Here is a 57671-nt window from a genome sequence, read left to right as displayed (position 1 = left end):
GTTATGTTGGCGTGCCAATGCCGAAATTTCTTTGGTCCAACATAAAGCTGCACGTACATCTTGGTGTTTGTTTACAGTCATAGCAATTCCGTTGCCACTACCACAAATTACAATACCAAAATCGGCTTTACGGCTTTCTACATCATAAGCTACTGGATGACCAAAATCTGGGTAATCTACACTTTCAAAACTATCGGTTCCGTGATTAAAAACTTCATGTCCTTGTTCTATTAAATATGAAACAATTGCTTTTTTGTATTCGGGGCCTGCATGGTCGTTGCCTATAGAAATTTTCATGTTGCTATTTTTACTGATTTATATAGTACAAAAATACGTAATTATGTTTTTGTGTTTTCTTAAGCTTACTTAAATAAAACTCTATGTGTTTTTATTTATTTAATTGTTTTTTAATAAACTTATTTTCAGTTATTTATACTTATTAATGGCTTTGTTAATTATAAAATATAAGTCGCTGTATTTCAAAGCAATTAACATTAACATAACTTGTTCATAACTTTAAATATATTTTTAGAACTATTTTTTTGTGGTGTTACTTTTTTTTGTAATCAAAAATTGAATTTAAAAAACCAAACATAGTTTTGAGTTTTTTTAGAAAAGTTATTCATACTTTTTTTGAGTTTTTCAACAGATAATTCCACTGAAAAATATTTACAATTAAACCATTTTTAAATTATCAACGGTTGTTAATAACGTTTAAAAATAAACTAAATATTAAGGTTTTAAGATTCTTTTTTAGTGTTAATAATTCGTGATAAAAAACAATAACATTATATCAAAATAAAGAATCAAAAAGTTTTTTACGATATTAACATTCTATAATAACCATCATAAATAAATTAAAATTTTAAAATCTTTTTTTTTGTTTTTAATAGTTGTTGAAAACTTTGGATTTTTACAGAATAAAAAAATAATGATTAAACTATTTTTAAATTGTTGTTTAAATTATTCAGAATTTCTTTTACTTGCTCTACATCGTTTGTGTGGACTTTAAGTTTTATGCCACCGTATGCTATGCTAGCAAAAGGATCTATCGAAACGAGAGTTTCATTTTCAAAAAAGTAATTTATTCCTTTGTGCTCCAATACAGATTTTAAAACCAATATTTCTTGCGGATTATAGAATACAGCCACTGTTATTAAACTGTTCATATAAAAGTAGTAAAAGTTATATTTTATATAAATCTTATGCAAGTTACTAAGATTATGGTTTATAGTTTGTAATTTTAAAAAATATTAGAAAAGAATATGAGTAAGAAACCCAATAAATTAGGAAAAAAGCCTAAAGATTTTTCAGATAAAATACTGAAAATACTATCAAAAAATGCCAATAAATCTTTTAACTACAAACAAATTTGTGCGGTATTAGAACTTTCAGATACCAAAAGTCGTAATGAAATAATTAAAGATTTAAAAATTTTAGCTTCAAAGAAACAAATTATAGAAACAGAACCCGGAAAATATTTAGTTAAAGCAAGTAGTCAAGAATATTACGAAGGTGTTATAGATATGACTTCTCGTAAAACTGCCTATTTTGTTTGCGATGAATTGGAAGACGATGTTTTTATACCTTTTGGTAATTTAAACCATGCTTTAGATAATGATACGGTAAAAGTATATGTTTACAACAAAAGAAAATCTAGAAAGCCAGAAGCCGAAGTTGTAGAAATTTTAAATAGAGCCAAAGAAGAGTTTGTAGGCGTAATCGATATACAAAAAAACTTTGCTTTTGTTACGACTGCCAATGCTAAAATGTATACCGATATTTTTATTCCAAAAGATAAAATTAACGATGCTCAAAATGGCGATGTAGTTTTGGTAAAAATTGAAGATTGGCCAAAAAAAGCCGATTCACCTTTTGGAACTGTAATTAAAGTACTTGGTAAACCAGGTGAACACAATACAGAAATTCATGCCATACTTGCCGAGTATGGTTTACCTTACGATTTTCCAATAGAGGTAGAAGCATACGCCAATAAAATAGATACATCAATAACTCCAAACGAAGTTGCCAAACGTAGAGATATGCGCGATATACTTACGTTTACGATAGACCCAAAAGATGCCAAAGATTTTGATGATGCTTTGTCTTTTCAAGTTTTAGAAAATGGAAATTACGAAATAGGTATTCATATTGCCGATGTTTCTCATTATGTACAAGAAGGAACTATTCTAGACGATGAAGCCTACAATAGAGCAACATCGGTGTATTTGGTAGATCGAGTTGTACCTATGTTGCCCGAAGTTTTATCAAACTTTGCTTGTTCGTTACGTCCGCACGAAGAAAAATATACATTCTCGGCAGTATTTCAACTTAACAACAAAGCCGAGCTTATCGACTCATGGTTTGGCAGAACAGTAATTTACAGCGATCAGCGTTTTGCCTACGAAGAAGCACAAAGTATTATTGAGTTAAAATCTGATTTAATTCCAGCAGAAATTTCTTTAACAGGAAAAGATTACAAAGTACCAACCTCGATAAAAGAAGCGGTTTTAAAACTAGATGAATTGGCTAAAATTTTACGTCAAAAACGTATGGCAGCTGGAGCTATATCGTTTGACAAAGTAGAAGTAAAATTTAATCTAAACGAAGATAATGAACCTGTAGGTGTATTTTTTAAAGTTTCTAAAGATGCGAACCATCTTATAGAAGAATTTATGCTTCTAGCAAACCGAAAAGTAGCCGAGTTTATAGGAAAACAAAAGAAAACCTTTGTTTATAGAATTCATGATGAACCCAACGAAGATAAACTTTTTGCTATGCAAGGCGTTATTTCTAAGTTTGGTTATTCATTAAATTTAAAAGATAAAAAACACATATCTAGTTCTTTAAACAAATTAATGGAAGAAGTAAATGGTAAAAAAGAACAAAATTTAATTGATACACTTGCTATTCGTAGTATGAGTAAAGCCAAATATTCTACCGAAAATATTGGTCATTATGGTTTGGCTTTTGATTATTACAGCCATTTTACATCGCCTATTCGTCGCTATCCCGATGTTATGGCACATCGTTTATTGCAATATTATCTCGATGGAGGTAAAAGTGTAGATGCAGAAAATTATGAAGAAAAATGCGAGCATAGTAGTAATATGGAAGCTCTAGCAGCTCAAGCCGAGCGAGATTCTGTAAAATATATGCAAGTAAAATATATGCAAGATCATAAAGATCAAGAGTTTTTGGGTGTTATTTCTGGAGTAACCGAATGGGGTATTTATGTAGAAATAATAGAAAATAAATGTGAAGGCATGATACGCATACGTGATATAAAAGAAGACTATTATACATTTGACGAAAAACAATATGCACTTGTAGGAGCTGTTTCTAAAGATTTATTACAATTAGGAGACGAAGTTTACGTTAAAGTAAAAAATGCCGATTTAATTAAAAAACAATTAGATTATACATTTATAAGAAGAAAATAATAAATATAGTGCTATATCTGCACTATATAAGTACTATAAATTAAAATTGATAAACCTATGAAAAAAATATTTTTTACTATTTTAACCTACTCAGTTTTTTCAACTTCGGTGGCTCAAACAGAAAAAAACGTTGGCGACTTTACCAAAGTAACTGTATTCGACCAAATAGATGTAACCTTAATAAAATCTACAGAAAACAAAGTAGTATTATCTGGTAATTATGCTAATGAAGTTCAATTGGTAAATAAAAACGGAGAGTTAAAAATTCGTATGCCTTTAACCAAACTATTAAAAGGTGATAATGTATCTGCTACTGTATATTTTAAAAATATAGAAGCTGTAGAAGCAAATGAAGGTTCTATAGTAGGAAGCGAATATCGTTTTCAAAACACAAGTTTTGATGTAATTGCCAAAGAAGGATCGACAATAAATATAAATGTTGCTGTAGAAAAACTCAATGTAAGAGTAGCAAATGGTTCTACTGTAGAAATTAGTGGTAGTGCTACAAACCAAGATGTATTGGTAAATTCTGGAGGTATATACACCGCTCAAGAACTAAAAACCAATCAAACTACTAGTACTGTAAATGCAGGTGGAGAAGCCGATATTTATGCTACAGATTTTGTAGATGCAAAAGTACGTGCAGGAGGTGTTATTACCATTTATGGTAAGCCAAAACAAATCAATCAAAAAATAATTGCTGGAGGGATTATAGAAGAAGCAAAATAAATATTTATATTTAGAGATTCAAAAATTAATATATGATAAACGACATCCTTGCAGCCATTCCGTGGGGAATATTATTAGCTTTTACTATAGGTCCGGTATTTTTTGTATTACTAGAAACCAGTATTACCAAAGGTTTTAAAGCTGCAATGTTGTTTGATTTAGGTGTAGTACTTGGCGATATTGTTTTTATACTTATAGCTTATTTTAGTACCAATCAAATTTTAGAACGATTAAAAGATAACCCGCTACTTTTTGTATTTGGAGGTTTGTTAATGCTCTCTTACGGAATTATATCATTTATAAAACTCAAAAAAGATTTTGTAAAACAACAACAAAACGACCAAGACGATATTGAAGATAACATACCAAAAAACAATTATATAGGATTAATATTTAAAGGCTTTTTTCTCAATTTTATTAATATAGGTGTATTAGCATTTTGGATGGGTATTATTATTGTATTTGGTCCAAAACTCAATATGGAAACCAATAGAATTATACTATTTATTTCGGTAATTATACTTACTTATTTTGCTGTAGATTTACTTAAAATTTTGGTAGCCAAACAATTAAAATCACGCTTAACACCTTTTAATATTTATAAAATTAAAAGAATAATCAGTATTATATTAATGATATTTGGAAGTTTTTTAATTATTCAGGGCTTTTTTCCAAACGAAAAAGAAATCATCAAACAACAAATTGAAGATTTAAAAAAATAAATTATAAAAAACTCTCAATATTGAGAGTTTTTTTTGTGATATCGTTTAGATTCTCAAAAATTGTAAACAAAAAAATCTTATCAGACGAGAGGATTTTTAAGAAGAGCATCGTCCAGATTCGAACACAACTTTAATTAATTTTTTCTAAAAATTTAAAATAAAAAAAGAGACACATTTCTGTATCTCTTTTTGAGGCATCGTCCGGATTCGAACCGGAGTAGACGGTTTTGCAGACCGGTGCCTAGCCGCTCGGCCACGACGCCTTGATTGGATTGCAAATATAGAAAACAATTAATAATTTACAATTAAAAATTTATAATTAATTCCTATATTCTTCCATTACAATAGTAACTGCTTCAACATCACCACCTATAGGCGGATTTAGTTTTGAAACTTCCAATACAATTCGGGCTACTGCTGGCAGTTCTGTAAATATTCTTTTTATAATTCGTTGTGCTACATGCTCTAATAATTTTGAACGAATAGCCATTTCTTCGACTACTATTTTATTAAGATGTACATAATCTACAGTATCTTCAAGCGCATCACTTATAGCAGATTTTCTTAAATCGGTTTTTATTTCCAAATCTACTCTGTAATCACTACCTATTTTTGCTTCTTCTTCTAAACAACCATGAAATGAAAAAGTGCGAATGTTTTTAAGTTTTATGGTTCCCATTATTTTATTTTTAAGTTTCAACTTACAGGTTCATTCAATAAACTTGAAACATCAAACCTTAAACTTGAAACCTTTTTATATCTTTGCTAAAATTACAAAAATATTATGTCTACAGAAGAAAAATCACTCAATTTTATAGAGCAAATCATAGAAGAAGATATAAAAAATGGTTTATCAAAAAATAAACTTCGTTTTCGTTTTCCACCAGAACCAAATGGTTATTTACATATAGGTCATGCTAGTGCGATATGTTTAAATTTTGGTTTAGGTATAGATTATAATGCTCCCGTAAATCTTCGTTTTGATGATACAAACCCAAGTAAAGAAGAGCAAGAATATGTAGATGCTATAAAAAGAGATGTACAATGGCTTGGTTTTCAATGGGAAAAAGAGTGTTATGCTTCCGATTATTTTCAGCAATTGTATGATTGGGCTGTAGAATTGATAAAAAAAGGCAAAGCCTATGTAGACAATCAGTCGTCTGAAGAGATGGCAAAACAAAAAGGAACACCTACACAACCAGGAATTGATAGTCCAAACAGAAACCGCAGTATAGAAGAAAATTTAGAGCTATTTACCCGAATGAAAAACGGTGAATTTCCAAATGGTTCTTATGTATTGCGTGCCAAAATAGATATGGCTTCGCCTAATATGCTTATGCGCGATCCAATAATGTACAGAATTATGCATGAACATCATCATAGAACTGGAAATAATTGGTGTATATACCCTATGTATGATTGGGCACATGGCGAAAGTGATTATTTAGAACAAATATCTCACTCGTTGTGTACCTTAGAGTTTTTACCACATAGAGAGTTATACGATTGGTTTTTAAATCAAATTTACAAAACAGATTTAGTAAGACCAAAACAACGAGAATTTGCCCGAAGAAATCTATCTCATACAGTAGTTTCTAAACGAAAATTATTACAATTGGTTGAAGAAAAACATGTTACAGGTTGGGATGACCCTCGTATGAGTACTATTTCTGGGTTAAGAAGACGCGGTTATACACCAGCTTCTATAAGAAATTTTGCCAAAACGATAGGTATTGCCAAGCGTACAAATTTAATAGATGTTTCTTTATTAGAATTTTGTATTCGAGAAGATTTAAACAAAACAGCACCTCGTGTTATGGCAGTTTTAGATCCTGTTAAATTGGTAATTACCAATTATCCAGAAGGGCAAGAAGAATGGCTTGATGCTGAAAATAACCCTGAAGAAGAAACATTAACTTATAGAAAAGTTCCGTTTTCTAAAGAATTATTTATAGAACGTGAAGATTTTAAAGAAGAAGCTGATAAGAAATTTTTTAGATTAACACTAGGTACAGAAGTACGTTTAAAAAATGCTTACATTATAAAAGGTGAATCTGTAGTAAAAGATAGCAATGGAAATATTACCGAAATTCATTGTACCTATGATGTTGATTCTAAAAGCGGTAGCGGTACAGAAGCGAGTAAACGCAAGGTAAAGGGAACCATACATTGGGTTTCTACGCAACATGCTCTAGAGGCTGAAGTGCGAATTTATGATCGTTTATTTACACATGAAATGCCCGATGGAAATAAAGAAATTGATTTTAAAGAATATATTAATCCTAATTCTTTGAAAGTAATTACTGGTTATGTAGAGCCAAGTTTGACTACTGCTAAAAATTTAGACCATTTTCAATTTCAGCGTTTGGGTTATTTTTGTGTTGATAAAGATTCATCGGTAGAAAAATTAGTTTTTAACAAAACAGTTGGACTTCGAGATACGTGGGCAAAAATTAGTGAACAGTAATTTTTCACTTTTTTAAAAATAAAAACCTTTAAGAGTAACTTAAAGGTTTTTATTTTTAAAAACTATTCTATTTTTATTTTTTATCAATAAATATTATTATTTATAAAATCTATTAAAAAATTATTTTTAATAATAAAATACTTTTAAAATTGACTTCCATATCTTTTATTTAAGCTATTTTTATTTTTATCCTATATGATTTTATATCTAAGTTATAGATAGTTTATTAAAACGTCTAGAATTAAAAAAGTGTTTAAAAATGCCTCAAAGTTTATTTTTTAACCCTGATGGAAGTGGTTATCCTTTTATTTTTTGAATAAAAATAAAAGATAAAAACGAACAACAGGAATAGGGATATTTTTTTGCCTTTTGTGATGTTTCAAAAAAAAGAGCTCACAAAAAAGTGAACTCTTATAATTTATGTAATGATTTTTTTATTCGGCTGGATTGGTTGTATCTCTTGGATTATAATCTAATGATGTTTTGTCTTCTAAATGTTTATTTCTTTTTGGTTGTTTTTTCATTTGTTCACCAATTTGATTACTAGCTGCAAAACTTGCTACCATATTGTTCAGCATATCGGTGGCTGCTTGTGGTGAGTTGGGCAACAAAATAAGGTTACTATTGGTATCTGCACCTACGGCTTGCAATGTATCGTAGTGTTGGGTTACTACAATAAGAGCACTGGCTTCTTGCGAATTGATGCCTACATTATTAAGAACTTCTACACTTTCTACCAATCCGCGAGCAATTTCTCTACGTTGATCGGCAATACCTTGTCCTTGAAGTTTTTTACTTTCTGCTTCTGCTTTTGCTTTGGCAACTATTCTAATACGTTGTGCTTCAGATTCGTACATAGCTGCTGTTTTTTCTCTTTCAGCTGCGTTAATACGATTCATAGCATTTTTAACTTGTGCATCTGGGTCGATATCTGTTACCAATGTGTTTATTATATCATATCCGTAGGCAATCATAGCTTCATTAAGTTCGCGTTTTACGGCTACAGCAATATCATCTTTTCTTACAAAAACGTCGTCAAGAATTAATTTTGGTACTTCGGCACGTACTACGTCAAATACATACGCTGTAATTTGGTCGTGCGGATATTCTAGTTTGTAAAATGCTTCGTAAACTTTTTCTTGTATCACTTTAAATTGTACAGATACTTTCATTTTTACAAACACATTGTCTTTGGTTTGTGTTTCTATAATAACATCGAGTTGTTGAATACGCAAATTTACACGGCCTGCTACTCTATCTATAATAGGAATTTTAAGCTGCAAACCCGAATTGCGAATGCTTTCAAATTTTCCAAATCGTTCTATAACTATAGCGGTTTGTTGCTTTACAGTAAAGAATGATGACATAAGGATTACAAATCCTATAAAAAGTAAAATAATTAAAAATGGCATACTAATGATTTTTAGGTTACATATATTATACGTTGCTATTACCGTATTGTTACAATATTTTAGTAAAATAAAAAAGCCTCTTATTACAGAGGCTTATTATTTATATACTTTCTATTGCTTTTTTTATTCTGTTTGTAGTTTCTTGCTTGCCAATAATTTCCATTAACTGAAATAAGTCTACACCTTTTAAAGCCCCAACTAGGCATAATCTTAAAACAGGCATTACTTTATTTTCTAAAAGCCAAGGTTTTATTTTTTCTTCCAATGCTGTTGCAGAAAAATTATTGATGCTTTCCAATTCTACAAGTAAGGCATTCATTACATCAGGCGTGTTTTCTTTCCAGTTTTTAAGTCCTTTTTCATCATAAGATGTTGGAGCAACAAAGAAGTAATCTGCCAAATCCCAAAATTCTGAAACAAAATTAGCTCGTTCTTTTATTAAAGATGTAATTTTTATTACATCGAGTGTAGTAGCAATATTTTTTTCTGCTAATATTTTTGTAAAACTTTCCGCTAGACTTTCATCGGTTTGTTTTTGTAAATACTGATGGTTAAACCATTTGTTTTTCTCAGGGTCAAACTTAGCTCCTGCTTTGTGTACACGTGTTAAATCAAATTTTTCACATAGTTGTTCTAATGTAAAAAGCTCTTGCTCTGTGCCATCGTTCCAACCTAAAAGTGCTAAAAAGTTTACTACAGCTTCTGGAAAATAGCCTTGTTCTCTATATCCCATAGATGTTCCTTCTTCTGTTGTCCATTGTAATGGAAATACAGGAAAGCCCATTTTATCACCATCGCGTTTTGATAGTTTTCCGTTTCCAATAGGTTTTAATATTAAAGGTAAATGAGCAAATTGTGGCGCTTCCCAATCAAAAGCTTTGTATAATAAATAATGTAATGGTAAACTAGGTAGCCATTCTTCGCCACGTATTACATGGGTAGTTTGCATTAAATGATCATCTACTATATTGGCTAAATGGTACGTTGGCATACCATCGCTTTTAAATAAAACTTTGTCGTCTAGTAAATTAGTTTCAAATTTTATATCGCCACGTATTATATCGTGTAAATGCAAGGTTTCGTTTACAGGTATTTTAAAGCGTACTACATAATCGGTACCATTGGCAATTCTTTCTTGAACTTCTTCTTGAGAAAGGGATAATGAATTTTCTAATTTTTCACGATTATGCCAATTGTAGATAAATGTTTTCCCTTCGGCTTCGTGTTGTTTTCTATGTTTATCTAACGATTCTGCACTGTCAAAGGCATAATATGCCCAACCTTTTTCTAGTAACGTATCGGCATATTGTTTGTATATTTCTTTGCGTTCGCTTTGGCGATAAGGTCCAAATTTTTCGTTTTTATTTACCGTTTCACTAGGTGGAATACCGAGCCATTCTAGAGCTTCAAAAATATAGTTTTCGGCTCCAGGTACAAACCTATTTTGGTCTGTATCTTCTATACGTAGGTAAAAAGTTCCGTTATTTTTTTTTGCAAATAAATAGTTGAATAAAGCAGTGCGAACCCCGCCTATGTGTAGTGGTCCGGTTGGACTTGGCGCAAACCGAACGCGTACTGGTTTTGACATGATGTTGTATTTTTTTACAAATATAGAACTTCTATAGCAATTGGAATATCAAAATATTAGTTGATTTCTTTTACTATTAGTATTATATCTCTACTATAATAGTGCTATATCTACTCTCTTTTTCTTTTAAAAATCTTTTAACTTTTACTTGTGTAATAATTGCTATATTTATCGGTTATAAACAAAACTATCAACCATTGTGGATAAAACAGCAGTTATTTACTCCAAACTAGAACAGTTTATTAAAAAATATTACTCCAATGAGTTAATAAAAGGCACTTTATTTTTTATAGGTTTAGGCTTGCTGTATTTTTTATTTACACTATTTATCGAGTATTTTTTATGGTTAAAACCTGTTGCTCGAACTTTATTATTTTGGTGTTTTATACTTGTCGAATTATTTCTTTTGGTGCGTTTTATTTGTTTTCCAGTATTCAAATTATTTAAGTTTCAAAAAGGATTAGATTATACCGAAGCATCAAAAATTATTGGAAATCATTTTTCAGAAATTGGAGATAAGCTCACCAATTTTTTGCAATTGGCTCAAGATAAACACAAATCAGAACTTTTATTGGCTTCTATTGAACAAAAAGCAAATGCCCTACACCCTATTCCCTTTACAAAAGCGGTAGATTATGCCAAGAATAAAAAATATATTCCGCTTGCCGCTATACCTATTTTGTTTTTCTTATTTTTTTACATATCAGGTAATCAAAATATTATAAGCCAAAGTTTTACCAGAGTAGTTAATTACGACAAGCAGTACTTACCTCCTGCCCCATTTCAATTTCAAATACTTAATAGTAATTTACAAACGGAACAAAATCAAGATTTTCTGCTTAAAGTAAAAACTGAAGGTAAAGTTATTCCAGAAAATGCCATGATATTTATTGGCGATGAAAGCTATTTTATGGAAAAGAATGAGCAAGGAGAATTTCAATTTACTATACCAAAACCAAAATCGAATTTAAGTTTTCATTTGCAAGCCAACGAAGTCGTTTCAAAAGACTATCAGCTTCAAGTAGTAACCGTTCCTTCTATAGTTCAGTTGGATATGTTATTGCAGTTTCCTTCTTATTTAGGTAAAAAGAATGAGTGGATTAAGGGTACAGGAAACGCCATTGTTCCCGAAGGAACACGTATTACTTGGAAAATGAATACATTAGCTACACAACAAGTTATTTGGAAAGACGCATCTTCTCTTGTAGCATTTTCTCCCTCTGGAAATACATTTATTCTTTCTAAAAATATTACTCAAAATACAGAATATCAAATAGTTAATTCAAATAATAAAGTAAAAGATTTTGAAAAATTAAACTACCAACTTTCTGTTGTAAAAGACCAATATCCTACTATTTCTGTTACCCAAGCACCAGATAGCTTAAAGGTTTCAAAAGATTATGTTATTGGTCAAGTTTCTGATGATTATGGTTTGTCTCGATTGTCCATCATTTATTATCCAAAAGACAAACCCAACAATGTGAAACGTGGAACAATTCCTGTTAAAAAAGATATTTTTGATCGATTTGTGTTTTCGTTTCCAAGTAATTTACCTGTAGAACAAGGAGTTAGCTACGATTATTATTTTGAAGTTTTTGATAATGATGCAGCTCACAATTACAAATCTACCAAGTCTAGTGTATTTTCTCATAGAGAAGCTACAGATACAGAAAAAGAAGATCAACTACTAGAACAACAAAACAGCAATATTAACTCTCTTGAAAAGTCTTTAAAAACCCAAGAAAAGCAATTCAATGAATTGGATAAATTGCAAAAGATGGGTAAAGAAAAAGAGTCGTTAGATTTTAAAGAACAACAAAAAGTAAATGACTTTTTAGAACGTCAGAAAAAGCAAGATGAATTGATGAAGGAGTTTGCTGAGAAAATGAAAGACAATCTCGATAAACAAAAATCAGACAAAAAAGACGAGGATAAAGAGTTGCTAAAAGATCGTTTAGAAAAAGTTGAAAAAGATTTAGAAAAAAATCAAAAACTTCTAGATGAACTTAAAGAACTCAATGATAAGATTCAAAAAGAAGAGCTTTTTGACAAAATGGAAAAGCTTAAACAGCAAAGCAAAAATCAAACAAAGAGTTTGCAACAATTGGTAGAACTTACCAAAAAATATTATGTAGAAAAAAAGGCTGAACAATTGGCTGAAAAACTCCAAAAACTTGCCGAAAAACAAGACAAGCTTGCCGAGTCTGATAAAGAAAACGAGGCTAAAAAGCAAGAAGAAATCAATAAAGAATTCAATGATATTCAAAAGGAATTAAACGAACTTGATAAAGAAAATAAAGAGCTTAAAGCTCCTGTAGATCTTCCTAATACAGATGATAAAGAAAAAAGTATAGAAGAAGATATGAAAAATGCTTCAGATCAACTTCAAAAGCAACAAAAAGAGAAAGCAAAATCTAAGCAAAAATCTGCCTCCAAAAAGATGCAACAAATGAGTGAGATGATGATGCAAGATATGGCAGGTGGCGAAATGGAACAAATGGAAGAAGATGCTTCTATGTTACGTCAAATAATAGATAATCTTCTTGCTTACTCTTTCTCTCAAGAAGATGTGATGAAAGGTTTTAAAGGACTTAAAAGAGGCTCTCCAGCATTTGCAAAAAACTTAAAAATCCAACAAGACTTGCGCGCTCAATTCAAGCATGTTGATGATAGTTTATTTGCACTTTCATTGCGTAATCCAAAAATTGCCGAACAAGTAACTACAGAAGTTGGTAATGTTCAATACAATGTAGACAAAGCCTTAGAAGTATTGGCAGAAGCTAATGTTTATAAAGGAGTTTCGCACCAACAATTTGCAATTACTTCGGCTAATAAATTAGCAGAAATGCTTTCATTTACCTTGAATAATATGCAAATGCAGATGCAAATGTCTGCTTCTGGAAAAGGAAAAGGCAAAAACGGTATGCCTATGCCAGGCTCTGGGGGTAAAGGCGATATGCAGCTCCCAGATATTATTAAAAAGCAAGAAGGTTTAGCTGATAAGATGAAAGATGGTATGCAAAAAGGCGATAAACCAAGTGACAAATCTGGCGAAGGTAAAGAGGGTAACAAAGGCGATAAACCCAATCAAAATGGTCAATCGGGTTCTGGAGGTTCTGGTTCTAAATCAGGTAAAGAAGGCACTAAAAAAGATAGCGAAGGAGAAGATGGCGAAGGCGATGCCAAAACCATTATGGATATTTATAAAGAGCAAAAACAGTTACGTGATGCTTTGGAAAAAGAACTTAATAAAAACGGTTTGTCCAACCAAGGGCAAAGTACGCTTGATAAAATGAAACAAATAGAAAAGCAGCTTTTAAATAAAGGTTTTAACAACGAAACCCTTCAAAAAATACTAAACCTTAAATATGAATTATTAAAATTAGACAAAGCTATTCAGCAACAGGGAGAAGATAAAAAACGCCAATCAGAAATCAATAAAAAAGAATACAATAACAACGCAAATGCACTTCCTGCCCGATTGCAAGAATATTTAAATAGTATTGAAATTTTAAACAGACAAACCTTACCTTTGCAGGAAAATTTCAATCAAAAAGTACAACAATATTTCAAAGGTAATGATCAGTTATAATTACGAATGTGATTTTAAAATTTCTAATGAAGACGCATATTCTCATTGGATTACTTCGGTGTTAAAATCTGAAGTTAAAGAGGAAGGCGAAATCTCATATATATTTTGCGACGATGAATACTTGCTTAATGTTAATAAGCAATATCTAGAACACGATTATTACACAGATGTTATAAGTTTTGATTATACTATTGGCAACGAAATTTCAGGAGATATTTTCATCTCTATAGAAAGGGTTTTAGATAACGCAAAAACCTATAATGTCTCTTTTGAAAACGAATTACAACGCGTTATCATTCACGGTGTTTTACACTTCTGCGGATATAAAGATAAAACAGAAACCGATGAAACACTAATGAGAAATAAAGAAGAAGAAAAAATCAAAATGTTCCACGTGGAACAGAGTTAATAAACCAATTTATATTTTATGTTCCACGTGGAACAAATAGATACCATATGTTTGTAGATATATATGATGTAGTTGTGGTTGGCGCTGGCCATGCAGGTTGTGAGGCAGCAGCAGCAGCAGCAAATTTAGGTTCAAAAACACTTTTGGTTACCATGAGTTTACAAAACATTGCACAAATGTCTTGTAACCCTGCCATGGGTGGTATTGCAAAAGGACAAATTGTTCGAGAGATTGATGCGCTAGGCGGTTATTCTGGAATAGTTTCCGACAAAACAGCCATTCAATTCAAAATGCTTAATCAATCAAAAGGCCCAGCAATGTGGTCTCCTCGTTGTCAAAGTGACCGTATGCGTTTTTCTGAAGAATGGAGGTTAATGTTAGAAAACACTCCAAACTTAGATTTTTACCAAGAAATGGTTTCAGATTTAATTTTCGAAAACAATAAAGTAATAGGAGTTAAAACAGCTTTAGGCGTTACAATTAAAGCAAAATCGGTTGTTTTAACAAATGGTACTTTTTTAAATGGTTTAATTCATATTGGAGAAAAGCAATTTGGAGGTGGGCGTGCAGGCGAAAGTGCTGCATACGGAATTACAGAATGTTTGGTTCAAGCAGGTTTTACAGCCGGACGCATGAAAACAGGAACGCCACCTCGTGTAGATGGTCGTTCGTTAGATTTTTCTAAAATGCGTGTAGAACCAGGTGATGTAAACCCTCAAAAATTTTCTTATTCAAATCAAACACAACCGCTTTCTCATCAACGAGATTGTTATATGACATATACTTCAAATGAAGTACACGATATTTTAAGAGAAGGTTTTGATAGATCTCCAATGTTTAATGGTAGAATAAAAAGTTTAGGCCCTCGCTATTGTCCTTCTATAGAAGACAAAATTAATAGATTTGCCGATAAAGAAAGACATCAGCTTTTTGTAGAACCCGAAGGATGGAACACAGTTGAGTTTTATATAAATGGTTTTTCTACTTCATTACCAGAAGATGTACAGTTCAAAGCCCTACGTAGTGTTGCTGGTTTTGAAAACGTAAAATTTTTTAGACCAGGTTATGCTATCGAATATGATTACTTCCCTCCTACCCAACTTAAGCATACATTAGAAACAAAAATTATAGAAAATCTATATTTTGCGGGTCAAATTAATGGAACTACAGGTTATGAAGAAGCGGCTTCACAAGGTTTAATGGCTGGAATTAATGCGCATTTAAAAGTTCATGACAAAGACCCTTTTGTTTTACGTAGAGACGAAGCTTATATTGGTGTACTTATTGATGATTTAATTACCAAAGGAACGGAAGAACCTTATAGAATGTTTACCTCTCGAGCAGAATTCCGCACGTTGCTTAGACAAGATAATGCCGACTTTAGACTTACTCCAAAGTCGCACGCTATTGGCCTCGCCTCTCAAGAGCGATTAAGTCGAATGGAATACAAATTTAATGAAAGTGATAAGTTTGTAGACTTTTTTAAAGAAACCAGTGTTTCACCTCAAGAAGCCAATTCTATATTGATAGAAAAAGATTCTTCTCCTATGGCGCAAGCCGACAAAATGTTTAAAGTTTTTTCGAGACCTCAAATTGTTTTACAAGATATGCTTCGTTTAGAAAAAGTTCAAGATTATTTACAACAAAATAATTTAGATCAAGAAATTTTAGAACAAGCAGAAATTCAAGTAAAGTATTCTGGTTATATAGAAAAAGAGAAAAATAATGCCGAGAAACTCATTAAGCTAGAAGATATTAAAATCCCCGATAATTTCGATTATTCAAAAATTAAATCAATGTCTATTGAGGCTCGTCAAAAATTGGCAGCAATTAAACCTGTTACTATATCGCAAGCATCTAGAATAAGCGGGGTTTCTCCTGCAGATATTTCCGTACTATTAATTTATATGGGAAGATAAATGTTCCACGTGAAACAATTTAACTTCTTGTAAAAAAATCCGAGAATGAATTCAAGTAAAAAAGAATATTTAAAATTAAAAGATTTTTCAGTATCAAACGAATCGTTTACTCTTTTGTTAAACGAAGATTTAAATATGTTGGTTACACACCCACAACCTTCATTGGAAAAACTACCCTCTTATTATGAAAGTGAAGATTATATTTCACACACCGATCATAAAAGAGGACTTTTTGAAAAAGCCTATCATGCAGTAAAAAAAGTAGCTTTAAAAAATAAATTAAAAATTATAAATACACGTGCATCAAAAGGAAGTCTTCTAGATATTGGCGCAGGCACAGGAGATTTTTTATTGGTTGCAAAAAATAACGGTTGGACTACTCTAGGTATAGAACCTAATGAAAAGGCCAAAAATAATGCAATTTTAAAAGGAATAGATTTTATAGATAATTTAACCGACATTCCATCACACTCTCAAGATGTAATTACGATGTGGCATGTACTAGAACATGTGCCCGACTTAAATCAATATTTAATAGAATTAAAGCGAATACTTAAACCCAACGGAATTGTTTTTATAGCTGTTCCAAATTTTAATTCGTATGATGCCAAACATTATAAAGAATTTTGGGCAGCTTTTGATGTTCCTAGACATTTGTGGCATTTCTCAAAATATTCAATTAAAAAATTGTTTGCTCGTGTAGATATGGAGCTTACTGAAATATTACCTATGAAATGGGACAGCTATTACGTAAGTTTACTTTCTGAAAAATATAAAACAGGAAGAATGAATTATATAAGCGCTATTTATAGAGGTTGGATTTCAAATAGATTTGGAAAACAAAATTTAGAGTATTCTTCTCATATTTATGTTTTAAAAAATAAAAAATAAACTTAAAATTTCTTATTTTTAATAAAATAATTGAAATTTATAGTAAAATATACCATAATCAAAACAAACTATAGTCTATAGATGTTTTGATTTTAGTTTTTTAAATAACCTAAAATTTATATTTTTGACAAAAATTAATTAAAATGAAAAAAACCTTATCGATTTTTGCAATAGTTCTTGCACTATTTTCTTGTAACAATGCACCAGAAACAAAAGAATTTAAAACAGCTTATGTAGATACTTCAAAATTAATGGAAGAAAGTACCGAAGCAAAAGATATTGAAGCGAAGTACAAATCTAAATCTGAAGAAAAGGGAAGCAGAATAAAAGAAGCTGCAGATCGCCTGGAAGCAGAAAAAAATAGTTTCCAATCAAATGCTCAAAAAAACGGGCAAGTTTGGGCTCAACAAAAATATGCCGAATTGCAACAACGCAATCAAGAAATACAATACGCTAGTCAAGCTTTGATGCAAGAATTGCAAGCCGAAAGCGGCCAAGAAATGGATAGCTTAGTAAAACGTTACAAAAAAATGTTTAAAGATTACGGTAAAGAAAAAGGTTTCGACTATATTTTTGGAACAGGTGATGTAGCTACTGTTTTGTACGCAAAAGATAGTTATGATATTACTAAAGATTTAATAAAGTTGGTAAACGATAAGTACAAATCTGAAGCGAAGTCTGAAACCAAAGACGAAACCAAAAAAGAAGACAAAACTGCTGCAAAAGACAAAAAATAATATTTTAAAAGCCTGTTTTATACAGGCTTTTGTTTTGTAAATCAATAAGTTAATATAATTTGCGCCACGTGGAACCATTATCAGTAGAAGCCGAATATGTATTAAAATTTATAAACCAAACCCAACAACATGTTTTTCTTACAGGTAAAGCAGGTACTGGTAAAACAACATTGTTACATCAAATTACTGCCTCTACACACAAAAACTTTGCTGTAGTTGCTCCTACTGGCATTGCGGCACTACATGCCAAAGGTGTTACGATACACTCGTTTTTTCAGTTGCCTTTTGGTACATTTTTACCCATACATGAGTGGCCGCCCTACTCTACAGATACCAAGCTCGAAACTAAAATTACTTTGGCTAAGCATTTTAAAATGAATGCGACCAAAAAAGCAGTGATTCAGCAACTTCAATTACTTATTATAGACGAAGTGAGTATGCTTCGTCCCGATTTGCTCGATGCAATAGAGTTTATGCTTCAAAGTGTACGCAAAAACAAAAAGAGTTTTGGAGGTGTACAAGTGCTTTTTATTGGCGATTTGTTGCAGTTACCACCTGTTATTAAAGATTCTGAATGGCAAGTACTACAAAAATACTACGCAGGAAAATACTTTTTTAATGCGCAATCTATTCATAATAAATTGATATACATTGAATTAGAAAAAATATTTCGCCAAAAAGATGCGTTTTTTATAGACTTATTAAATCGGTTTCGTAACAACACGATTGTACAGCAAGATATAGATTACCTCAATAAGTATGTAAATCATTCATTTTCAATAGATAAAAACGCTGGATACATTATTCTTACCACGCATAATTATAAAGCCGATAAAATAAATCAAGAATCATTAGAAATAATAAAAGAAAAACCACAAAGCTATAAAGCTGAAATTGTTGGAGATTTTCCAGATAAAATTTTCCCTGTTGATGAGAACATTGTGTTGAAAAAAGGAGCACAAGTCATGTTTATAAAAAACGATACCAATGCTGAAAAAAGGTATTACAATGGAAAAATAGGTGTTGTTGCCAAACTCAGTCAAAACGAAATATTTGTTTATTTTGAAGATGATCAAACCACAATAGAAGTGGAAAAATACGAATGGCAAAATATAAAATACACTCTCAACCCAACTACCAAAGAGATAGAAGAAGAAACACTCGGTACGTTTGTACAATATCCATTAAAATTGGCATGGGCGATTACGGTACACAAAAGTCAAGGATTAACATTTGATAAAGCTGCGCTCGATGTATCGCAAGTTTTTCAACCAGGACAACTCTATGTGGCTTTTTCTAGACTTCGTTCGTTAGAAGGGCTTATTTTGCTTTCTAACCTACAAGTACAAGGTTTTGCTACAGATAATGATGTCATTTCTTTTTCCAATCAAAAAATACCACCACAAAGTATTGAAAGTACATTAATACAACAAACAAACACATATATTTTAGATTTTTTATTAGAATGTTTCTCGTGGAAAGAATTAGAACAACACTACAGAAATATTCGTTTTGCGAGCGATGAGGCTTCTGTAAAATTGAAACAAAAAATAGATGAGTTTGTTACAAATCAAGAAAATGCAATAAAAGAAACCGTGTTGGCTTCAGAAAATTTTCAAAAACAACTCAAAAATTTATTTTTTAAAAACGAAAAACAAGAGTATATAAATTCTAGAATAGAAGCGGCTTACCTTTACTTCTACCCTATTTTTTTAAAAATGTATGAAGAAATTGTTTACCAATTGGTAGAACTTCAAAACACCAAAAAAGCAAAAACTTGGTTTACTATGTTTTTAGAATTAGAATACGAGCTAAGCAATAGATTGTCATATCTTATTAGAGCAAAAAAAATGATGCATTTATTGCATACAAATCAAGAGCTTAACAAAAAAAGTCTACATGCCAAAGAGCTCATAGCCATAAAAGAAAACGCAAACCAAAAAGCCAAAGAAAGGTACAAAGACACTCATAAAACTTTGGTAGATTTTGACGAATTTCCAGAAAGATATCATAAAACTAAAAAGCCAAAAGAACCCAAAAAATCTACATTAGAAGAAACCTTAGAACTCTGGAAACAAAAAAAATCTATTGTAGAAATAGCTCAACATAGAAAATATTCTGTGCAAACCATTTACTCACATATTGCCAAATTGATTGCCGAATCAAAAATAGCAATACAAGAGGTTTTACCTCAAGATAGAATAGATGAATTAGAAAATCTTTTTACAAATTACAACGGAGAGTCTTTAACAGAGCTTAAAGAAAAAGCATCCAATGATGTAACATGGGACGAATTAAAACTTTACAAAGCTACCCTAACCAATTAGCTGCCAATACAGCAACAATAAAATAGATAGCAATAGTTCGAGCGCCATCATAATCTTTGGCTAAACGTTGCCCTAACAACAACATTATTAAGGTAATACACGAAATTACAGCACCATAAAAACCAAAAGTGCGTCCGCCGTTTACCAACAATTCTACACAACCTGCCAAGCAAGCTACACTTGCCAACACTTCTAGTAAAAGTATAATACCCAAAGCCATAGGCACTTGGTTTTTTAAAATTGTTTTTTCAAAATGACTTTTTAGCCAAGAAACATTATCGTTCCAAGCAAAAATTTTGTCGTAACCACTTTGAATAAAAGTGACAGCCAAAAACACCAAAACAAGTAAAGAGGCAGTATTGTGCATAATGTTATTTTTTATGAATTAATCGGGTTAATTTTATGGATAAATCGGTAAGAATAATTTTGGCATTACCATTGCGTTCTATATGATAAGACGCATCGGATATTTCTTTAAAAATTTCAAGAATATTATTTCCGTGTACAAAAGGAGCAAAATTTTCTAAGGTAAACTTTTCTACTTTGGGCTCCATATATACTAGCGAAGGCGCATTGTAATTCAAAAGTAAGGCTTGTCTAAACATTTCGGTACAAAAGCTCAAAAACTTTTTTTGAGTTTCTCTACCCAAAGCAGCTATTTGCTCACTCCAAATTATTAAATCGTGTATTGCACTTGCATTTCCTTTGGCTTTAAAAGCACTTCGAACCCAAAATACAAACCACTCTTCAAAAGGGAGTTCATCATTATTTTCTTTTACTATTTGTAATGCTTTATTATAATTACCCTGACTTTGGCGCGCAATTTTTTGAGCCACTACCCTATCTATCTGTTCACGATTTACAAGTGCTTCAACAATAATATTTTCTGGTAAAGGATTAAATTGTAATACTTGACACCGAGACAGTATAGTTTGAATAATATTTTCTACATTTTCGGTAATTAAAATAAAAACAGTTTTATCTGTAGGTTCTTCCAATAATTTAAGTAGCTTATTTGATGCGGCGATATTCATTTTATCAGCCATCCAAATAATCATAATTTTGTAACTACCTTCTAATGATTTTAATGATAAAGACTTCACTATTTCTTGAGCATCTTCTACTCGTATTTCGCCTTGTTTGTTTTGTACGCCCAAAAACTTATACCAATCAAATATACCACCATAAGGATTTTGTTGTACAAAAAGACGCCAATCGGTAAGAAAATCAAGGCTTTTGGGTTTACTTTTAACATCTTCGGTAGTAATAGTAGGATATACAAAATGTAAATCGGGATGTTGTAAATGATGAAACTTTAAATTACAAGCACTATTCTCGGTATTATTTTCGCCCAATGTATTGTTACAAATTAAATATTGAGCATATGCAATAGCCATAGCAAGAGTGCCACTACCTTCTGGACCTACAAAAAGTTGTGCATGAGGTACTCTACCTTCATCGGCACTTTTTGTAAGATGATTTTTTAAATGATCTTGCCCTAAAATTTCAGAAAAAAGCATAAGCAAAGATACAATGTTTACTATAAAAATAAAGTAAAAATACAACGGCTACCATTTTGCTCGATACAAAAATGTAAAAAAAACAAGTTTGTACGATAAAATAATTATTTTTGTAGGTTATAAACTATAATTTTTCAATACAAATGAAAAATAACTATTCAAAAATCGCAACTTTCGTTGTTTTATTAACAGGATTATTTGGGTCTGCGCAAATCAATCAAAGTTTTAAACCAAGATTTCAAAAGTTGGTACAAGGCGATATGGTTGTTATAGCCAATACCATTGTAAATAGGCAAGATAAACGTCATTCTGCAAATACCGAACTTAATGATTTGTCAAAATCTGCAGATAATAATGATGAATATAATATGCGATATATAGATGTAGATAGTGATCCTTCTACATTTTCTTCGAGTAGTGCCACCGTTAAATTTAATGATAAAAACACAAAGAGAATTATTTATGCTGCTCTTTATTGGTCGGCTACCTATAAGTCAAACGAATCAGAATTGAAATTCAATAAATATATTTTAACCGACTCAAAAAGAGAAGACTATACAAAAGTTAAAATAAAACTACCCGATACCGATAAATATGTACCTGTTTCAGGACAAGTTCTATTTGATGGATACAAAGATCCAATGACAAAAGAATATGCACCGTACACTTGTTATGCCGATATTACTCCATTGTTTACAGACTTTGCAAATTATGAAGGAGTTTATACAGTAGCCAATATTTATGCAACACAAGGAAAAGTAGCAGGCGGAGTAGCAGGTGGTTGGACTTTATTTTTGGTTTACGAAGAAGAAGAATTAACAGAAAAATTTATATCAACTTACGATGGTTTTGTAGGAGTTACAGAGCGATATACCGATGTGAAATTTTCTGGATTTAAATCGGTAATAGAAGGAGAAATAAAAGCAAAACTTGTTGCCTCAGCACTTGAAGGAGACAATAACTTAGTCGGCGATCAACTTCTTATGGCAGGTAAAAACAAGCAATTTTTTAATTTAAAAAATGCAATAAGAGAGAGCGATAACTTTTTCAACGGAACCATTACTATAGAAGACGATTTCTTAAACGGAAGAACACCAAATAGTACAAATACTTTAGGATACGACATGTGTTTACTTAGTATTCCAAATATCAACAATAATTTGATTGATAATGCTACATCGCAATTAACTTTAAGATTACAATCTAACGGCGATAGATATTTTATGTTTTTTACCGCATTTAATGTAGAAGTTTCTCCGCCACGACCTATTATTTATACAGAAAGTGAGATTATTGCAAAAAAAGCAGCTCTAAATGCTTCAACAACATTGCCAAATGTAGCAGTAAATACAACGCCTATTACAAAAAACAAAACAACAGATAACGCAGATAATACTGAAGTAAAAACGCCACCAACTCCAGCTCCAGATAGAGATAGAACACTGGTGTCAAACGCAATACCAAAAGGGTTTTATCTTGTTGCCAATGTTTTTGCGGTGCCCGAAAACGCTATAAAATTTGCAGAATCATTAAAACAAAAAGGAATACCCGCAAAATATGTTGTAAATCCAGAAACAAAGTACCACTACGTTTACTTAAATTATTCTACCAACGAAGAACAAATACGAGCCCTTAAAAAGAGCGGGTTTAACAATAAGTATTCCGATTATTTGTGGTTGCTTATTGTAAAATAGTTTAAAACTGATTTTTCTCATTAAAACCAATTTTAGAAACGTAATATCTTTGTATTACTATATTATTAAAAATGAAAACAATAGACCAATTTAATTTTAAAGATAAAAAAGCATTAATTCGAGTAGATTTTAACGTTCCTTTGGACGAAAACTTTCATGTAACCGATGCCAACCGTATAGAAGCAGCAAAACCTACTATAGACAAAATTTTAGCCGATGGAGGCAGTGTTATTTTAATGTCGCATTTGGGTAGACCAAAAGGAAAAGAACAAAAATATTCTTTAAAATATATAGTAAACAAAACATCAGAAGTACTTGGAGTACCTGTGCTTTTTGCAGAAGATTGTATTGGAGAAGTAGCTCAAAACGCTGCCCACAATCTTAAACCTGGGCAAGTATTACTTTTGGAAAACCTTAGATTTTATGCAGAAGAAGAGGCTGGCGATGTTAATTTTTCTAAAGAATTAGCTTCATTGGGCAATATTTATGTAAATGATGCGTTTGGAACAGCACATAGAGCACATGCTTCTACAACAATCATTGCGCAGTTTTTCCCAGAAAACAAATGTTTTGGATACCTATTGGCAAAAGAAATAGAGAGCCTAAACAAAGTACTAAAAAATTCTGAAAAACCTGTAACTGCTATTTTAGGAGGATCGAAAGTATCATCAAAAATTACGGTAATTGAGAATATTCTAGACAAAGTAGACCACATGATTATTGGTGGAGGAATGACTTTTACATTTATAAAAGCATTAGGCGGAGAAATAGGTGAGTCTATTTGCGAATTAGACAAATTAGACTTGGCATTAGAAATTCTTCACAAAGCCAAAGAGAAAAATGTACACATTCATTTACCAGTAGATGTAGTAGCTGCCAATGAATTTTCAAACAATGCCCAAACACAAATAGTAGATGTACGCCATATACCAACTGGCTGGCAAGGACTTGATGCGGGTCCGAAGTCGCTAGAAAACTTCAAAGAAATCATTATGCAGTCTAGAACTATATTGTGGAACGGACCTGTAGGTGTATTTGAAATGGAAAATTTTGCTCACGGTACTATTACATTGGGCGAATATATAGCAGAGGCAACAAAAAATGGAGCTTTTTCGCTAGTTGGAGGAGGAGATTCTGTAGCCGCAGTAAAACAATTTGGACTAGAACCAAAAATGAGTTACGTGTCTACCGGAGGAGGAGCTATGCTAGAAATGCTAGAAGGGAAAACCCTACCTGGAATAGCAGCTATTTTGGCATAACTTTAGTTTTAACAAATATTAAACATAATTTTTCCCACATATAAATTATGTTTGTAACATACTTAACCTACTGATTGATAATATATTGATAAATTCACTATGACATTAAAAAATAAATTTACTGCAATCTGCATTGTGGCAACTGCATTTTTGAATGCCCAAGAAATTGTAAAAGACAAAGACTCTTTGGTAAAACCAGAAGTTAAAATATCGTTTCTAGATTCGATAAAAAAGACTTTTGTAAACGACGAAATGGCCTCGTGTGTAGACAGTTTATGGGCAAAAGAAATGGTATCTTTGGATAGTTATGACCAAATGATTACCGATATTAAAAATGTAAATGTAGATCAAAAGGTAGATTATGAACTTCCTACAGAATTACTTAAAGAACGTCTTAAAAAATTAGACGAGAAATCGCCTTTTAATATCGAGTATAATGAAGGTTTAGAAAACGTAATAAAATCATTTTTAAAAAACCGTAAAAAGACCTTTGAAAGGTTAATGGGAATTTCTCAATTTTATTTTCCAATTTTTGAAGAAGAATTAGCAAAAAACAACATACCACTAGAAATAAAATACCTTGCAGTGGTAGAATCTGCCTTAAACCCCAAAGCAGTTTCAAGAGTAGGAGCTACGGGTTTGTGGCAATTTATGTATCAAACAGGCAAACAATACGGCCTTAACATTAGCTCTTATGTAGACGAACGCAGTGATCCGCTTAAAGCCAGTTCGGCTGCTTCAGAATATATGAAAAATATGTTCAAAATATTTGGCGATTGGGATTTGGTTTTAGCTTCTTACAACTCAGGTCCTGGAAATGTTTCAAAAGCTATTCGTAGATCGGGTGGTTACCAAAATTATTGGAACATAAGAAAACATTTACCCAAAGAAACACAAGGATATCTTCCTGCTTTTTTAGCCACAATGTATATTTTTGAATACCATAAAGAGCATGGAATTGTGCCTAATAAAGCGATAGCCAATCATTTTGCTACAGATACTATTATGGTAAAACGCCACATGTCTTTTAAACAAATATCAGATTTATTAGACATATCAGTAGATGAGTTAAAATTTTACAATCCATCGTATAAAAGACAAGAAGTACCTTATATTTCTGGAGAACAAAACTTTATTCGTTTACCAAAATCAAAAGTTGCGGTTTTCACTTCTAATGAAGATAAAATATATGCGTATGTAGATTATGAAGAGAAAAACCGCGAAAAGCCATTTGCTATTGCAAAAACTACATCAAACAAATCGATAGACACGCTCGAAAAACCAGAAACAGATAAAGAATTTGTTACCCGATATAAGTTTCATAAAGTAAAAAGAGGAGAAAACATCTATGATGTCGCTTTAAAATATGGAGTTACAGCCAATAATATAAGAGATTGGAATAACCTAAAGGGCAGTAAGGTATCGAGAGGAAAAACATTAAAAATTGTTACTACAGAACGAATTGCCTATAAGCAAAACAAAAAAGAAAAATCAGAAACGACAGATATAGCCTCTGTAGAAAATCCAACTTCCAAAGTTGCTAAAACATATAAGCTAGAAAAAGTAACTACAAATAAACAAGTTACAAAATACCATAAAGTAAAACGAGGAGACAATCTTTCGGAAATTGCATCAAAATACGATGTAGATGTTTCAGAAATTAAAAAATGGAATAAAATAAAAGGCAATAATTTAATTGCTGGAAAAAGTTTAAAAATTGTAAAAACAGAGCAAGTAACCAAAACGATTAAAAAAGAGGTTTTGGTGCCTAGTATAGATAATAACGACGAGCAACCAATAGCAAATGTTGATAAAAAGTCTAAAAAAGCTACTAAAAACGATACCGTTTCTGAGAACTATTATATTGTTGCCAAAGGAGAAAATTTGTTTTCGATAGCCAAAAAGCATCATGTTACCGTTGAGGATTTAAAAGAATGGAATAATCTATTTAACACAGATGTAAAAGCTGGAACTCAACTTGTAATATCTGGAGAGTCTACCACCAAAAAAGAACAAGAAATTGCTGCTAAGTCAGATTTTAAAGAAATAGAATATACTGTTGCGCAAGGAGATAATTTGAGTAGTATTGCCAAAAAACACAATACCACTATAGATAAACTAAAAGAGTTAAACAATCTAGATGATAACGTAATCAAATTAGGCCAAACTCTCGTTGTTTCAAAAGAACCTGTAACCAAAACAAAAACTAAGAAAGATAAGTATTTAGCAGATAATAATAAACCAACTATTTATCAAGTACGAAAAGGAGATACTTTACTTAGTATTTCAAAAAAATTTCCAGGTGTAACGATTGCCGACATAAAAAAATGGAATAAAATCAAAAATGAAAAAATAAAACCAGGAATGAAACTGAAAATAAACAGTTAATTTCTAAAAATCTTACTTAAATTTGAGCTTTATTTATCACTATGAATAAAGCTCAATTTTTTTTTATTCTTACCCTTATCTTATTCTTTTCTTCTTGTAACAAAAAAGAAAAAAACAACAGAACTGTATACACAAAACACAACGAAATAGCCGTAATAATTGATGATGAACTTTGGAATGGAGAAATAGGAGATACGTTGCGCAATAAATTTGCTGGGCCTATACTTGGGTTACCACAAGAAGAACCCTTGTTTACCATAAACCAATACCCAGTAAAATTGCTCGAAGGATTTATGAGTAATAACCGAAACATTATCCTTATAAAAAAAGAAAGCAAAAGCCGTTTTGATTTAGTAGAAAACGAATTTGCCAAACCACAACTTGTATTTCATATTTCTGGAGAAACCGTAAAAGAACTTTTAGACTCTATACAAGCCAACGACTCATTAATTATTGATAGAATAAAAAGCTTAGAAATATCAAAATACCAACAAGAATTAAAAAATGATACACTTTTAAAAAACCAAAAATTAAAAAACAAATACCGAATACTACTAGATATACCTGCTAAGTATAAATTGGTTTTAAAAACCAAAAATTTTCTTTGGTTTAAAAAAGAAATTACCAGCGGAAACTTAAGTTTAATAGTATATCAATTACCATATACATCAATTAAACAAAATAATAATGCCATAAAACGCATTGTAAAAATACGAGACTCTATAAACGGAAGGTTTATACGTGGAGCAATTTCAAACACAAAAATGGTAACCGAATCGGCATTTTCGCCTTATTTTTCAAAAATAGAAATTGCCGGCAGAAAAACTTACGAAACCAAAGGAAGTTGGGAAATGCAAAACGATTACATGAACGGCCCTTTTATAAATTATTGCATTTTTGATGATAAAAATCAAAGAATATTGGTGTTGGAAGGGTTTTGCTATGCTCCTTCAAAACAAAAACGCGACTTAATGTTTGAGTTGGAAGCAATAATCAAATCGATACAATTTTTAAAACCAAACAAAAGTGGAAAATCTAAATTGGCAAATTAAGCAATTTAACGAGCTTTCTACAACCCAAACATATCAAATACTAGCTTTGCGTAGTTTGGTGTTTGTAGTAGAGCAAAATTGTGTTTATCAAGATATAGACAACAAAGATCAAAAAGCTTTTCATCTATTTTGTACAGAAAACAATCAAATAATTGCTTATGCTAGATTGTTTAAAGCGGGCGATTATTTTAACGAAGCCTCAATAGGTAGGGTAGTGGTGCACCCAAATTATAGAGGAAAAAACACTGGGCACGAATTGATGCAACAAGCTATACTATTGTGCGAGAATATTTTGCACGAAACCAAAATCACAATATCGGCGCAACAATATTTAAAGAAATTTTACGAAACACATGGTTTTGTTCAAACCAGTGCCATGTATCTGGAAGATGATATTCCGCATATACAAATGCAGAAAGGCTAATATCCTTAAATTTTAGTTATAACAATTTCTACTCGTCTATCATATTCAGGTTCTCTACCCAAAGGACGTGTGTTGCCATAGCCTTTAAAAGTCATTCTTTTTTTATCTACACGTCTAAAAGATAAATATTTATATACCGCCTGCGCTCTATTTGTAGAGAGTTGTCTTTTTTTGGTATCTTTATCTATAGCTTCTTTGTAATATGATGGAGTACAGCAAACATGACCTTGAATTTCAAATTCTAAATTTTTATACCTTTGAAACAACAATGCCATTTTATCTAAATCGTTTTTTGCTTTGGTGGTAAGTTTACTACTTCCTTTTTCAAACAAAACATCTTCTAGTAAAATACGATCGCCAATTACATGATTTTTTTGTACAGTGCTATATACACCAGGCATAATGAGTTTGGGTAGTGGTTTTAAATTAATAACCACGTCTACACGTCTGTTTTTAGAGCGTTTTTCGGGTAAGTTTTCTACAATATCATCATCAATTAAAATACGCCCCTTACCTTCAATCGTTACAATAATTTTACTTTTTATACCGTTGCTTATTAAATGGTCTTTAATGGTATTAGCTCTTTTTGTCGAAAGTTTAAAGTTGTAGTCGTCTTTACCTATATCATCTGTATATCCAAATATTTGCACCGATTCTATACGGGTAGAATCGGTAGCTTGTACAAATTTTAGTAAATCTTTTTGTTGCGTGTCATCTACATTAAATTTATCAAATTCGAAGTAAACAGAACGTACAATTTCTTCTTGTGCATGTAACACATTAAAGAACAAAAGTAAGGCTAGTATTTGGAGAAATCGAGGCATTATTTTTTCAGTATTTTGTTGTATTCTGTAGCATTTGAAAGTAGGGTAGTAGCTTTGAGTATTTCGGCATTGTTTTTAATGTAGTATTGATACAACCCTTCTTTATACTGATAGCGTTTAATGAGTTCATCTACCAATAAGCGTTTGATTTCTTTTTGATTTTTGTCTAAAAGAGTTTCTTCACTTTTTTGTAAAGCCACCAATAATTGATCGTATTGTAGCTTAATAGTTTCGTCTATTTTTTCTTTTTTAGCTTTTTCTAAAGTTGCTTTAAGCGCCACTTCTGTTTCTGTATCAAAATTAATATTTTCTTTTTTCAGAAAATTTTTAAAATCTGCAAAATCAGCGTCTGTAACAGTAGGAATTTTATCGCCTACATTAGGGTTTTTAAAATAATATTGGGTAGCATAATTAAAAATACCATCATTTTTTTGCAAAGCTTGTGCTATAGGGCTCAACTTTGTTTCTTCCAATTCTACATCAGGTTGTATACCGCCACCGTCGTAAACTGTTCTTCCGTTTTTGGTTTTAAAAGCATTGTATTTAGCAGCATCGGTTTTTTGGGCTTTACCATCTTTATCTTTTTTGGTATAATCGTAGGCTTGTATACATCTGCCAGCAGGAGTGTAGTATCGAGAAATGGTAACTTTTACTTGAGTGTTGTAAGTCATATCAAAAGGACGTTGTACCAATCCTTTTCCAAAACTTCGGCTTCCTAATACAACAGCTCTGTCCAAATCTTGTAAAGCTCCCGATACAATTTCTGATGCTGAAGCACTTTTTCCATCAACAATAACTACAAGAGGAATTTCGGTATCAATAGGTTCTTTTATTGTCTTGTAGGTAATATTGTATTTTTCGTTTTTAGATTTGGTAGTTACAATAACTTCTCCTTTTGGCACAAATAAATTACAAATATTTACCGCTTCGTGTAGCAACCCACCAGGATTTCCTCTTAAGTCTAAAATAATTTTTTCTGCTCCTTGACTTTTTAATTTTTCTAAAGCATCTCTTGTTTCTGTAGAGGCTTTGTTGTTGAATTTTTCTAGAACAATATACCCTGTTTTATCATCTATTTTTGAAAAGAACGGAACTGCTTTTACATCTACTTCATCTAAAATTAATTGCGTGGTTAAGGTTTTACCTTGTCTTACATACACAATATTTACTTTGGTGTTTTTGGCACCTTTTAATAGTTCGGAAGCATCTTCTTTATAATCTGCCAATTTTACATCATTAATTTGTATAATGGCATCACCAGCTTTAAGCCCTGCTTTGTCTGCAGGAAAACCTTTGTACGGCTCTTTGATAATGAGTTTATCTTCTTTTCTGGTAATCATAGCACCAATACCTGTATACTCACCAGTATTGTTGATGCGAAATTTTATAACATCTTCTTCATTAAAATAGTTGGTATAAGGGTCTAAATCGGCAAGCATACTTTTAATGGCCTTATCCATCAATTCTGACGGATTGGTTTCATCTACATAGTTTTGATTTACCGTTTTAAATAATGTTGTAAAGATTTCTATCTGTTTGGCTATTTCAAAAAAATCATCTTTAAAACTTACGCCTACAAACATAAACCCAGCCGCAAAAGCAGTAAGCCAATAACGTTTTTTTATCAATTTCATATATTTCTATTTATTTTTTAATGCTATTATATGGTATCTATGATTTTGGGTTTTGATTCCAAAAAATCATTTGGGCACTAAAGTAGTAAATATAATGTGAGGTTTATATAAAAAAACTTTAAAAAAATAGGGTTTACAAAGCACAAAACCTAGTTGAATATTTAGGAGTGTTTATTTTTTACTAGCTTTGTAGAGCTTTTTTACAAATCTACACAACAAACGCTTTACATGAAAATTTCTTTATTTACTCAAATTTTACAACGTAAAGGATTTCCTGTAAACCAAGCCAGCATTTTACTCAAACAACAACAAATTCAAGAGCACAATTATGCAGCTTTTCTTGAAAAAAAGAAAGCCGAAATTGTACGCTATCATAGCAAAGAAAATGCGAATTATAAACATTTTATAGGCAATACAAACATTTCGGAATGGAACAACATTCCTATAATGACCAAAAAAGATTTCCAAAAGCCATTGTCTTTAAGGCTATCCAACGGATATTCTAAAAACAATGTGTATATAAACAAAACTTCGGGTTCAAGTGGTGATCCATTTTTTTTTGCCAAAGATAAGTTTTGTCATGCTTTAACGTGGGCAAATATTATAGATAAATTTGGTGCTAATGGTATAGATTTTAATAAATCTTTCCAAGCACGATTTTATGGAATACCACTCGATTTTAAAGGGAATTTAAAAGAACGAATTAAAGATTTTTTTAGCAATCGCTATCGTTTTTCTGTTTTTGATTTATCGGATGCTTACTTAGAAAAAGTATTAAAAAAATTTAGTGTAAAAAAGTTTGATTACATCAACGGATATACTTCTTCTATAGTTCAATTTGCCAAATATTTAAACAAAAAAAACATTGTTTTAAAAGATGTCTGCCCTACGCTAAAATGTTGTATTGTTACTTCTGAAATGCTTTTTGAAGAAGACAAAATACTACTCGAAACACAATTTGGCGTTTGTGTAATAAACGAATACGGCGCATCGGAACTCGACTTAATTGCTTTTCAAAACCCAAATGGGGAATGGCAAGTTAATACCGAAACACTTTTTGTAGAAATTGTTGATGAAAAAGGAAATGTATTGCCCAATGGAGAAGAAGGCAGAATTGTAATTACTTCTTTGTACAACAAAGCCCACCCATTTATTCGTTATGATATTGGCGATATGGGCATACTAGACGAAAAGAGCACCGCAAAAAACACTTTTTTGAAAAAGCTTACAGGTAGAACCAATGATATAGCCGTATTACCAAGCGGAAAAAAAGCAGCAGGACTCACATTTTACTACATTACCAAAAGCATTATTGAAGACACAGGAAATGTAAAAGAGTTTGTAATAAAACAAACGAAAATAGATAATTTTGAAATCGAGTATGTAAGCGAACGTGAGTTAAATGCTTCTCAAGTTATTGAAATTGAAAAAGCTATGACAAATTATTTGGAAAAAGGATTAAAAATATATTTTCATAGAAAAGAAAAACTTACCCGAAGCCCAAGTGGAAAATTAAAACAATTTACATCATTAGTTAAACAATAAAGATATGAAAATCACTATAGTTGCAGGAGCTAGACCAAACTTTATTAAAATTGCACCTATCATAAAAGCCATTCAACAACAACAACAGTGTAATGAAAATATTCATTACAGACTTATACATACGGGTCAGCATTACGATAAAAACTTAAGTGATACTTTTTTTGAAGAATTAAATATTCCGAAACCAGATGCCAATTTGGAAGTAAAAAGTGGTTCGCAAGCAGTACAAACAGCAGCGATTATGGTTGCTTTTGAAAAAGAATTACAAGAGAACCCTACAGATTTAGTTTTGGTGGTAGGCGATGTAAACTCTACTATGGCATGTGCCATAACCGCAAAAAAAGCCCATATAAAAGTAGCTCACGTAGAAGCAGGAATACGATCGGGAGATATTACCATGCCAGAAGAAATAAATAGAATTGTTACCGATAGTATATCCGATTATTATTTTACTACATCGTTATGGGCAGGAGAAAACTTACTCAAACAAGGCGCATTACCCTCGCAAATACACTTTGTAGGCAATGTGATGATTGATACGCTTTATCAAAATCAAAACAAATTTAGTAAACCTACATTTTGGGATACATTAGCATTACAACCTCAAAATTACGTGGTACTTACCCTGCATAGACCTTCGAATGTTGATGAAGAAAATGGATTAATTACTTTATTACAAGGAATAGAAAGCATAATTAGTGATAAAAAAATAATTTTTCCTGTTCACCCACGTACAAAGGCAATTTTGGGAGAAAAAACAGTAGGGTTGAAAAATATTATTTTTGTAGAACCTCAAAGCTATTTAAACTTCATGTTTCTTATTCAGCATAGTTTTGCTGTAATTACAGATTCTGGCGGAATTACAGAAGAAACAACAGTTTTAGGAATACCTTGTTTTACTATGCGAACAAGTACCGAAAGGCCAGAAACAGTTTCAATAGGAACCAATTATTTAATAGGAACCACAATACATGAGTTACAAAAAACATATTCTAATTTTATTACAAACGGATTAAAAACTCACAGTATACCAGAACTTTGGGACGGAAAAACATCAGAAAGAATTATTAATATTTTGATGAAAATGCCAATATAAAATGGAAAAAATACTTATAGTTTCTAATTATTACCCACCCGAAAAAGGAGCTGCTGCCAATAGAATAGAACAACTGGCTTTAAAATTGCATCAAAATAAGTATGAAGTAACCGTTTTATGCCCGTTGGCAAATTATCCTAAAGGAGAATTGTTTAAAGAATACAAAGGCAAAATTTCTGTAATAGAAAATAGGGGAGGAATTACAGTAAAACGCTTGTGGGTTTATCCTAGTGTAAGCAAGAACATTCTTATTAGAGTAATATCTGTTATGTCGTTTGTATTGGGTTTGTTTTTTTATTTGTTGTTTAAAAAAACACCACAAAAAGTAGTAATACAATCGCCACCATTATTAGTATCTTTTCTATCTATTTTGGTACTTTCTTTCAAAAAGAAAAAGATTATTTTAAATATTTCTGATTTATGGCCACTTGCCGCAATTGAACTCAAAGCATTAAAAGAAAATTCTATTTCTCATAAAGTTTCTCTTTTTTTTGAAAAGTATATTTACAAAAAGGCAACGGTTGTTTTGGCACAATCGCACGAAATTGTAAATCATGTAAAAACAATAGTTTCTCACAAAACATGTTATTTATATCGAAATTTTCCAGAGCATAGTCATTCACAAGTACAAACAACAAGCGCAAATACTCAAGAAGCAGATAAACCTATTAAAATATTCTACGCAGGATTATTGGGTATAGCGCAAGGCATAGCCGAATTATGTAAAAAAATCGATTTAAGCCACTTAAATGTCGAATGGCATATATTTGGCGATGGTGCCGAAAAAAACGAAATACTGGCTTTTATTGAAGCAAATACTGCATCAAAAATTGTTTTTCATGGTATGATTGAGAGACATAAACTTCACGATATGTTAAAAGACTTTGATATTGCCCTTGTTCCATTAAAAACACGTATTTATGGCTCTGTTCCTTCCAAAATATTTGAATATGCGGCATTAGGCTTTCCAATTTTGTATTTTGGTGGAGGCGAAGGAGAAGACATTGTAAACAAACATAAATTGGGTTGGGTTGTACCTGTAGAAAATTATGTACAGTTCAACGTACAACTTAGAGAAATTTCTCTGTTGGATAGGCAAGAATTTTCTCAAATAAAAAAAGATGTTTTTGATACAGCAAAAAACAATTTTAATCTACAAACACAAGTAAAAAACTTAATTGAAAGCGATGTGTTTTAATACGCTTTTTCTTCTCCTTTAAAAATATTAACAACCGTTTGAATAATAATTTTAATGTCGAGTAAAAAAGACCAATTTTCTATATAATAAACATCATAGTTTATTCGGTTAATCATATCATTATCGGTTTCTATTTCGCCTCGATATCCTCTTACTTGTGCTAAACCTGTAATACCAGGTTTTACATAATGACGCATCATGTAACGGTCTATTTTTTTACCATATACTTTATTTTGTGTCCATAGATGAGGTCTAGGCCCTACAATAGACATATCTCCAAATAAAACATTAAAAAACTGAGGCAATTCATCAATACTCGTTTTTCTTATAAATTTTCCTATTTTGGTTACTCTAGGGTCATTTCTAGATGCTTCTTTTTCTGTAGTTTGGTTAATTTTCATAGACCTAAATTTATAGCAAAAAAATTCTTTTTCGTCAAAACCAGGACGACTTTGTTTGAAAAAGACAGGACCCTTAGATTCTAGTTTTATCAAAATTGCCATAATAGGTATAAACCAAGAAAGGAGTAGTATAATGACTAATAATGAAAATATTAAATCAAAGGTCCTTTTAAATCCTGCAATTATTGGGTCTTGTAAAAATGACTTTTGTAGGCTAAAGATGGGAATAAAAGAGTAATATTCTATTTTGTAGTCGTATGATAATAAATCTTTGTTTTCAGGAACATATTTTATATCTATTAAATGAATTTCTGCTATTTTTTTAATCGATTTTATAAATTCTTTTGAAGTTTTGTTTAGAGATATATAAAATTCTTTAATATTTTCCTCATTATTTCCATCAATTATACCTTCAGTATTAATTTCGTGAATGTTTGTATAATATTTAACGACATTATAACCGTATTGTTGATTTTTTTTTAATAATGAATATAAGTTATTTGTATTTTCTCCATTTCCAAATAAAATAACATTAACATAATTTCTTTTAAAAACACTTCTATAAAATTTTAATAAAAAAAATTTAACTAAATCAATCGTTAAAATTATCAGAAAACAATATAAAACATAATTTGCTATTCTAAAAGACTTTATACTGTCAAAATAAAAACCTGAGAAAGCATAACATAATATTGAAAAATAGACAAATTGTTTAATGTTTTTAATTATAATAGCGAATGGTTTTATAAATCTGTAAACTTTATAATAGTTTAAATTTATACTTAATACAATCCAAGATATACTTATAAAAAAATAGAAATATTTTATGCTAAAATCTAACGGCAAGATTATTTTGACAAGAAAAATTAAAATACTAATATCTATACAAACAGATATTGGAATTATTAATTTAGAATAATTCTTATTTAACATAAAGTTATTTTATATAATTCGAAAAATCTTTGTGTTCTTCTTTTAGTAATTCTTCAGACGATAATGATTTGAAATACTCATAGGTAAGTTTCATTCCTTCTGCTCTAGAAACTTTGGCTTCCCAACCAAGTATTTCTTTTGCTTTTGTGGTATCTGGTTGGCGTTGTAATGGATCGTTTATTGGTAGGGGTTTATACACTACTTTTTGCTGAGTGCCCGTTAGTTTTATAATTTCTTCTGCAAAATCTTTAATTGTTATTTCATCAGGATTTCCAATGTTTACAGGCAAATGATAATCGGAATGTAAGAGTCTAAATATTCCTTCTACTTGATCGGAAACATAGCAAAAAGAACGGGTTTGACTTCCATCACCAAAAATGGTTAAATCTTCACCGCGTAACGCTTGCCCTATAAAAGCAGGAATTACTCGACCATCGTTAAGGCGCATTCTTGGTCCGTAAGTATTAAATATACGCACAATTCTAGTTTCCAAACCATGAAAAGTATGGTATGCCATTGTGATAGATTCTTGAAATCGTTTAGCCTCATCGTAAACACCACGTGGTCCTATTGTATTTACATTGCCGTAATAATCTTCTGTTTGAGGGTGTACCAAAGGATCTCCATAAATTTCTGATGTTGAAGCAATAAGAATTCTTGCTTTTTTTACTCGAGCCAATCCTAGTAGATTGTGCGTGCCAAGAGAACCAACTTTTAAGGTTTGTATTGGGATTTTTAAATAATCTATTGGGCTTGCTGGCGAAGCAAAATGCAATATATAATCTATATTGCCAGGCACATGTACAAATTTTGTAACATCATGATGATAAAACTCAAAATGCTCCAATTTAAATAAATGTTCTATGTTTTTTAAGTCACCAGTAATTAAATTATCCATTCCAATTACATGGTAACCTTCATTAATAAATCGATCGCAAAGATGCGAGCCTAAAAACCCAGCCGCACCTGTTATAAGAATTCTTTTCATTATTCTTTTAAATTTTTATTTTTATAAACATTGAATATACAATAAAATGAAACAAAAAACATTATTCCTCTTTGTCTTATTAGAAATACTTCTGTAAGAAAAAATACAAGCATCATAAATGCAAATGCTAGATGTAGGAAAGATTGCTTTTGAATCGCATTATAAACATTAAAAAACACCATTAAAACAACTATTATTAATCCTATTAAACCTAACTCTGCAAAAGACTGTACATATTGATTATGAAAATTAAAATAATTTTGGTTCAAAAACACATTATATTTCAAATATTTTTCATGCAACAAAAGATCAGTATTATTTATACCAAGTCCTCTAAACCACTCCTTTTTTTTATTCATTATTTCCTTGAAAAGTCTAATATGGAAAACTCTATATGCTGTTCCTGGAAAAAATTGATTTTTTTTAAAACTTTTATTATAATACGCATCTTTTAAAGATACATTATATGTCTTTTGTTTTGTATTACTGTATAAATCATTTATTGTGTTATCAACAAAAGCAGTCTCGTATTCTTCAAGAACTCTTTTGTTTACTTGTGGAACAAAATAGCAAGAAAAAAGTATAAATAGAAATCCACATACAAAAGTTAAAACACGAACGGATTTATTTTTCTTTGAGAAGAAAAAATAATATATAATTGATAATAATATATCAATAAAAATCACCGTTTTAGAAGAAAGTAAAAAAATAAAAAATAATAAAAAAACTAAAGATATTCTGTCTAAAATAGTTTTGTTGTTTTTTGAATAAAAATAAAACATTGCTATAGACGCATAAACAGAGACATAAATTGCATTTTGATCTATACCAACAAGTTTTTGAAAAAAAAATAATTCTCTATCTTTTGTAAGTAAAAAGCAATAAAAGGCATTTAAAATAAAATATAGTGCCACTAAAAGAAAACTAAAACTATAGTGTTTCAAGACAGTTTTAATATCTACCTCTTTAACAAAAGAAGCATTTAAAAAAAACAAAGGAATTACTAAAAAAGGAATGTTTTTTTTAATTCCAAAAAAAAGATTCTCATTTTGAAATAATAAACACAGAATCAATACTAAAATAAAATAAGATATTGGTAGAAAAAGATAGAAGTTAAAACAAAATATAAAATTATCTCTATAATAATATATATAGAAAATTGAAAATAAAATAAGTGAAATACTATTTATTATAAAAGGAAAGGGGATTGTAAACAGCATTGAATTGAACAATACTAGTAATATATCTTTCTTTTTTAAATTCAAAATATTCATGAATGATTATAATAAATACCTCTGTTTTTTGCAAATGTAACGATAATTTTATCAGAATAAAACCACGCCACTTTAAAGAAGCTAATTATAACATGGAAAATGATTTAGAGTCTTATATTTGCAAAATCTTAAAGAGATTTTAATATATTTATCTATGTATTAAGAATCTTAATCACTTGAAAAACATTACATGAAATGAAAATTGCTTTAATTACAGGAATAAATGGACAAGACGGTTCATATTTGGCAGAATTTTTATTAAAAAAAGATTATGAAGTACACGGTATAATAAGACGAAGTTCTTCATTTAACACGCATCGTATTGAGCACTTGTATATAGACTCTCTGATACAAGATTTACACAACAAACGTAAAATACAATTGCATTATGGTGATATGACTGACTCTACTAACTTAATAAGACTTGTACAACAAATAAAGCCAGATGAAATTTATAATCTTGCAGCACAATCACATGTAAAAGTATCATTTGAATTGCCTGAATATACAGCGGAAACTGATGCTGTTGGAACATTGCGATTACTTGAAGCAATAAGAATATGTGGATTAGAGAAAAAAACTAGAATTTACCAAGCTTCAACATCAGAACTTTATGGTAGAGTACAAGAAATACCTCAAACCGAAACAACTCCTTTTTATCCTCGTTCTCCTTATGGGGTAGCAAAAATTTATGCATTCTGGATTACTAAAAATTATAGAGAATCCTATAATATCTATGCAGTAAACGGAATTTTATTTAATCATGAGTCTGAAAGAAGAGGAGAAACTTTTGTTACCAGAAAAATTTCTTTAGCGGTTGCAAGGATTAAACATGGCTTACAAGAGAAGCTTTATCTTGGAAATTTAAACTCTTTGAGAGATTGGGGTTATGCAAAAGATTATGTAGAATGTATGTGGCTTATACTTCAACAAGAGCGTCCCGAAGATTATGTTATTGCAACAGGTGAACAACATTCTGTTAGAGAATTTTGTGAATTAGCATTTAGAGAAATTGGTATTTCTCTTATTTGGGAAGGAACCAATGAAAACGAAAAAGGAATTTGTAAAGAAACTGGGAAAGTTTTGATTGAAGTTGATAAAAACTATTATAGACCAGCTGAAGTTGAAACTCTTTTAGGAAATCCTGCTAAAGCAAAAAATCAATTAGGGTGGAATCCTACAAGAACATCGTTTGAAGAACTTGTGAAAATTATGGTTCAACATGATTTAGAATATGTTATTAAAAAATAGTATGGAAAAATCGTCTAAAATATTTGTTGCAGGTCACAATGGGTTAGTAGGAAGTGCTATTGTTAAAAATTTAAATCAAAAAGGTTTTACTAATATTATCACCAAAACTCGTGGCGAGCTTAATTTAACAAATACAACAGATGTAAATAATTTTTTTGAAACAGAAAAACCTGAATATATCTTTTTAGCAGCAGCCAAAGTAGGCGGTATAATTGCTAATAATGTTTATCGTGCCGATTTCATATATGAAAATTTGATGATTCAAAACAATGTTATTCATCAAAGTTATGTTCATGATGTAAAGAAACTTTTGTTTTTAGGAAGTACCTGTATTTATCCTAAAAATTGTCCGCAACCCATGAAAGAAGAATATCTATTAACTGATGAATTGGAATATACCAATGAGCCTTATGCTATTGCGAAAATTTCGGGTATAAAAATGTGTGAAAGCTATAACATACAGTATAACACCAATTTTATTTCGGTGATGCCTACCAATTTGTATGGACCAAATGATAATTTTGATTTAGAAAAATCACATGTTTTACCTGCTTTATTACGAAAAGTACACTTGGCAAAATTACTTTCTGAAAATAATACTAAAGCATTGCTTTTGGATTTGAAAGTAAATTCTATTGAAGAAGCAAACATAATCTTGGAAAAACACAAGATTTCTAAAAACTCGGTAGAAATTTGGGGAAGTGGTGCGCCAATGAGAGAATTTCTTTGGTCTGAAGATATGGCTGATGCTTGTGTTTTTATTATGGAAAATAGAGATTTCACCGATTGTTATACTAACCCAAGAAACATTAAAAATACACACATAAATATTGGGACAGGAAAAGATATTTCTATAAAAGATTTAGCTTATCTAATAAAAGATATTGTAGGTTACAAAGGTGATTTTGTTTTTAATACTGAAAAGCCCGATGGAACACTTAAAAAACTTACTGATTGTACTAAATTAAACAGTTTAGGTTGGAAACATAAAATCGAATTGGCTGATGGTATTGAAAAAATGTATCGATGGTATTTGGAAAAATAAATTGTTAGTTTCTATATCTTAAAACTTTTAAGGATAAATTACCACCTATTATAAAAGCAACAATTAATTTGTTTTCTTGGTCAAAAGACATAGTTATATCTTGTAATTCATATCCAGAATAATCTATTACTTGATTATTATAAATTATTTTAAATGGTTCCAATTCAACCCATTGTGAATTGACAAGTTTTTTGATTTTACCATTACAAAATATATATGGATTATTATTATTATCTAAAAAAACACGAAATATAAAACCATTAAAAAAACCAATTGTTGACCAACTACCATTGTTGAATTTTTTAACATAAGAAGTATTGTTTTTATTATAAGTTAAATATAATGAATTGTCTGTACCTATCTGAAAATCAATTTCACCACTACTATTATCTACAACACTACCTCCCACAGTAGTCCATGATGAACCATTAAAACTCTTAACTACCAAATTATAACTCCCTGTTTGGTCGCGATAATTATAGGCAATATATGGGATGTTATTTGCGTCAATTTTAATAATATGATTTATAATTAGAAATTCATTAAAGTTACCAATATTTAACCAACTTGAATTGTATTTATAAATTGATAAATTTTCTATGTTACCTGAGCTTGAATTTATGCTACTATTACTTAAATATATGTCATTGTTACTGTCTAAATCCATACTACTTTTCCAAGAAGTAGATGCGGGAAAAGGGATGTTATTTATACTTGGATTAAATTGACAAACCTTTGGCCCATTTTGATAGTATATTGCATAAGGAATTCCATTATTTCCTACTGTCATTTTTGGATAATCGAAACTATTAATATCTCCATAATTACTCCAACTGCCATTAAATTTATCTATATGTCCCGTAGATTGTGTTGTATGCATTAAATAATATGTGTTATTTTTAAAATCACTCGACAAACTTCGGGCGTAATTCAATGAAACATCAACATCACCTTTTATTAAGTCCCAATCATATAATGTTGGTGAGTTTGGATTAGGTAATATTGGGCTAATTGTTTGGTCAATATCTAATACTGTGTATGTAGGATTATTTGCATTAAATGGATTTTCGGTTGCAAAAATAGTAGATCCGCCTCTATTTGAAATTGTATTGTTTTCTGGTATTGTTATTTCTACAGAAGTTATGCCTGCATTACCTGTTGATGGGTTTACTTGAACCCATGCAGGTTTACTTTGTATATACCAAGGTTGTGTACTCGAAATTTGAATAGTAAAAACATGCTGATTGTAATCCAAATGATGTACTTCATTATTAACTATTGTTATCGGAAAAGAATTTGCTGCTGTTTGAACAATTGTTAGTAAGTAAACTTTATTATCAGATATAAACTTTATAATACCCGTTCTTGTTTGTCCATCTTGATCGTTATTTTGTGAAACAACAATCTGCAAGTCGGCATCACCATTTCCTTGTGTTTGTTGCAAAGTAATCCATGATGGAATATCAGTTGCTTGCCAACTTGAATTACAAGAAATATGAACCGTAATAGTTTGTTGTGGTTTGTTTAATGCAAAACTTGATTGTGATAATTCAAAATAACTAGTGTTTGAATCATTTGAACAAGCAATAAGAAAAAAAACAGCTATAAAACACAAGGCTTTTCTCATAAATAATCGCTATTTTCTTGTTATATAGTTTAATTCTTTCATAAAGGTAGATAAAATTTTCTCTGATGAGAACTTTTCAACAATAAACTTTCTTGCATTAATTCCAATTTCTTTTGATTCTTGAGGAGATTCTATCAAATGATTGATTTTTTTCATTATTTGATTTAGTTTGTTTTCATCATAAAAATAAAATCCACCATTCGAAATTTCAAAATTATATTTTACCTCAGACTCTTTGTGCCCTGTAACAATTGATGGTTTTGCGCTTGCCATCATTCCTAATATTTTTGAAGGCATTACTGTATCAACTACGGTGCTTTTTTGAAAAAGAATATGTAAATTAGCATTACATAATAAGTCGTTTAATTCTTCATAACGTACTGGAGGAAAATAAGTACAATTAGAGAAATTTTTAATTTTTTCAGTTATTTCCATTCTTTTTGCTCCTTCACCAATTAGACAAATATGGATTTTATTATTTTCTTGACAAGCTTTTACAAAATCTATAAAAAACTCCCAGTCTTGCTTTGCTCCTATATTTCCTGAATATAAAATATTAAATTTATTAGGGTCAAAGAGTTTATTTGGTTTTGCTGTTTTGGGATTAATCTTTGAATAATCTATCCAATTAGGAAAATAACTTGTTGAAGAAGAGGTTTTCGTTTCCAACTTCTTTAACATTCCATAGCTTATTGTACTGACAGAATCGGCACGATTAAGCAAAAACCGTTCTACGTGAAAAATAATCTTCGCTAATAATCCCGATTTCTTTGAAAGTCCTGTTTCAAAAGCAGCGTCAAATTCAAAATCTTGAACATGAACTAATAGCTTTCCTCCTTTAAACAACTTAACCAATCTTCCTAAAATAATTGAAATTGTAAAAGGCATAACTACTATTACAACATCATTTTTTTTAATTTTAAATACATTTACTATCGAACCTAAAAAAAAATGGCACATTTGAAAAATCCTTTTTAAAAAAGTGGGATTTTTAGGTGTGTATTGTTTAAAGCGTAAAACCTCAACATTGTTAATGGTTTCTCTGTAAAACTTTGGTTTGTTTTTATATTCAGAATAAATTTCCCATTGCGGATAATAGGGCATTGCGGAAATAACTTTTACATTGTGTGTTTTTGCCAAAAACTCTGCCATTCCTGTAGAGTATAATCCTATTCCGCTGTCTTCAGGATAATAATTGTTGCTAATAATTGTTATTTGCATTATGTTTTTTGTACTGGATTACCTTTATAAATTCCTCTAGCAGATATGCTTTTATATATTGAAGACCTAGCACCTATAATTACTTCATCGTTGATTTTTACACCAGGTGCAATAAAAACATCTGTGGCAATCCAACATGAATTCCCAACTTTTATAGGCACAGCATAAATTGGAAAATCTCTTTTTGAATAATCATGCGAACCTGTACAAAGATAACTTTTTTGAGAAATTACAGTATGACTTCCTATTTCTATTATTCCTAAAGTATACAAAACAACATTGTCTCCAATCCAACTATAATCACCAACAATCAATTTCCATGGATAGGTAATTTCTGCACTTGGTCTAATAATTACCCCTTTGCCTATTTTTGCTCCAAAAACTCTCAATAAAAACCTTCTCCAACCGTATAATGCTTTTGGTGATGGTTTAAACAAAAAAAACTTAACAAAGTCCCAAAGCTGAACAGTTATGATATTTTTTCCTCTAAAATCTTTTGGGACTTTAAAATTGTTTAGTTCATACATTTTTGAAAGATTTTTATTGCATTATCTATAAATGATTTTTCAGTAAATTTTTCCGAAGCATATTTATAATTTTCATAAGAAATATCTTGTATTAGTTTTGAATTGTAATATACAAATTCTATTTTTTCTACTAAATCATCTATGTCGTTTTTTTGACAAAACAAAGCGTTTTTTTCAGAACAAATATCTATAATCCCAGCATGCTTAGTTGATAATATCATGTTTCCAGTTGCCATGGCTTCAATAATACTTATAGGCTGTCCCTCCATATTGTAATATGTTGGTAAACAAAAAATATTTGACCAGAGAAGTAGTTCATATTTACGTTTCCCTGTAACGTTTCCTAAATAGGATATTTCATTATCAAATTTGAAATACTCATTTAAATTGTTTGTTGAAATAACACTTCCTGCAACTTTTAAATTAAAATGTATTCCTTTTTGTTTTAATTTCTTTTTTGCCTCAAGTAAATTATTAATTCCTTTTTCTTTTATAAGGTTACTTAAGAAAACCATTTTTATTTTTGAAAAATCCTTTGATCTTATTGTTTCAAAGTTTGTTTTTAATTCATCTAGATAAAAATTATTCAAGCAGAACACATTTTGAGGCTTTAGAAACTTTTCTAAGTTTATCTTAAGGCTTTCTGATAAAACAATTCCAAAATCAAACATACCAATTGTTTTTCTAAAAATTATTTTCTTTATCCTAGAAAGCAAATAATATTCATTGTATAAGTGTCCACCATGTAAGTGAACTATTGTTTTTTTTTTGAAGACTTTAGATATAATTAAAAAAGGAAGATATTTTAAAACCCCAAAAAACGATTGTCCAATAGTAATGTACACCAAATTTGAGGAAATAACTTTATATGCTTGAAAATATGATTTAAATATGTATACTTTGTTTAATTTAAATGAACCATGCTTTGAGTTAATATTTGAGTTAAACTCAGTATCTATTTTTTTAATAATAAAACCATGCTTAGTAAGCCCATCATATAACACTTTGTTTGCTAAACTAACACCTGTAATTGGATTTGGAAAAGGACCTATAATTAAAATTCTCATTTGTTTTAATACTTTGATGATTGATAAACTTTTTTATTGAATATAAAGTAAATTGAAAACAAAAAAAGTAATATACCGTTTTTTCTTTCTAAGACGTTTTCAAAAAGAAAAAAATAAAGAAAAAAAGATATTACTATTAAAAAAGGCGTAAAACCCTTATATTGATTTAGTAAAAAAACATAAAAAATTAGTAAGAAAAAAGAAAATAAGCCAAAAAAACCTGTTGAGATGACAATTCCTAAATACTGATTATGAGTGTTATAACCCAACAAATCTGAGTGTGAAATTTTAAAACATTGATCTAAAAAATATTGGGAATCACCAATACCATTACCAAAAAATAAGTTTGTTTTTTCTAATCTATCTAGTGTGCATTTATAAACAGCATTCCTTACACTAGTTGAATTATTAGTATTGAATTGGTTATAGGATACAGCTAAAAACATTTCTCTAAATCTTTCTCTATGTCCATTTTTTGTAAAAATTAATAATGAAGCGAAAAATATTATTAATAAAAAAAACATTATCTTCTTTATTTTTTCTATTTTTTTATTAAAAAAAACAAAGGGTATAATAATTATCAAAAAAATTAATGTGGATTTAGCACCTGTTAACATAATAATAATTAAATTACTTATTATCGACAATATTGAAATAGTGTTTTTTAAATAAAACAATGATGTGATAAATCCAATAAAAGCAATAATAGAAAGGTAAATAGGGTGGATGTTTATAAGTGGTAATTTTTCAAAACTAGTTCTTATAATGTTGTAACTCAAATGATCAGAACTAATAAAACAATAAAAAACAAAAATCAACAAAAAAATTGCGTTACAAATATTAAATATTTTACTCCATTTAGTAATGTTAATATTCTTAAAGTTTTGAGTAGAATAAGGTATTGCTAGATAAATAAATGGTAAAAAACCCTCTATTCTTCTCAATCCATATTTTAAATCATCAGAATAAAATAAACTAACAAGATTTACAAGAAAGAAAAATATAAGTAAACTAAAGTATTTCATTTTAATATTTTTATACCCATAACACATTAGATGTGTAATTGAAAACAATAAAAAAGGAATTTCTTTTATTTTATTAGGCAATAAAATAAACAATGCAGTGCTTAAAAATAATAATTCAAGAAATTTTAAGTTATTTATTCTTTCCATAATCGAACGCTAATAAAAACCAAAATATTGGACTTGTCCATAAAAAAGATGCCGCAGGTAACGAATAAATTATCCAAGAGATTTGAAATAGAATTAAACTACTATAAATAGAATTTTTAGTAGTCAAAACTTTAAAAAGATTTAAAAAAAGATTTTTCAAAAGTAAGTAAAACAGAATCAATCCAAACAAACCATATCTAAATATTAATGAAAAAGGGAGTATATGTATATTGTGTATTTTTTCTTTACCTAATATGGCTGATGATCCAACACCAACATCTTTAAAGCTATGTCCTTCAATTGTAGCTCCTAGCCCTCCTCCAAAAACAAAATTAAATACATTAGCTGTCCAAAATTTTAAAACAATAAGTACTTCGTCTATTCTTTGTTTTAGCGATAGCATTTCTGGGGAATTCCAATTGTATTTACCTTCCATAAGCATTTTTACTTGATCTAATCTAGCTTTTAATACTGAACCGTCAGAAATTAAAGGAAGAATTTGTTTTATAGAAAAACTAAGAATATATGGAGTTACAATTATAGCTGTGACACTTAAGGAAATAACTTTAAATAATGTTTTTTCAGAAATAGGTCGATTAAAAAAAGATAAAGTAGCGAACAGTAAGAATACTATTAATATAGCTCTATTAGCTGTTGTAAACTGTATGATAAAAGGGATAAAATATAAAAAGGTATATAAATATTTTTTTTTAAAAAAAAAGAAAAAAGAAAAACTAAGAGATAAAACTAAAAGAAAAGATGGGATATTAATTTTTGAAAAAAGGCATATAATTGAAAGTAATAATAATAAAATAATAAATGTATTATGTACAGTATTTATTTCTAATTTTTGAATTTCAGAGTTTATATTGACACTAGTTTGAATTATTCTATAAAAAAGAAAACCAAAAAAAATATAAAAAAAATCAGTTATTATGTATAAAATAGGGTTTAGTCTAAAAATCCCGACAATCAAACAAATTAATGTAATTAAAATCCAATAAAAAACTAATTTATTATTTAAACTGTTATAATAGACAATTCTTTTTATGGAGTCTTTAATTATCAGTTTTTTATAAAACAAATAAGCAATTAAAAAAACAGTCGTTACAAGTCTTAGGTATGGAACCATTTGAAAATCTTCAAGTCCCAAATACCTAAATAGAATGGAAAATAAGACTTCCGTAACACCCAATATTGCAGATGCTTTTAATATTAAAGGTAAATTAGATGTTTTAGATAATATTATCAATATGGGTTTTTATTTGACTATTTTTTTTCTGAATAAAATATAGAAAGGCGAGGTCTTAAACTTTCATCATTTGAGTTACTTGATGCTAATAGCAATATGGCATTTTCTTTCTCATTTATCATTTTTAACATAAATCCATAACTGTTTTCTTTATCGGAAGATATATCTTGCACTAATCTAGTTACATTTATTCGCTTCGGGTCTTTACTAAGTTTAGTTTTTGAAGTATACACCTGATTTATATTTGATGTTACTGGTTGATTTTTCCAATTTACGTCTTTAGAGTCCCAAGGAGAAATGACTCTACTTAATATAAATCCATTTTCACCATAGTTCTCTTTTCCAAAAGCAGATTTATTGTTGAATTTAAAATATAAAAACGCACTGTCAATAGTAACATTTGAAGGTATTTCCTTGAAGTCTATTAGTACTCTGTTTAAAGAAACAGAGTCTTTTTGCTGTGATACATATAGATGAATGTTCTCATCATCATTAAAGTTTTGAAAAGGCAAAGAACTACTAATTAACGCATCTTGTCCATTACTTGCATTTGGTTTAATTTCAAGTTCTTTCGAGCTTTTATCACAAGAAATAAATATTAAAAAAATAGATAGTAGAAAGATTTTATGTATATTTTTCATTGTAAATTTTTTTTCTGCAAATATACATTCTAATTCCAATTAAAAAAATATCTGCAACTACTCTTGCAACAATTACATTTACGAATGACCAATTATTAGTAAAATATAACGCGGCTAAAGAACCTATATAAAAAATACTTGAAATTATTAATGTGCTATTAAATTCCTTAAAAAATCCTTTTGCAACCATAATAGTATTAGCATAAATAAGAGATAAGCTTACGGGTATTATTAAAAATGTCAAAATTTTCAAAACATATAAATTGTTTAAAAGTTCATTTCCAGCAAAAAGAATAAGTAAATGTTTTGAAAATAATAATATTGAAATTGTAATTATTACACTTGATAGTAGTGTAAATAAAATTAAATTTTTAATTACTTTATTTGATGTTCCTTTAACAAGGATTGGGAATAATGCTTGTTGAAGCACTTCATATGGTATTATAAATATAAATATTATTTTTATCGAGATATCATAAATAGATACTAATTCTTTTTGAAAACTATAGCCTATTAAAAATACGGTTCCTAAATTGAATGTAAACATTGACATTCTTCCTAAAAAAAACAAATAACTTTCTTTAAAATACTTTTTTAAATTACCAATAGGTACTCTTATAAATTTAAAATTACAGTCTTTTTTCATTAAATAGTATCCCACATATCCCGTCAATGCGTTTATTGAAACTAGAAACAATATGTAATATATGGTGTCATTTTGTTTCTTTATAAAAAACAATGTTGCTAATAGAAGTAATACCTTTCCTATTGTGGTTGTAACAGTTATTTTATGCATTTTTTCTACTCCTTGAAAATACCACAAAGGATTTAAAATTTCCCCTATTGCAAATAATAACATTAAAAATAGAAGGTCTTTGTAAATATATATTTGTTGGTTAAAGGTCATTAAAGACATTAGAATAAATGAAACAAAGAATATAAATGATTTAATATAATAAATGCTTGAAATAATTTGATTTTTTTTATATTGATTATTTTCAGTCTCGACAATATACTTTGCCGCATATAAATCAAATCCAAAATTAATGAATATTATAAAGTATTGAATGATAGAATCAACCCACGTTAAAACACCATAATTTAAATCTCCTAATGTTCTTATCAGATATCCTACCACAAAAACCTTTGAAAAAATATTTAAAAGTTTTATTATCGCAATATTTAAAAAATTATAAGCAGACTTCTTATTTATTTTTGAGATCTTATTTTTTTTAAGTATTTGTCCCACAGATATTTATGTTTGATATGTATGTTCAATTTTTTACTAAATTAACTAATTTTATGTGATAGTTTTGACGGTTTTAATGATTTTTATAAGGAATATGAAATTTTTATTTTCTAACTTCATACAATTCTGCCCAAGCCTTATGACCTTTAAAAATCTTTTTAATGTTGTATTTTTTATTAAAAAAAGTTTTGGTAGCCACGTTTGTCGAATCAAATCGTTTAAAAGCATCTATGTACCAAAATTTTTGAGGTAATATACTATCTTTTTTGTACTTTTCATACAGTTTATTTAAAGAAAGTTCTTTCGGTTTAATAGCATTATCTTTAAAATAAAAACGATACCAATAGGCTTGATTACTGTATATTGGTATTTTCTCTGTATTGTTTTTAAGCACAAAGGCAGCTGCTTCTCTATATTGAGCATGCTTAACAGTTGTATATTGTTTTGTAACAACCACAAGATGAATAAACATATAAAAAGTAACTACAAAGAGTACAATACCTTGCTTTATTTTCCCTTTAATATGTACTATAGATATTGCAATAATAATAAATAATACAGGCATTAAACTTAAAAAATACCGTGTAAGTAAATAAGATATTTTTCCATAGGATTTTATCATTAAAAAAGAAAACATAACAAAAAACCAAACAAATAAAATAATAAAGCCAAAAAACAATTTGTTGTTGAGCAAGGTTTTATAGTTGAATATTTCTTCTTCTTTGTTTTTAAAGATGATAAAAATATAATAAAGCAATAAAGGAAAAATAAGATACAAAACGATTTCTGAATCGCCAAAAAATGTTTTAAATATTTTTGAAAACGAATCGGGTTGAGGTGGATATACCCAGAATTTTTGATAATTCATGAGTACTATAAATTTTTGATAATTTATAGCAAACATTCCCAAAATAATAGCACCCGAAACGGCCGATTTTTTCACAAAATCTATTCGATCTCGTTGAGGTAATAGCACCAATATAAGTGCTAATATAACAACTTGTGAAAAAACATTAATGAGCGCAAAGAAGTTAAAATTTAAAAGAATACCAGTAAAAACAGCATAATATAACGCATTTTTCCATGTGGTATTTTTTATAAAAAGTATGAGTCTATAAAATGACAAACATACAAATAGGAAATACAAGGTATACGGTCTAGCATCTTGCGAAATATAAATATGATAGTTGCTTACTGTGATAAGCAATGCCGCAACGAGTCCGGTTTTTGAATTATATAATGCTTTTCCAACCAAAAATAAAGCATAAATCGACGCAATACCTGCAATAGCAGATACTGAACGTGCAGTAAAACTAGTAAAGCCAAAAAAGAAATAAAATATTTTTAAAATGATAAAATACAAGTGCGGAAAGCCCTCGCGAGCAATTAATTCTTTGTGAAAAGCAGCCCAACTCATCGCTGGATTGGAAACAACCATGGTGTAAAGTTCGTCCATCCACATGCTTTGAAAATCTAAATGGTAAAAGCGCAAAAAAGTGGCACATAATAAAATTACGATAAGCCATAAATTGGTTTTACCAAAGTATTTTTTTACTGTATTTTGTGTCATTTTATTTCCTCCAATAGTGTTTAATATATGTTTCAGAAGAGACATTGTATTGTTGTTTCGAATAAAAAGTACAAGCTTCTTTATTTTGTTTTTGAGTAGGTATTTGCATTATATGGCAGTGCTGTATCTGCGCCATATGTTCTGCTCTGGCTAGTAATTTTTTACCAATTCCTTTGCCTTGTGCGTTTGGATGTACAGCTATTAAACCAATATGTGCGTTTTTATTATCTATTTTATAGGTAACAAAGCCCAATAGTTTTTGGTTTTCTATATAAACCAAAACATCGGTAGCTATTTTTTTGGATATAGAATTATCTACCCACATTTTATACATAGTTTCAAACTCTAATTTAGAAAAATTATAATCCAAAAGAAAACGGCTGTATTTACCACTTTCGTAAGCAAGAACATACAAGTCTTCTAGGTTTACATTTACTTCTGCAACAGAAAATATATGAGAATCGAGATTTGCTGTTGTAAGATTCTTTTTTTCAAATACTACCTTTACTTCTTCAAATGTACATTCAAAATCTTGTATAACGATGTTAAAATCTGTTTGAGAGGTTACATAAATCAAATCATATTCGAGCAAATTTGCTTTTTTAAATTCTGAAGCATCAATTTGTCCAATATTTTTTTTGAAAAAATCCGAATCCCATGTTAGTTTTTTAACCATGTATTTCGTCTATAATAAAAACGGGTCTGTTTTTTGTTTGATCGAATATTTTACCTATATAAATTCCTGTAATACCTATAGTTGTAATGATAATTCCAGATAGAAACCAAATTGAAACAATGATTGATGTAAAACCTAAAACAGCAATTTTATGATTTATAGCCTCATAAATATAATAGCATCCAACTAAAAAAGAAAGAAAAGAGACCAACATGCCAAATTTTACAAATAGTTTTAAAGGCTTATTTGAAAATGAAATAATTGTGTTAAAAGCAAGACTTAATAGCTTTGAAAAACTGTATGAAGTTGTTCCAGATTCTCGATTTGCATGCTCTACTTCTATAGAGGTACTATGATAACCGACGTATTTTACAAAAAGAGGAAAAAATTTAATGGTATCGCCTATATTAAGTATCGATTGAACCACTTTTTTATTATAAATACCAAAGTTTGCCACTTCGTTATCGTAGGTAGTATCGGTAAAAAAAGAATAAGCTTTGGAAAAAACTTTTGAAGATAATTTTTTTAAAAACGTATCATGGCGTTGCACTCTTTTGGCTAGAACTACTTGGTAACCTTCTTGTGCTTTTTGGTATAGTTTAATGATTTCTTTGGGCTGATCTTGTAAGTCACAATCCATTACTACAACCCATTCTCCTTGTGCTTTAGATAATCCGGCGATAATAGCGGGATGTTGTCCAAAATTTCTACTTAAACGGATTGATTTTACGTTTAAGTTTTGTTTCGAAATTTCTTTCATCTTTTCCCAAGAATTATCCGGACTTCTATCATCAACCAAAATAATCTCGTAAGAAACTTGCATTAATTGCATCGCTTTTTGAATTTCGGCGACTAATTTTTCTACAATATTCTCTGCTCGATATACGGGACTTACAATAGATATTTTGGGGTTGGTTGTCATTTTACAATGGTTTTAAACTTTGTTCCCAGTTTGGAATATCAAGATTAAAAGTTTTTTTTATTTTAGTTTTATCCAAAACACTATACAAAGGTCGTTTAGCAGGTGTAGGATATGCCGAACTTGGTATGGGTTGAATAGCAATAGTTACATTATTAGCCTCAAATATTTTTTTTGCAAAATCAAACCAACTACAATAGCCTTCATTAGAAAAATGATACAATCCATAATTAGTGTGTGCTAATTGGTTGTTGTGGTTTTGTATTATTTTGACTAAACATTCGGCTAAATCTAATGCATGAGTAGGCGTACCTACTTGATCGGATACTATAGATAAACTATCTCTTTCTTGAGCCAACCGTAACATGGTTTTCATAAAATTGTTCGCAAATTGCGAATAAACCCAAGAAGTTCTGATGATATAGTAGTTTGAAAATGTTTCCTGAATTGCTTTTTCACCATCTAATTTTGTTTTTCCATATACTCCCAACGGATTTGGAGTGTCGGTTTCTTGATAAGGACTGTTTTTAGTGCCATCAAAAACAAAATCGGTAGAAATATGCAACAATATGCTATTGTGTTTTAAACAAGCTTGAGCTAAGTTTTTTGCGCCTAAAACATTAATATTGTGCGCTTTTTCTGGTTCGCTTTCGGCTTTATCAACAGCTGTATAAGCGGCCGTATTGATACAATAATGCGGTTTATGCTTTTCAAAAAATGAAAAACATTCTTTTTCATTAGTAATATCTAGCGTATCAGAATCTGCAAAAATAAAATCAATTTGAGCATATTTTGGCGCAATATATTGAATGGATTGCCCCAACTGTCCGTTTCCGCCTGTAACGAGTACTACCATATTTTTTTTGCGTTTTGTAATGTGGGTAATATCTTGTCTTTATCAGAAATTATTAAATGGTCCAAAGGGGTTTGCCAATCAATGTTTAGTGTTGGGTCATTATAAATTAATCCGCCCTCACTTTCTTTATTATAAAAATTATCGCATTTGTAAAAAAAAGTTGCCGTATCGCTCAATACCAAAAATCCATGAGCAAATCCTCTAGGAACAAAAAATTGTTTTTGATTTTCGGCCGTAAGAATAATAGATTCATAGTACCCAAATGTTTTAGAATTTGGACGTAAATCTACAGCTACATCGAGAACTTCGCCTTCTAAAACACGTACTAATTTTGCTTGTGCGTGCTCACCACATTGGTAATGTAAACCTCTTAATACACCTTTACTCGAGTAAGATTGGTTGTCTTGTACAAAATGAATTTTTTTACCAATACCTTTTTCAAAGGTGTTTTCGTTGAAACTTTCCATAAAATAGCCTCTGTCGTCTTTGAAAACGGTAGGTTCTATTACAAAACACCCTTCTAATTTTGTTTCTATAAAACGCATAAAATTGCTTTTATTCTTCTAATAATGACATTAAATGAGTTCCATAACCACTTTTTAGTAAAGGGTTTGCCAGCTCTTTGAGTTGGTTTGCGTTTATAAAGCCCATTTTGTATGCAGCTTCTTCAATAGCGCCTATTTTTAGACCTTGGCGTTCTTCAATTACTTGTACAAATTGTCCTGCTTGCATTAATGATTGGAAAGTTCCCGTGTCTAACCAAGCTGTACCTCTGTCTAATATGCTTACTTTAAGTTTACCTTGCTTTAAATATTCTTTGTTTACATCTGTAATTTCGAGTTCTCCTCGAGGACTAGGTTTAATATTTGCAGCAATTTCAAGTACAGAATTATCATAAAAATAGATGCCTGGTACTGCAAAATTTGATTTTGGTTCTGTTGGTTTTTCTTCAATAGAAAGAACTTTACCTTCTTTGTCAAAATCTACTACACCATATCGTTCAGGGTCGTGCACATGATACGCATATATAATACCGCCATCTGGATTGTTGTTTGCTTGAAGTAATTCTGCTAAACCTGTGCCGTAAAAAATATTGTCTCCAAGAATTAATGCTACTTTATCATTGCCTACAAATTCTTTTCCTATAATAAAAGCTTCAGCAAGCCCGTTTGGAGCTTCTTGTACAGCATATTCAAAACGACACCCAAATTTTTTACCATCACCAAGCAATTGTTGAAATAATGGCAAATCATGTGGTGTAGATATTATTAATATTTCATGTATTCCAGCCCACATTAATGTTGAAAGTGGGTAGTATATCATCGGTTTGTCATATATAGGCATAAGTTGTTTGCTTACTGCCAAAGTGAGCGGATGTAGTCGAGTGCCAGAGCCTCCTGCAAGGATGATACCTTTCATTATTTTGAAATTGATTTTAATCTATTATTCAAATTCAACATTATTTTATAAATAAAAAATATAAATAAAAGAAAGATAGGAACTATGAGTTTACTTTTATTAGCCAAGCCTTTATTGTTTATAGAATTAAGTACAATAGTATTGTCTTTTATTAATTTTGTTTGAGATATTAAATCTAATCTATCTTGAGCAATTTGATTTAACAGATCTCTTTTTTGAGATATTAATTGACCAATTTCAGAATTCTCACTTTTTATTAAAGGATTTGAGTTTCTTTCCAAACTATTTTTGTAACTAGTAATCAGCAAATCAATCTGTTTTATTATAGAATCATTTTCTATAATTCTTCGGTTAATGTTTTCTAACTTTAAATTTTTTATGCTATCAAAATACACATCTTTATTAAGAAAATTAAGAATACTTTTAGTTTCTTTATAAGAAATCTTTTTTGCAGAATAAATGTTGATTTTTTGAAAATAGAAATTTTTGCTAGTTATTTCATCTTTAATAACCTTATTAATATCTGAATTTTCAGAAAGTAATTTTATCATTTCAAAATTTTGCGAATTCTGTGCATTGTTCGCTAAAGCTTGATTATTTACAAAATTATAAATATCAATAATTGGCTCTATCTCAATTTTAGAGAAATTGTCATAGTTTATTTTATTTTCAAAGCTATTTTCTTTAAGCTGGATTTGAGAGTTTAATTGCTTCACTTTTGAATATAAATATTCATTACCAGTATGGTTAGTATTTACAATAATTTCAGAAACATAACTTTTTAATTTCGCATCTAACAAAAAACCTATAACTGTTCCAATTAAAAATATAAATAGTAAAGTCTTCCCATTGCTTTTAAAAAACGAAAAAACTTTAATAATGAATGTGTTAATTATGATTGATACTTTTTTAAAAAGCACACCCAAATCAATTTCTTGATCATTTTGTGGTAAATTATTTTCTGTATTCATTATTGATTAATGTTAAATATTTGTTCTAATATTTTTATAGTGATCAAATATGTTGGTTTTACCCCCGTTGTTCCTAAACCACCCGAAGCTAATGTGCTACCTGTTTCCAAAGGATTATCTGAAGCATAGTAGGCATAACGAACTTTTACATTTGGATTGGTGCTTTTTCTAATTCTAGAGGCAGATTGAATTGCTTTTTGGTAATATGCTCCTTCCATTTCTAGACCAATAGCGCCCCAGGTAGATTCGTGAAAGAATTTTAATAAGTCTTTATTTTGTAACGAGGTGCCTAATACTGTAATCATAGGGCCAGAAAACACAGGAATACCATGACCTTCAAACATTTCTTTTGTTAATTCGTTTTCAAAAGGGTAGTTGTCTGCGGTGCCTTCATTAACATGAGCATTAGGAATCATAATATCTCCTTTTCCTCCTTCAAGAATACCAGCTTTTCCCATTATAGAAACAGATTCTACATTTAAGAATATTTTTTCTTTTTCTACTTTATAAGGTTTTAACAATTCATCTATAGTTTCAAAAGCTTGTTCTCCAAAAGCATAGTCCATAACAATTATTACTGGTGCTTCACCTTGTATGTTGGCATTTGGAAAATTGGATTTTTTCCAATCTATTTTTGACGTATCAAATAGTTGCACATCAATGTTTGTTCCCGATGTGTCTGGAAGCGAAATCATACCACTTTTAAGTGCAAATTGTTCTACTTTTTGTCTTAAATCACTACTGCCAGAAGCACTTAAATCTTCATAAATAACATATTCCGATTTGTCTTTGTATTTTGCGCCTAAAACACCATTGGCATAAATAGAATTCATTACGCTGTGCATATTGGCACTAATAATATGTAAGGGTCTTTGTAATAAGTTGTTGTTTTTAAGCACCTCTTTAATATTATTTGCCCAAATTTCACCATGTATATGATGCCCTAAACGCTCTCTAAGTATTGGGCTAAAAGTAATGGTTCGTTTATTGTTGTCTACAACTTCTTCAATGGCTAATTTGCCTAACCAATAAATTACATGTAAAAAACGATCGGGCTTTTCTTTAGTGCCAAAGCCATCATAAATATCTAATATTTCTGAGAAACTTCTTCCTAAAATATTAGCACAGTGCGAAATAGCTTTTTCTTTTTCTATTTGCGTAAGCTTATTATTTTGCAAAACGACCTGCTCCAATTTTAGCCAATCTCTAGATAACTCACTCATAGAATCGTCAAGAAGAACTTTATCTTTTATTTTGTGCGATTCAATAAAAATAAAAGTAAGATGCGTAAGAATGTCATAAATATCAGATCGACCTCGAGTAATTTCTACATTCATTTGCTCTTCATCGATACGGTAACAATTTCTTTTTCTTTTAGGCGGAATTATAGGTGTAAAATGAGATCTAGAATAGCCTTCATCTGAAGTAAGATTTATAAATCTACATTCTTCTATACCTATTGGCAAACGCTCAATAACATAAAGTAATCCGTTTAGTTCTACTTTTTCATCGGCAATACTGCCATAAATTTCGGGTCTAAGTTCTAGCAAGGCTTCTCTTAGTGTTTCGCCAGATACTCCCATAGGCTTATAAAAACCACGGTTAAATAAATGACGCATAGTAATGTACAATCGTTCGATAGCTGCCGACGATTCTTGCGCTCTTGAGCGCGAAATGTTTTTAATTTCTTTCATTAAATTATTTTTTCTAACGTGCAAAAATAATGATTTTAAGCTCAATAA

Annotated in this window: 49 protein-coding genes and 1 tRNA gene (1 of these 50 only partly in view); 21 read left to right on the top strand and 29 right to left on the bottom strand. The window is 30.0% G+C overall.

The window, feature by feature from the left end:
* Together rpiB and Q361_RS00570 are read right to left on the bottom strand one after the other, a co-directional pair.
* A protein-coding gene (rpiB, locus tag Q361_RS00575; RefSeq protein WP_103724762.1) for a ribose 5-phosphate isomerase B crosses the window boundary here: on the bottom strand, nucleotides 1-297 show its 5' portion. It extends 135 nt beyond the left edge of the window; 297 of the gene's 432 nt are visible here — the first part of the coding sequence; it begins with the start codon at nucleotides 295-297; its stop codon lies off the left edge, out of view.
* Between the two features lie 638 nt (nucleotides 298-935).
* A complete protein-coding gene (locus Q361_RS00570) occupies nucleotides 936-1169 on the bottom strand; it encodes a hypothetical protein (RefSeq protein ID WP_103724761.1) in 234 nt (77 codons plus the stop codon).
* Between the two features lie 96 nt (nucleotides 1170-1265).
* On the opposite strand from Q361_RS00570, the gene rnr reads away from it, so the two are divergent.
* Genes rnr through Q361_RS00555 form a run of 3 tightly spaced genes read left to right on the top strand, consistent with a single transcriptional unit; the run spans nucleotide 1266 to nucleotide 4894 of the window.
* A complete protein-coding gene (gene rnr / locus Q361_RS00565) occupies nucleotides 1266-3443 on the top strand; it encodes a ribonuclease R (protein WP_103724760.1) in 2178 nt (725 codons plus the stop codon).
* 57 nt (nucleotides 3444-3500) lie between these two features.
* Nucleotides 3501-4172, top strand: coding sequence for a head GIN domain-containing protein (locus tag Q361_RS00560; RefSeq protein WP_103724759.1), 672 nt, complete (start codon nucleotides 3501-3503; stop codon nucleotides 4170-4172).
* Between the two features lie 32 nt (nucleotides 4173-4204).
* Nucleotides 4205-4894 (top strand): LysE family translocator, encoded by a 690-nt coding sequence (locus Q361_RS00555; protein ID WP_103724758.1) that lies wholly within the window; start codon nucleotides 4205-4207, stop codon nucleotides 4892-4894.
* Nucleotides 4895-5086: 192 nt separating this feature from the next.
* Here the strand turns inward: Q361_RS00555 and Q361_RS00550 are convergent.
* Nucleotides 5087-5157 (bottom strand) — tRNA-Cys (locus Q361_RS00550).
* Between the two features lie 56 nt (nucleotides 5158-5213).
* The gene (gene folB / locus Q361_RS00545) at nucleotides 5214-5573 is read right to left on the bottom strand and encodes a dihydroneopterin aldolase (RefSeq protein ID WP_103724757.1); all 360 of its coding nucleotides are present in this window, start codon (nucleotides 5571-5573) and stop codon (nucleotides 5214-5216) included.
* A 105-nt stretch (nucleotides 5574-5678) separates the two neighbouring features.
* On the opposite strand from folB, the gene Q361_RS00540 reads away from it, so the two are divergent.
* Nucleotides 5679-7361 carry a glutamine--tRNA ligase/YqeY domain fusion protein gene (locus tag Q361_RS00540; RefSeq protein WP_103724756.1) on the top strand — a complete coding sequence of 561 codons (1683 nt, stop codon included), beginning with the start codon at nucleotides 5679-5681 and terminating at the stop codon, nucleotides 7359-7361.
* 434 nt (nucleotides 7362-7795) lie between these two features.
* Here Q361_RS00540 and Q361_RS00535 read toward each other — a convergent pair whose 3' ends face one another.
* Nucleotides 7796-8773 carry an SPFH domain-containing protein gene (locus Q361_RS00535; RefSeq protein WP_103724755.1) on the bottom strand — a complete coding sequence of 326 codons (978 nt, stop codon included), beginning with the start codon at nucleotides 8771-8773 and terminating at the stop codon, nucleotides 7796-7798.
* 100 nt (nucleotides 8774-8873) lie between these two features.
* A complete protein-coding gene (gene gltX / locus Q361_RS00530) occupies nucleotides 8874-10361 on the bottom strand; it encodes a glutamate--tRNA ligase (RefSeq protein ID WP_103724754.1) in 1488 nt (495 codons plus the stop codon).
* A gap of 199 nt (nucleotides 10362-10560) precedes the next feature.
* On the opposite strand from gltX, the gene Q361_RS00525 reads away from it, so the two are divergent.
* The 6 genes from Q361_RS00525 (at nucleotide 10561) to Q361_RS00500 (ending at nucleotide 20236) form a co-directional block, all read left to right on the top strand.
* Nucleotides 10561-13953: a DUF4175 family protein gene (locus Q361_RS00525; RefSeq protein WP_103724753.1), complete on the top strand. Its 3393-nt coding sequence runs from the start codon at nucleotides 10561-10563 to the stop codon at nucleotides 13951-13953.
* A complete protein-coding gene (ybeY, locus tag Q361_RS00520; RefSeq protein WP_103724752.1) occupies nucleotides 13940-14362 on the top strand; it encodes an rRNA maturation RNase YbeY in 423 nt (140 codons plus the stop codon). The genes Q361_RS00525 and ybeY overlap by 14 nt, the downstream gene beginning before the upstream one ends.
* 47 nt (nucleotides 14363-14409) lie before the next feature.
* Nucleotides 14410-16281, top strand: coding sequence for a tRNA uridine-5-carboxymethylaminomethyl(34) synthesis enzyme MnmG (mnmG, locus tag Q361_RS00515; RefSeq protein WP_103724751.1), 1872 nt, complete (start codon nucleotides 14410-14412; stop codon nucleotides 16279-16281).
* A 45-nt stretch (nucleotides 16282-16326) separates the two neighbouring features.
* Complete coding sequence (locus tag Q361_RS00510) at nucleotides 16327-17172, top strand: class I SAM-dependent methyltransferase (protein ID WP_103724750.1); 846 nt, start codon at nucleotides 16327-16329, stop codon at nucleotides 17170-17172.
* Between the two features lie 143 nt (nucleotides 17173-17315).
* Entirely contained in the window at nucleotides 17316-17909 is a 594-nt protein-coding gene (locus tag Q361_RS00505) for an OmpH family outer membrane protein (protein ID WP_103724749.1), read from the top strand.
* Nucleotides 17910-17977: 68 nt separating this feature from the next.
* Complete coding sequence (locus Q361_RS00500; RefSeq protein ID WP_103724748.1) at nucleotides 17978-20236, top strand: helix-turn-helix domain-containing protein; 2259 nt, start codon at nucleotides 17978-17980, stop codon at nucleotides 20234-20236.
* Here Q361_RS00500 and Q361_RS00495 read toward each other — a convergent pair.
* Nucleotides 20220-20603, bottom strand: a complete 384-nt coding sequence (locus Q361_RS00495; protein WP_103724747.1) for a DoxX family protein — start codon at nucleotides 20601-20603, stop codon at nucleotides 20220-20222. The two genes, Q361_RS00500 and Q361_RS00495, sit on opposite strands and share 17 nt — an antisense overlap.
* Nucleotides 20604-20607: 4 nt before the next feature.
* Nucleotides 20608-21756: a DNA polymerase III subunit gene (locus Q361_RS00490; RefSeq protein ID WP_103724944.1), complete on the bottom strand. Its 1149-nt coding sequence runs from the start codon at nucleotides 21754-21756 to the stop codon at nucleotides 20608-20610.
* A gap of 143 nt (nucleotides 21757-21899) precedes the next feature.
* Between Q361_RS00490 and Q361_RS00485 the strand changes: the two genes are divergently transcribed.
* The 5 genes from Q361_RS00485 to Q361_RS00465 all read left to right on the top strand — a co-directional run bounded on the left by Q361_RS00485 (nucleotide 21900) and on the right by Q361_RS00465 (nucleotide 28573).
* Complete coding sequence (locus tag Q361_RS00485) at nucleotides 21900-23450, top strand: SPOR domain-containing protein (RefSeq protein ID WP_103724746.1); 1551 nt, start codon at nucleotides 21900-21902, stop codon at nucleotides 23448-23450.
* A gap of 71 nt (nucleotides 23451-23521) precedes the next feature.
* A complete protein-coding gene (locus Q361_RS00480) occupies nucleotides 23522-24709 on the top strand; it encodes a phosphoglycerate kinase (RefSeq protein ID WP_103724745.1) in 1188 nt (395 codons plus the stop codon).
* Between the two features lie 99 nt (nucleotides 24710-24808).
* Complete coding sequence (locus tag Q361_RS00475; RefSeq protein WP_103724744.1) at nucleotides 24809-27097, top strand: LysM peptidoglycan-binding domain-containing protein; 2289 nt, start codon at nucleotides 24809-24811, stop codon at nucleotides 27095-27097.
* A 41-nt stretch (nucleotides 27098-27138) separates the two neighbouring features.
* Complete coding sequence (locus Q361_RS00470; protein WP_103724743.1) at nucleotides 27139-28149, top strand: DUF4837 family protein; 1011 nt, start codon at nucleotides 27139-27141, stop codon at nucleotides 28147-28149.
* Nucleotides 28124-28573, top strand: a complete 450-nt coding sequence (locus Q361_RS00465) for a GNAT family N-acetyltransferase (protein WP_103724742.1) — start codon at nucleotides 28124-28126, stop codon at nucleotides 28571-28573. The genes Q361_RS00470 and Q361_RS00465 overlap by 26 nt, the downstream gene beginning before the upstream one ends.
* Before the next feature lie 5 nt (nucleotides 28574-28578).
* Here the strand turns inward: Q361_RS00465 and Q361_RS00460 are convergent, their stop codons facing one another.
* Together Q361_RS00460 and Q361_RS00455 are read right to left on the bottom strand one after the other, a co-directional pair.
* Entirely contained in the window at nucleotides 28579-29397 is an 819-nt protein-coding gene (locus tag Q361_RS00460) for an OmpA family protein (RefSeq protein WP_103724741.1), read from the bottom strand.
* Nucleotides 29397-31031: a S41 family peptidase gene (locus tag Q361_RS00455; protein WP_103724740.1), complete on the bottom strand. Its 1635-nt coding sequence runs from the start codon at nucleotides 31029-31031 to the stop codon at nucleotides 29397-29399. The genes Q361_RS00460 and Q361_RS00455 overlap by 1 nt, the downstream gene beginning before the upstream one ends.
* A 228-nt stretch (nucleotides 31032-31259) precedes the next feature.
* Between Q361_RS00455 and Q361_RS00450 the strand changes: the two genes are divergently transcribed.
* The 3 genes from Q361_RS00450 to Q361_RS00440 are packed head-to-tail and all read left to right on the top strand — an operon-like array spanning nucleotide 31260 to nucleotide 34870.
* Nucleotides 31260-32576: a phenylacetate--CoA ligase family protein gene (locus tag Q361_RS00450; protein ID WP_103724739.1), complete on the top strand. Its 1317-nt coding sequence runs from the start codon at nucleotides 31260-31262 to the stop codon at nucleotides 32574-32576.
* Between the two features lie 4 nt (nucleotides 32577-32580).
* On the top strand, nucleotides 32581-33672 hold the full coding sequence (wecB, locus tag Q361_RS00445) for a non-hydrolyzing UDP-N-acetylglucosamine 2-epimerase (RefSeq protein ID WP_103724738.1): 1092 nt from the start codon (nucleotides 32581-32583) through the stop codon (nucleotides 33670-33672).
* A 1-nt stretch (nucleotide 33673) separates the two neighbouring features.
* Nucleotides 33674-34870, top strand: coding sequence for a glycosyltransferase family 4 protein (locus tag Q361_RS00440; RefSeq protein WP_103724737.1), 1197 nt, complete (start codon nucleotides 33674-33676; stop codon nucleotides 34868-34870).
* Here the strand turns inward: Q361_RS00440 and Q361_RS00435 are convergent.
* From Q361_RS00435 to Q361_RS00425, 3 genes are read right to left on the bottom strand one after another with little or no spacing between them, the layout of a single operon-like run.
* Nucleotides 34867-36204 carry an exopolysaccharide biosynthesis polyprenyl glycosylphosphotransferase gene (locus tag Q361_RS00435; RefSeq protein ID WP_103724736.1) on the bottom strand — a complete coding sequence of 446 codons (1338 nt, stop codon included), beginning with the start codon at nucleotides 36202-36204 and terminating at the stop codon, nucleotides 34867-34869. The two genes, Q361_RS00440 and Q361_RS00435, sit on opposite strands and share 4 nt — an antisense overlap.
* Before the next feature lie 4 nt (nucleotides 36205-36208).
* Nucleotides 36209-37192, bottom strand: a complete 984-nt coding sequence (locus tag Q361_RS00430; RefSeq protein ID WP_103724735.1) for a UDP-glucuronic acid decarboxylase family protein — start codon at nucleotides 37190-37192, stop codon at nucleotides 36209-36211.
* Nucleotides 37192-38466 (bottom strand): O-antigen ligase family protein, encoded by a 1275-nt coding sequence (locus tag Q361_RS00425; protein ID WP_103724734.1) that lies wholly within the window; start codon nucleotides 38464-38466, stop codon nucleotides 37192-37194. Before Q361_RS00425 ends, Q361_RS00430 begins: the two co-directional genes overlap by 1 nt.
* A gap of 195 nt (nucleotides 38467-38661) precedes the next feature.
* Here Q361_RS00425 and gmd point away from each other — a divergent pair, with 195 nt between their 5' ends.
* Nucleotides 38662-39717 (top strand): GDP-mannose 4,6-dehydratase, encoded by a 1056-nt coding sequence (gene gmd, locus Q361_RS00420; RefSeq protein WP_103724733.1) that lies wholly within the window; start codon nucleotides 38662-38664, stop codon nucleotides 39715-39717.
* Between the two features lies 1 nt (nucleotide 39718).
* Nucleotides 39719-40762 (top strand): GDP-L-fucose synthase family protein, encoded by a 1044-nt coding sequence (locus Q361_RS00415; RefSeq protein WP_103724943.1) that lies wholly within the window; start codon nucleotides 39719-39721, stop codon nucleotides 40760-40762.
* Between the two features lie 4 nt (nucleotides 40763-40766).
* On the opposite strand, the gene Q361_RS00410 is transcribed toward Q361_RS00415, so the two are convergent.
* The 6 genes from Q361_RS00410 to Q361_RS13685 are packed head-to-tail and all read right to left on the bottom strand — an operon-like array spanning nucleotide 40767 to nucleotide 46812.
* Nucleotides 40767-42389: a BACON domain-containing protein gene (locus Q361_RS00410; protein ID WP_103724732.1), complete on the bottom strand. Its 1623-nt coding sequence runs from the start codon at nucleotides 42387-42389 to the stop codon at nucleotides 40767-40769.
* A gap of 9 nt (nucleotides 42390-42398) precedes the next feature.
* Entirely contained in the window at nucleotides 42399-43610 is a 1212-nt protein-coding gene (locus Q361_RS00405; protein WP_211290356.1) for a WcaI family glycosyltransferase, read from the bottom strand.
* The gene (locus Q361_RS00400; RefSeq protein ID WP_103724730.1) at nucleotides 43610-44137 is read right to left on the bottom strand and encodes a WcaF family extracellular polysaccharide biosynthesis acetyltransferase; all 528 of its coding nucleotides are present in this window, start codon (nucleotides 44135-44137) and stop codon (nucleotides 43610-43612) included. Before Q361_RS00400 ends, Q361_RS00405 begins: the two co-directional genes overlap by 1 nt.
* Nucleotides 44125-45204 carry a glycosyltransferase family 4 protein gene (locus Q361_RS00395; RefSeq protein ID WP_103724729.1) on the bottom strand — a complete coding sequence of 360 codons (1080 nt, stop codon included), beginning with the start codon at nucleotides 45202-45204 and terminating at the stop codon, nucleotides 44125-44127. The genes Q361_RS00400 and Q361_RS00395 overlap by 13 nt, the downstream gene beginning before the upstream one ends.
* 5 nt (nucleotides 45205-45209) lie before the next feature.
* The gene (locus tag Q361_RS00390; protein ID WP_103724728.1) at nucleotides 45210-46376 is read right to left on the bottom strand and encodes an O-antigen ligase family protein; all 1167 of its coding nucleotides are present in this window, start codon (nucleotides 46374-46376) and stop codon (nucleotides 45210-45212) included.
* Nucleotides 46360-46812, bottom strand: coding sequence for a hypothetical protein (locus Q361_RS13685; protein ID WP_169929234.1), 453 nt, complete (start codon nucleotides 46810-46812; stop codon nucleotides 46360-46362). The genes Q361_RS00390 and Q361_RS13685 overlap by 17 nt, the downstream gene beginning before the upstream one ends.
* A gap of 109 nt (nucleotides 46813-46921) precedes the next feature.
* Here Q361_RS13685 and Q361_RS13680 point away from each other — a divergent pair, with 109 nt between their 5' ends.
* Nucleotides 46922-47230 carry a hypothetical protein gene (locus Q361_RS13680; RefSeq protein ID WP_103724726.1) on the top strand — a complete coding sequence of 103 codons (309 nt, stop codon included), beginning with the start codon at nucleotides 46922-46924 and terminating at the stop codon, nucleotides 47228-47230.
* 415 nt (nucleotides 47231-47645) lie between these two features.
* Here the strand turns inward: Q361_RS13680 and Q361_RS00375 are convergent, their stop codons facing one another.
* The 10 genes from Q361_RS00375 to Q361_RS00330 form a co-directional block, all read right to left on the bottom strand.
* A complete protein-coding gene (locus tag Q361_RS00375; protein WP_146046960.1) occupies nucleotides 47646-48269 on the bottom strand; it encodes a DNRLRE domain-containing protein in 624 nt (207 codons plus the stop codon).
* Nucleotides 48253-49518 carry an oligosaccharide flippase family protein gene (locus Q361_RS00370; RefSeq protein ID WP_169929233.1) on the bottom strand — a complete coding sequence of 422 codons (1266 nt, stop codon included), beginning with the start codon at nucleotides 49516-49518 and terminating at the stop codon, nucleotides 48253-48255. The genes Q361_RS00375 and Q361_RS00370 overlap by 17 nt, the downstream gene beginning before the upstream one ends.
* A 103-nt stretch (nucleotides 49519-49621) precedes the next feature.
* Nucleotides 49622-51133 carry a glycosyltransferase family 39 protein gene (locus Q361_RS00365; RefSeq protein WP_103724723.1) on the bottom strand — a complete coding sequence of 504 codons (1512 nt, stop codon included), beginning with the start codon at nucleotides 51131-51133 and terminating at the stop codon, nucleotides 49622-49624.
* Nucleotides 51090-51764, bottom strand: coding sequence for a GNAT family N-acetyltransferase (locus tag Q361_RS00360; protein ID WP_103724722.1), 675 nt, complete (start codon nucleotides 51762-51764; stop codon nucleotides 51090-51092). Before Q361_RS00360 ends, Q361_RS00365 begins: the two co-directional genes overlap by 44 nt.
* On the bottom strand, nucleotides 51757-52686 hold the full coding sequence (locus Q361_RS00355) for a glycosyltransferase family 2 protein (protein WP_103724721.1): 930 nt from the start codon (nucleotides 52684-52686) through the stop codon (nucleotides 51757-51759). Before Q361_RS00355 ends, Q361_RS00360 begins: the two co-directional genes overlap by 8 nt.
* Before the next feature lies 1 nt (nucleotide 52687).
* Nucleotides 52688-53539 carry a dTDP-4-dehydrorhamnose reductase gene (rfbD, locus tag Q361_RS00350; protein WP_103724720.1) on the bottom strand — a complete coding sequence of 284 codons (852 nt, stop codon included), beginning with the start codon at nucleotides 53537-53539 and terminating at the stop codon, nucleotides 52688-52690.
* Nucleotides 53533-54084, bottom strand: a complete 552-nt coding sequence (gene rfbC, locus Q361_RS00345) for a dTDP-4-dehydrorhamnose 3,5-epimerase (protein ID WP_103724719.1) — start codon at nucleotides 54082-54084, stop codon at nucleotides 53533-53535. Before rfbC ends, rfbD begins: the two co-directional genes overlap by 7 nt.
* Nucleotides 54085-54094: 10 nt before the next feature.
* Nucleotides 54095-54958, bottom strand: coding sequence for a glucose-1-phosphate thymidylyltransferase RfbA (gene rfbA, locus Q361_RS00340; RefSeq protein WP_103724718.1), 864 nt, complete (start codon nucleotides 54956-54958; stop codon nucleotides 54095-54097).
* Entirely contained in the window at nucleotides 54958-55929 is a 972-nt protein-coding gene (locus tag Q361_RS00335) for a hypothetical protein (RefSeq protein ID WP_103724717.1), read from the bottom strand. Before Q361_RS00335 ends, rfbA begins: the two co-directional genes overlap by 1 nt.
* Entirely contained in the window at nucleotides 55929-57623 is a 1695-nt protein-coding gene (locus Q361_RS00330; protein ID WP_103724716.1) for a DUF6909 family protein, read from the bottom strand. Before Q361_RS00330 ends, Q361_RS00335 begins: the two co-directional genes overlap by 1 nt.
* Nucleotides 57624-57671: the final 48 nt, after the last annotated feature.

Source organism: Flavobacterium croceum DSM 17960, assembly GCF_002917885.1.
In the GTDB taxonomy this organism is placed as follows: Bacteria; Bacteroidota; Bacteroidia; order Flavobacteriales; family Flavobacteriaceae; genus Flavobacterium; species Flavobacterium croceum.
The sequence above is the reverse complement of the archived record's forward strand: the minus strand, read 5'-3'. Positions and strand labels throughout refer to the sequence as shown.

What these genes read in the sequence shown, in the direction of transcription:
- Q361_RS00455 (WP_103724740.1), bottom strand. Translation starts at nt 31,031, where the DNA reads ATGAAATTGATAAAAAAACGTTATTGGCTTACTGCTTTTGCGGCTGGG.
- Q361_RS00335 (WP_103724717.1), bottom strand. Translation starts at nt 55,929, where the DNA reads ATGAATACAGAAAATAATTTACCACAAAATGATCAAGAAATTGATTTG.
- Q361_RS00495 (WP_103724747.1), bottom strand. Translation starts at nt 20,603, where the DNA reads ATGCACAATACTGCCTCTTTACTTGTTTTGGTGTTTTTGGCTGTCACT.
- wecB (WP_103724738.1), top strand. Translation starts at nt 32,581, where the DNA reads ATGAAAATCACTATAGTTGCAGGAGCTAGACCAAACTTTATTAAAATT.
- Q361_RS00425 (WP_103724734.1), bottom strand. Translation starts at nt 38,466, where the DNA reads ATGAATATTTTGAATTTAAAAAAGAAAGATATATTACTAGTATTGTTC.
- Q361_RS13685 (WP_169929234.1), bottom strand. Translation starts at nt 46,812, where the DNA reads ATGGAAGGTAAATACAATTGGAATTCCCCAGAAATGCTATCGCTAAAA.
- mnmG (WP_103724751.1), top strand. Translation starts at nt 14,410, where the DNA reads ATGTTTGTAGATATATATGATGTAGTTGTGGTTGGCGCTGGCCATGCA.
- Q361_RS00415 (WP_103724943.1), top strand. Translation starts at nt 39,719, where the DNA reads ATGGAAAAATCGTCTAAAATATTTGTTGCAGGTCACAATGGGTTAGTA.
- rfbA (WP_103724718.1), bottom strand. Translation starts at nt 54,958, where the DNA reads ATGAAAGGTATCATCCTTGCAGGAGGCTCTGGCACTCGACTACATCCG.
- Q361_RS00375 (WP_146046960.1), bottom strand. Translation starts at nt 48,269, where the DNA reads ATGAAAAATATACATAAAATCTTTCTACTATCTATTTTTTTAATATTT.
- gmd (WP_103724733.1), top strand. Translation starts at nt 38,662, where the DNA reads ATGAAAATTGCTTTAATTACAGGAATAAATGGACAAGACGGTTCATAT.
- Q361_RS00430 (WP_103724735.1), bottom strand. Translation starts at nt 37,192, where the DNA reads ATGAAAAGAATTCTTATAACAGGTGCGGCTGGGTTTTTAGGCTCGCAT.
- Q361_RS00510 (WP_103724750.1), top strand. Translation starts at nt 16,327, where the DNA reads ATGAATTCAAGTAAAAAAGAATATTTAAAATTAAAAGATTTTTCAGTA.
- Q361_RS00490 (WP_103724944.1), bottom strand. Translation starts at nt 21,756, where the DNA reads ATGCTTTTTTCTGAAATTTTAGGGCAAGATCATTTAAAAAATCATCTT.
- Q361_RS00470 (WP_103724743.1), top strand. Translation starts at nt 27,139, where the DNA reads ATGAATAAAGCTCAATTTTTTTTTATTCTTACCCTTATCTTATTCTTT.
- Q361_RS00485 (WP_103724746.1), top strand. Translation starts at nt 21,900, where the DNA reads ATGAAAAATAACTATTCAAAAATCGCAACTTTCGTTGTTTTATTAACA.
- Q361_RS00355 (WP_103724721.1), bottom strand. Translation starts at nt 52,686, where the DNA reads ATGACAACCAACCCCAAAATATCTATTGTAAGTCCCGTATATCGAGCA.
- Q361_RS00540 (WP_103724756.1), top strand. Translation starts at nt 5,679, where the DNA reads ATGTCTACAGAAGAAAAATCACTCAATTTTATAGAGCAAATCATAGAA.
- Q361_RS00460 (WP_103724741.1), bottom strand. Translation starts at nt 29,397, where the DNA reads ATGCCTCGATTTCTCCAAATACTAGCCTTACTTTTGTTCTTTAATGTG.
- Q361_RS00400 (WP_103724730.1), bottom strand. Translation starts at nt 44,137, where the DNA reads ATGTATGAACTAAACAATTTTAAAGTCCCAAAAGATTTTAGAGGAAAA.
- Q361_RS00480 (WP_103724745.1), top strand. Translation starts at nt 23,522, where the DNA reads ATGAAAACAATAGACCAATTTAATTTTAAAGATAAAAAAGCATTAATT.
- Q361_RS00390 (WP_103724728.1), bottom strand. Translation starts at nt 46,376, where the DNA reads ATGGAAAGAATAAATAACTTAAAATTTCTTGAATTATTATTTTTAAGC.
- Q361_RS00435 (WP_103724736.1), bottom strand. Translation starts at nt 36,204, where the DNA reads ATGTTAAATAAGAATTATTCTAAATTAATAATTCCAATATCTGTTTGT.
- Q361_RS00505 (WP_103724749.1), top strand. Translation starts at nt 17,316, where the DNA reads ATGAAAAAAACCTTATCGATTTTTGCAATAGTTCTTGCACTATTTTCT.
- Q361_RS00440 (WP_103724737.1), top strand. Translation starts at nt 33,674, where the DNA reads ATGGAAAAAATACTTATAGTTTCTAATTATTACCCACCCGAAAAAGGA.
- Q361_RS00535 (WP_103724755.1), bottom strand. Translation starts at nt 8,773, where the DNA reads ATGCCATTTTTAATTATTTTACTTTTTATAGGATTTGTAATCCTTATG.
- ybeY (WP_103724752.1), top strand. Translation starts at nt 13,940, where the DNA reads ATGATCAGTTATAATTACGAATGTGATTTTAAAATTTCTAATGAAGAC.
- Q361_RS00555 (WP_103724758.1), top strand. Translation starts at nt 4,205, where the DNA reads ATGATAAACGACATCCTTGCAGCCATTCCGTGGGGAATATTATTAGCT.
- Q361_RS00365 (WP_103724723.1), bottom strand. Translation starts at nt 51,133, where the DNA reads ATGTCTCTTCTGAAACATATATTAAACACTATTGGAGGAAATAAAATG.
- Q361_RS00450 (WP_103724739.1), top strand. Translation starts at nt 31,260, where the DNA reads ATGAAAATTTCTTTATTTACTCAAATTTTACAACGTAAAGGATTTCCT.
- Q361_RS00405 (WP_211290356.1), bottom strand. Translation starts at nt 43,610, where the DNA reads ATGCAAATAACAATTATTAGCAACAATTATTATCCTGAAGACAGCGGA.
- folB (WP_103724757.1), bottom strand. Translation starts at nt 5,573, where the DNA reads ATGGGAACCATAAAACTTAAAAACATTCGCACTTTTTCATTTCATGGT.
- Q361_RS00570 (WP_103724761.1), bottom strand. Translation starts at nt 1,169, where the DNA reads ATGAACAGTTTAATAACAGTGGCTGTATTCTATAATCCGCAAGAAATA.
- Q361_RS00395 (WP_103724729.1), bottom strand. Translation starts at nt 45,204, where the DNA reads ATGAGAATTTTAATTATAGGTCCTTTTCCAAATCCAATTACAGGTGTT.
- rfbC (WP_103724719.1), bottom strand. Translation starts at nt 54,084, where the DNA reads ATGCGTTTTATAGAAACAAAATTAGAAGGGTGTTTTGTAATAGAACCT.
- gltX (WP_103724754.1), bottom strand. Translation starts at nt 10,361, where the DNA reads ATGTCAAAACCAGTACGCGTTCGGTTTGCGCCAAGTCCAACCGGACCA.
- Q361_RS00560 (WP_103724759.1), top strand. Translation starts at nt 3,501, where the DNA reads ATGAAAAAAATATTTTTTACTATTTTAACCTACTCAGTTTTTTCAACT.
- rfbD (WP_103724720.1), bottom strand. Translation starts at nt 53,539, where the DNA reads ATGGTAGTACTCGTTACAGGCGGAAACGGACAGTTGGGGCAATCCATT.
- rnr (WP_103724760.1), top strand. Translation starts at nt 1,266, where the DNA reads ATGAGTAAGAAACCCAATAAATTAGGAAAAAAGCCTAAAGATTTTTCA.
- Q361_RS00330 (WP_103724716.1), bottom strand. Translation starts at nt 57,623, where the DNA reads ATGAAAGAAATTAAAAACATTTCGCGCTCAAGAGCGCAAGAATCGTCG.
- Q361_RS00475 (WP_103724744.1), top strand. Translation starts at nt 24,809, where the DNA reads ATGACATTAAAAAATAAATTTACTGCAATCTGCATTGTGGCAACTGCA.
- Q361_RS00410 (WP_103724732.1), bottom strand. Translation starts at nt 42,389, where the DNA reads ATGAGAAAAGCCTTGTGTTTTATAGCTGTTTTTTTTCTTATTGCTTGT.
- Q361_RS00360 (WP_103724722.1), bottom strand. Translation starts at nt 51,764, where the DNA reads ATGGTTAAAAAACTAACATGGGATTCGGATTTTTTCAAAAAAAATATT.